Origin of the sequence: Kitasatospora sp. NPDC006697, assembly GCF_042869935.1 — a bacterium.
Classification (GTDB): domain Bacteria; phylum Actinomycetota; class Actinomycetes; order Streptomycetales; family Streptomycetaceae; genus Kitasatospora.
The window spans coordinates 1-57671 of sequence record NZ_JBIAGU010000027.1 but is presented as its reverse complement, the minus strand read 5'-3'; the positions used below and the strand labels follow the sequence as shown (position 1 = coordinate 57671).

The 57671-nt window shown below is 74.0% G+C and carries 40 protein-coding genes and 1 rRNA gene (1 of these 41 running past the window's edge); 9 read left to right on the top strand and 32 right to left on the bottom strand.

Annotated elements, in window-relative coordinates:
- The 3 genes from ACFYNO_RS30150 to nrdR all read right to left on the bottom strand — a co-directional run.
- On the bottom strand, positions 1–100 hold the 5' portion of the coding sequence (locus ACFYNO_RS30150; RefSeq protein ID WP_388019565.1) for an ATP-binding protein. Its footprint begins 1532 nt before the window's first position; 100 of the gene's 1632 nt are visible here — the first part of the coding sequence; it begins with the start codon at positions 98–100; the stop codon falls past the left edge of the window.
- Between the two features lie 226 nt (positions 101–326).
- On the bottom strand, positions 327–3200 hold the full coding sequence (locus ACFYNO_RS30145; RefSeq protein ID WP_388019562.1) for a vitamin B12-dependent ribonucleotide reductase: 2874 nt from the start codon (positions 3198–3200) through the stop codon (positions 327–329).
- Between the two features lie 182 nt (positions 3201–3382).
- Entirely contained in the window at positions 3383–3889 is a 507-nt protein-coding gene (gene nrdR / locus ACFYNO_RS30140) for a transcriptional regulator NrdR (RefSeq protein ID WP_388019559.1), read from the bottom strand.
- A gap of 670 nt (positions 3890–4559) precedes the next feature.
- On the opposite strand from nrdR, the gene lexA reads away from it, so the two are divergent.
- Complete coding sequence (gene lexA / locus ACFYNO_RS30135; RefSeq protein ID WP_388019742.1) at positions 4560–5222, top strand: transcriptional repressor LexA; 663 nt, start codon at positions 4560–4562, stop codon at positions 5220–5222.
- A 64-nt stretch (positions 5223–5286) separates the two neighbouring features.
- On the opposite strand, the gene ACFYNO_RS30130 is transcribed toward lexA, so the two are convergent.
- The 5 genes from ACFYNO_RS30130 to ACFYNO_RS30110 are packed head-to-tail and all read right to left on the bottom strand — an operon-like array spanning position 5287 to position 12890.
- Positions 5287–7395: an ATP-dependent DNA helicase gene (locus ACFYNO_RS30130; protein ID WP_388019556.1), complete on the bottom strand. Its 2109-nt coding sequence runs from the start codon at positions 7393–7395 to the stop codon at positions 5287–5289.
- Between the two features lie 12 nt (positions 7396–7407).
- A complete protein-coding gene (locus ACFYNO_RS30125; RefSeq protein ID WP_388019553.1) occupies positions 7408–9240 on the bottom strand; it encodes an IucA/IucC family protein in 1833 nt (610 codons plus the stop codon).
- Positions 9218–10588, bottom strand: coding sequence for a lysine N(6)-hydroxylase/L-ornithine N(5)-oxygenase family protein (locus ACFYNO_RS30120; RefSeq protein ID WP_388019550.1), 1371 nt, complete (start codon positions 10586–10588; stop codon positions 9218–9220). The genes ACFYNO_RS30125 and ACFYNO_RS30120 overlap by 23 nt, the downstream gene beginning before the upstream one ends.
- On the bottom strand, positions 10585–11109 hold the full coding sequence (locus ACFYNO_RS30115) for a GNAT family N-acetyltransferase (protein ID WP_388019547.1): 525 nt from the start codon (positions 11107–11109) through the stop codon (positions 10585–10587). The genes ACFYNO_RS30120 and ACFYNO_RS30115 overlap by 4 nt, the downstream gene beginning before the upstream one ends.
- Positions 11106–12890 carry an IucA/IucC family protein gene (locus tag ACFYNO_RS30110; protein WP_388019544.1) on the bottom strand — a complete coding sequence of 595 codons (1785 nt, stop codon included), beginning with the start codon at positions 12888–12890 and terminating at the stop codon, positions 11106–11108. Before ACFYNO_RS30110 ends, ACFYNO_RS30115 begins: the two co-directional genes overlap by 4 nt.
- Before the next feature lie 248 nt (positions 12891–13138).
- Between ACFYNO_RS30110 and ACFYNO_RS30105 the strand changes: the two genes are divergently transcribed.
- Positions 13139–14260 carry a trypsin-like serine peptidase gene (locus tag ACFYNO_RS30105; RefSeq protein ID WP_388019541.1) on the top strand — a complete coding sequence of 374 codons (1122 nt, stop codon included), beginning with the start codon at positions 13139–13141 and terminating at the stop codon, positions 14258–14260.
- 51 nt (positions 14261–14311) lie between these two features.
- Positions 14312–15472 carry a trypsin-like serine peptidase gene (locus ACFYNO_RS30100; RefSeq protein WP_388019538.1) on the top strand — a complete coding sequence of 387 codons (1161 nt, stop codon included), beginning with the start codon at positions 14312–14314 and terminating at the stop codon, positions 15470–15472.
- Between the two features lie 68 nt (positions 15473–15540).
- Here the strand turns inward: ACFYNO_RS30100 and hflX are convergent, their stop codons facing one another.
- The 5 genes from hflX to miaA form a co-directional block, all read right to left on the bottom strand.
- Positions 15541–17058 (bottom strand): GTPase HflX, encoded by a 1518-nt coding sequence (gene hflX, locus ACFYNO_RS30095; protein WP_388019535.1) that lies wholly within the window; start codon positions 17056–17058, stop codon positions 15541–15543.
- 25 nt (positions 17059–17083) lie between these two features.
- Positions 17084–19468 (bottom strand): RelA/SpoT family protein, encoded by a 2385-nt coding sequence (locus ACFYNO_RS30090; RefSeq protein ID WP_388019532.1) that lies wholly within the window; start codon positions 19466–19468, stop codon positions 17084–17086.
- A 178-nt stretch (positions 19469–19646) separates the two neighbouring features.
- On the bottom strand, positions 19647–20510 hold the full coding sequence (gene dapF / locus ACFYNO_RS30085) for a diaminopimelate epimerase (protein ID WP_388019529.1): 864 nt from the start codon (positions 20508–20510) through the stop codon (positions 19647–19649).
- Between the two features lie 27 nt (positions 20511–20537).
- Positions 20538–21038: a hypothetical protein gene (locus ACFYNO_RS30080; RefSeq protein WP_388019526.1), complete on the bottom strand. Its 501-nt coding sequence runs from the start codon at positions 21036–21038 to the stop codon at positions 20538–20540.
- A gap of 253 nt (positions 21039–21291) precedes the next feature.
- The gene (gene miaA, locus ACFYNO_RS30075) at positions 21292–22227 is read right to left on the bottom strand and encodes a tRNA (adenosine(37)-N6)-dimethylallyltransferase MiaA (RefSeq protein ID WP_388019523.1); all 936 of its coding nucleotides are present in this window, start codon (positions 22225–22227) and stop codon (positions 21292–21294) included.
- 140 nt (positions 22228–22367) lie between these two features.
- Between miaA and ACFYNO_RS30070 the strand changes: the two genes are divergently transcribed.
- Positions 22368–23039, top strand: a complete 672-nt coding sequence (locus ACFYNO_RS30070) for an antitoxin (protein WP_388019520.1) — start codon at positions 22368–22370, stop codon at positions 23037–23039.
- Between the two features lie 65 nt (positions 23040–23104).
- Here the strand turns inward: ACFYNO_RS30070 and ACFYNO_RS30065 are convergent, their stop codons facing one another.
- Both ACFYNO_RS30065 and miaB read right to left on the bottom strand, forming a co-directional pair.
- A complete protein-coding gene (locus ACFYNO_RS30065; RefSeq protein WP_388019517.1) occupies positions 23105–23803 on the bottom strand; it encodes a class III extradiol dioxygenase subunit B-like domain-containing protein in 699 nt (232 codons plus the stop codon).
- 35 nt (positions 23804–23838) lie between these two features.
- Positions 23839–25329, bottom strand: a complete 1491-nt coding sequence (gene miaB / locus ACFYNO_RS30060; protein ID WP_388019514.1) for a tRNA (N6-isopentenyl adenosine(37)-C2)-methylthiotransferase MiaB — start codon at positions 25327–25329, stop codon at positions 23839–23841.
- Positions 25330–25449: 120 nt separating this feature from the next.
- Between miaB and ACFYNO_RS30055 the strand changes: the two genes are divergently transcribed.
- Entirely contained in the window at positions 25450–26418 is a 969-nt protein-coding gene (locus tag ACFYNO_RS30055) for a TAXI family TRAP transporter solute-binding subunit (protein ID WP_388019511.1), read from the top strand.
- A gap of 27 nt (positions 26419–26445) precedes the next feature.
- On the opposite strand, the gene ACFYNO_RS30050 is transcribed toward ACFYNO_RS30055, so the two are convergent.
- Both ACFYNO_RS30050 and ACFYNO_RS30045 read right to left on the bottom strand, forming a co-directional pair.
- A complete protein-coding gene (locus tag ACFYNO_RS30050) occupies positions 26446–27879 on the bottom strand; it encodes an ATP-binding protein (RefSeq protein ID WP_388019509.1) in 1434 nt (477 codons plus the stop codon).
- A complete protein-coding gene (locus tag ACFYNO_RS30045) occupies positions 27876–28616 on the bottom strand; it encodes a response regulator transcription factor (RefSeq protein ID WP_388019506.1) in 741 nt (246 codons plus the stop codon). Before ACFYNO_RS30045 ends, ACFYNO_RS30050 begins: the two co-directional genes overlap by 4 nt.
- 474 nt (positions 28617–29090) lie before the next feature.
- On the opposite strand from ACFYNO_RS30045, the gene ACFYNO_RS30040 reads away from it, so the two are divergent.
- Positions 29091–30761 carry an FAD-dependent monooxygenase gene (locus ACFYNO_RS30040; RefSeq protein ID WP_388019503.1) on the top strand — a complete coding sequence of 557 codons (1671 nt, stop codon included), beginning with the start codon at positions 29091–29093 and terminating at the stop codon, positions 30759–30761.
- 15 nt (positions 30762–30776) lie between these two features.
- Here the strand turns inward: ACFYNO_RS30040 and ACFYNO_RS30035 are convergent, their stop codons facing one another.
- The 4 genes from ACFYNO_RS30035 to ACFYNO_RS30020 form a co-directional block, all read right to left on the bottom strand.
- Positions 30777–31889 carry a RecX family transcriptional regulator gene (locus tag ACFYNO_RS30035; RefSeq protein WP_388019500.1) on the bottom strand — a complete coding sequence of 371 codons (1113 nt, stop codon included), beginning with the start codon at positions 31887–31889 and terminating at the stop codon, positions 30777–30779.
- A gap of 7 nt (positions 31890–31896) precedes the next feature.
- Entirely contained in the window at positions 31897–33018 is a 1122-nt protein-coding gene (recA, locus tag ACFYNO_RS30030; RefSeq protein ID WP_388019497.1) for a recombinase RecA, read from the bottom strand.
- Positions 33019–33228: 210 nt separating this feature from the next.
- On the bottom strand, positions 33229–33423 hold the full coding sequence (locus ACFYNO_RS30025) for a DUF3046 domain-containing protein (protein ID WP_388019494.1): 195 nt from the start codon (positions 33421–33423) through the stop codon (positions 33229–33231).
- A 31-nt stretch (positions 33424–33454) separates the two neighbouring features.
- Complete coding sequence (locus ACFYNO_RS30020; RefSeq protein WP_388019491.1) at positions 33455–34972, bottom strand: S8 family serine peptidase; 1518 nt, start codon at positions 34970–34972, stop codon at positions 33455–33457.
- Between the two features lie 192 nt (positions 34973–35164).
- On the opposite strand from ACFYNO_RS30020, the gene ACFYNO_RS30015 reads away from it, so the two are divergent.
- A complete protein-coding gene (locus tag ACFYNO_RS30015) occupies positions 35165–39823 on the top strand; it encodes an ATP-dependent helicase (RefSeq protein WP_388019488.1) in 4659 nt (1552 codons plus the stop codon).
- Here ACFYNO_RS30015 and ACFYNO_RS30010 read toward each other — a convergent pair.
- The 9 genes from ACFYNO_RS30010 to ACFYNO_RS29970 form a co-directional block, all read right to left on the bottom strand.
- Positions 39752–40084 (bottom strand): hypothetical protein, encoded by a 333-nt coding sequence (locus ACFYNO_RS30010; protein ID WP_388019485.1) that lies wholly within the window; start codon positions 40082–40084, stop codon positions 39752–39754. The two genes, ACFYNO_RS30015 and ACFYNO_RS30010, sit on opposite strands and share 72 nt — an antisense overlap.
- A gap of 62 nt (positions 40085–40146) precedes the next feature.
- The gene (locus tag ACFYNO_RS30005; RefSeq protein WP_388019482.1) at positions 40147–40515 is read right to left on the bottom strand and encodes a helix-turn-helix domain-containing protein; all 369 of its coding nucleotides are present in this window, start codon (positions 40513–40515) and stop codon (positions 40147–40149) included.
- Between the two features lie 204 nt (positions 40516–40719).
- The gene (locus tag ACFYNO_RS30000) at positions 40720–41223 is read right to left on the bottom strand and encodes a CinA family protein (RefSeq protein ID WP_388019479.1); all 504 of its coding nucleotides are present in this window, start codon (positions 41221–41223) and stop codon (positions 40720–40722) included.
- Positions 41220–41864, bottom strand: coding sequence for a CDP-diacylglycerol--glycerol-3-phosphate 3-phosphatidyltransferase (pgsA, locus tag ACFYNO_RS29995; RefSeq protein WP_388019476.1), 645 nt, complete (start codon positions 41862–41864; stop codon positions 41220–41222). Before pgsA ends, ACFYNO_RS30000 begins: the two co-directional genes overlap by 4 nt.
- Positions 41861–43333: a 30S ribosomal protein S12 methylthiotransferase RimO gene (gene rimO / locus ACFYNO_RS29990; RefSeq protein WP_388019473.1), complete on the bottom strand. Its 1473-nt coding sequence runs from the start codon at positions 43331–43333 to the stop codon at positions 41861–41863. The genes pgsA and rimO overlap by 4 nt, the downstream gene beginning before the upstream one ends.
- 82 nt (positions 43334–43415) lie before the next feature.
- Positions 43416–44267 carry a helix-turn-helix domain-containing protein gene (locus ACFYNO_RS29985; protein ID WP_388019470.1) on the bottom strand — a complete coding sequence of 284 codons (852 nt, stop codon included), beginning with the start codon at positions 44265–44267 and terminating at the stop codon, positions 43416–43418.
- Positions 44268–44416: 149 nt separating this feature from the next.
- Positions 44417–47122: a DNA translocase FtsK gene (locus ACFYNO_RS29980; RefSeq protein ID WP_388019467.1), complete on the bottom strand. Its 2706-nt coding sequence runs from the start codon at positions 47120–47122 to the stop codon at positions 44417–44419.
- Between the two features lie 144 nt (positions 47123–47266).
- Positions 47267–47923, bottom strand: coding sequence for a two-component system response regulator (locus ACFYNO_RS29975; RefSeq protein WP_388019464.1), 657 nt, complete (start codon positions 47921–47923; stop codon positions 47267–47269).
- A 259-nt stretch (positions 47924–48182) separates the two neighbouring features.
- Positions 48183–52700, bottom strand: coding sequence for a HAMP domain-containing protein (locus ACFYNO_RS29970; RefSeq protein ID WP_388019739.1), 4518 nt, complete (start codon positions 52698–52700; stop codon positions 48183–48185).
- 495 nt (positions 52701–53195) lie between these two features.
- Between ACFYNO_RS29970 and ACFYNO_RS29965 the strand changes: the two genes are divergently transcribed.
- Together ACFYNO_RS29965 and ACFYNO_RS29960 are read left to right on the top strand one after the other, a co-directional pair.
- Positions 53196–55745 (top strand): SpoIIE family protein phosphatase, encoded by a 2550-nt coding sequence (locus ACFYNO_RS29965; protein WP_388019461.1) that lies wholly within the window; start codon positions 53196–53198, stop codon positions 55743–55745.
- A 356-nt stretch (positions 55746–56101) separates the two neighbouring features.
- Positions 56102–56674: an acetate uptake transporter gene (locus ACFYNO_RS29960; RefSeq protein ID WP_388019458.1), complete on the top strand. Its 573-nt coding sequence runs from the start codon at positions 56102–56104 to the stop codon at positions 56672–56674.
- Here the strand turns inward: ACFYNO_RS29960 and ACFYNO_RS29955 are convergent.
- Positions 56667–57488: a phosphatase PAP2 family protein gene (locus ACFYNO_RS29955; protein ID WP_388019455.1), complete on the bottom strand. Its 822-nt coding sequence runs from the start codon at positions 57486–57488 to the stop codon at positions 56667–56669. The two genes, ACFYNO_RS29960 and ACFYNO_RS29955, sit on opposite strands and share 8 nt — an antisense overlap.
- A gap of 109 nt (positions 57489–57597) precedes the next feature.
- Positions 57598–57671: ribosomal RNA gene (gene rrf, locus ACFYNO_RS29950) — 5S ribosomal RNA — on the bottom strand; the annotation flags it as partial.

The following is a 57671-nucleotide window of genomic DNA, read 5'->3' as shown; positions in this document are numbered from 1 at the left end:
CGGCGGTGGCGATGGCCACGGCAGCGGCGGCGGCCAGCACCGCCGCCAGGGCGGCGAGCAGCAGGGCCGGTCTGCCGGTCAGGCGGGGGCGTGCGGTCATCGGGTTTCCTCGGCGGGCGTCAGGGCGGGCAGGCGACAGCGCACCGGCCCCCCGAAGCCGGGAGCTACCTGATCAGTTCACGCAGTCAACAGATCATATCGATTCAGATAAGCCACTCAAACGGCCAGTTGACGTGACGTCTGACAAATGGACCGCTTCCGCACACGCCGCAGGGGCGGCGCCACCGTGCGTGGTGGCGCCGCCCCTGCGGATCGGCCGGGACCGGTCAGCTGCAGCCGCTGGTCGAGCCGCAGCCCTCGCAGAGGTAACAGCTGCCCGCGCGGCGCATCTTGGTGCCGCAGGAGAAGCAGAGCGGCGCGTCCGCGTTCAGCCCGAGCTGGATCTCCAGCAGTTCGGTGGAGTTGTGCGGGGCCTTGGCGGCCGGGGCCGGAAGGGCCGGCGCGGCGGCGGCCGGCTCGCTGACCGGCGCCGACTGGGCCAGGCCCTCGACGTCCAGCTCCTCCTCCAGCGGCTCGTAGGAGCCGGTGTCCAGGTGCCGCTGGCGCTCCTCCACCGAGTGGATGCCGAGCGCGGACCGGGTCTCGAAGGGCAGGAAGTCCAGCGCCAGGCGGCGGAAGATGTAGTCGACGATCGACTGCGCCATCCGCACGTCCGGGTCGTCGGTCAGACCGGCCGGCTCGAAGCGCATGTTGGTGAACTTCGAGACGTAGGTCTCCAGCGGCACGCCGTACTGCAGGCCGACCGAGACGGCGATCGAGAAGGCGTCCATCATGCCCGCCAGGGTCGAGCCCTGCTTGGACATCTTCAGGAAGACCTCGCCGAGGCCGTCGTCCGGGTAGGAGTTGGCGGTCATGTAGCCCTCGGCGCCGCCCACCGTGAAGGAGGTGGTGATGCCGGGCCGGCCCTTGGGCAGGCGCTTGCGGACCGGGCGGTACTCGACCACCTTCTCCACCGCGGCCGGCGCGGCCGGCTCGGCCACGGCGGCCTTCGGCTCCTCGGTCTTCTTCTTGGCCGAGAGCGGCTGGCCGACCTTGCAGTTGTCGCGGTAGATCGCCAGCGCCTTGACGCCGAGCTTCCAGGCCTCGAAGTAGATCTCCTCGACCTCCTCGACCGTGGCGTCCTCCGGCATGTTGACGGTCTTGGAGATCGCGCCGGAGATCCAGGGCTGGATCGCCGCCATCATCCGCACGTGGCCCATCGGCGAGATCGAGCGCTCGCCCATCGCGCAGTCGAAGACCTCGTAGTGCTCCGGCTTCAGGGTGGGCGCGTCCAGCACGTTGCCGTGCTCGGCGATGTGCGCCACGATCGCCTCGATCGCCTCGCCGTGGTAGCCCAGGCGCTTGAGGGCGCGCGGCACGGTGTTGTTGACGATCTGCATCGAGCCGCCGCCGACCAGCTTCTTGAACTTGACCAGGGCGAGGTCGGGCTCGACGCCGGTGGTGTCGCAGTCCATCATCAGGCCGATGGTGCCGGTCGGGGCGAGCACCGAGGCCTGGGCGTTGCGGAAACCGTTCTGCGCGCCGAGCCGCAGCACGTCCTGCCAGGCCTCGTTGGCCGCGGCCCAGACCGGGGCGTCCAGCTCGTCCAGCGCCACGGCGGCGCGGGAGGCGTCCGCGTGCTGCTTCATCACCCGCTGGTGCGGGGCGGCGTTGCGGGCGTAGCCGTCGTACGCGCCGACCACGCCGGCCAGCTCGGCGCCGCGGCGGTAGGCGGTGCCGGTCATCAGCGAGGTGATCGCGCCGGCCAGCGCGCGGCCGCCGTCCGAGTCGTAGGCGTGGCCGGTGGCCATCAGCAGGGCGCCGAGGTTGGCGTAGCCGATGCCGAGCTGGCGGTAGGCCCGGGTGGTCTCGCCGATCTTCTCGGTCGGGAAGTCGGCAAAGCAGATCGAGATGTCCATCGCGGTGATGACCAGCTCGACCACCTTGGCGAAGCTCTCGGCGTCGAAGGAATCGTCGTCGCGGAGGAACTTCATCAGGTTGAGCGAGGCGAGGTTGCAGCTGGAGTTGTCCAGGTGCATGTACTCGGAGCAGGGGTTGGAGGCGTTGATCCGGCCCGACTCGGGGCAGGTGTGCCAGTGGTTGATCACCGAGTCGTACTGGATGCCCGGGTCGGCGCAGGCCCAGGCCGCCTCGGCCATCTTGCGGAACAGCTTCTTGGCGTCCACGGTCTCGATGACCTCGCCGGTCATCCGGGCCCGCAGGCCGAACTCGGTGCCGTTCTCCACCGCCGTCATGAACTCGTCGGAGACCCGGACCGAGTTGTTGGCGTTCTGGTACTGGACCGAGGTGATGTCGTCCCCGCCCAGGTCCATGTCGAAGCCCGCGTCGCGCAGCGCGCGGATCTTCTCCTCCTCCTTCACCTTGGTCTCGATGAAGGCCTCGACGTCGGGGTGGTCCACGTCCAGCACGACCATCTTGGCGGCCCGGCGGGTGGCGCCGCCGGACTTGATGGTGCCGGCCGAGGCGTCCGCGCCGCGCATGAAGGAGACCGGGCCGGAGGCGTTGCCGCCGGAGGAGAGCAGTTCCTTGGAGGAGCGGATCCGGGAGAGGTTCAGGCCTGCGCCGGAGCCGCCCTTGAAGATCATCCCCTCTTCCTTGTACCAGTCCAGGATCGACTCCATGGAGTCGTCCACGGCCAGGATGAAGCAGGCGCTGACCTGCTGCGGCTGCTTGGTGCCGACGTTGAACCAGACCGGCGAGTTGAAGCTGAACACCTGGTGGAGGAGGGCGTGGGTCAGCTCGTGCTCGAAGACCTCGGCGTCGGCGGGCGAGGCGAAGTACCCGTTCTTCTCACCGGCGGCGCGGTAGGTGAGCACCACCCGGTCGATGATCTGCTTGAGGCTCCACTCGCGCTGCGGGGTCCCGACGGCGCCGCGGAAGTACTTGCTGGTGACGATGTTGACCGCGTTCACCGACCAGAAGTCGGGGAACTCGACGCCGCGCTGCTCGAAGTTGATCGAGCCGTCGCGCCAGTTGGTCATGACGACGTCGCGCCGCTCCCAGGCGACCTGGTCGTAGGGGTGCACCCCGGGGGTGGTGTAGATGCGCTCGATCCGCAGACCGCCCTTGGCGGCCTTGCCGCCCTTGAGCGCCTTGTCGGACTTCGACCCGCGTGCGCTGCCGCTCGTGGTGTCTGTCACTTCTCCTCCTCCTGGACGCAATGCGCCCGTACACCCCAATTGTCGCCTCTGGGGTCGTGCTGCTTCGCTTCTCCTGGTGGGCGGGCAGGCCGGGGACGCCGACCGGTTCGCACCGTGTGTGTGGGTTTGCGCACCGTTTCCGGGCATGCCGGAACCCGGCGGAAAGCGCGGGGCGGCGCCGCCTAGGGCGTCGCGGCGGGCACGGGCACGGCGGAGCCGTCCGCGTCCTGGGTGGCGGCGGCCTGCTCGGCGCCGCGCAGTTCGGTGATCGCGGCCTCGAAGTCCGCGAGACCGTCGTAGGCCTGGTAGACCGACGCGAAGCGCAGGTACGCGACCACGTCCAGCTCCTTCAGCGGGCCCAGTATGGCCAGCCCCACGTCATGGGTGGACAGCTCACCGCTTCCGCTGCCCCGGAGGCACTCCTCGACCCGCTGGCCGAGCAGCGCGAGCGCGTCCTCGGTGACCGGTCGGCCCTGACAGGCCTTGCGGACTCCGGAGATCACCTTCTCCCGGCTGAACGGCTCGGTCACCCCGCTCCGCTTGATCACCATCAGCGCCGCCGTCTCCACCGTGGTGAACCGCCGGCCGCAGTCGGGGCACTGCCGACGGCGGCGGATCGCACTGCCGTCGTCGGTGGTGCGGCTGTCGACCACGCGGCTGTCGGAGTGCCGGCAGAAGGGGCAGTGCACGACGGGACTCCCTTCCTGGGGGCATTCCTCGGTGGGGCGGGCTGAGCCGGGTGAGCAGCCAACAGTCTAAGGCACCCGTTCAAGATCAACTGACGGGGACCACAACCTGTGGGCCACGAGCAGCTATCCAACCACTAGATCTAGGTGGATGCACCACTCAACACGCCAGGTTCCACGAGCCCTCCACGCCCTGCGCGGTAGCGTCGGAATCACCCCCGGCAATCGGTGCTGGTCAGTCGCGGGGGTCTTTTCGGCCACCCGCCGGACCGCTCCGGCGGGGCGGGTTAGAATCGGCTCGATCGAACATTTAAGCGAGCACACATACACCCAAAGCCTTGATCGAGTCCGCCAAATCCTCAATGATTCACTCGAACGTGTGTTTGGCGCAACCTTTCGATAGGTGCTGCCGTTGGGCTGGGCAAGCAGGGAGAACCGCCCGTCGAGAGGGGCCGCCGTGAGCACCGTACAGACCAGCAGCACCAGTCCCACCGCTCTCCAGAGCACCGTTGCCGACAGCCGCGGCATCCCGGTTCAGGAGGACCGCAGCAGCATGGACCGCAGCGACAGCCCCCGTCCCGGCGGCGCGCCGAACTTCCTGCAGGACCAGCCGGTCGAGCACGCCTCGGTGCAGGACGTGCCGCTCGGCCTGCCGAACGGCACGGTCCGTTCGATGCCCGGCCGCCCGCCCGGGATCCGCACCGACGAGGCCGGTCTGACCGAGCGCCAGCGCCGGGTGATCGACGTGATCCGCGATTCGGTGCAGCGCCGCGGCTACCCGCCGAGCATGCGCGAGATCGGCCAGGCCGTCGGCCTCTCCTCCACCTCCTCGGTGGCGCACCAGCTGATGGCCTTGGAGCGCAAGGGCTTCCTGCGCCGCGACCCGCACCGCCCCCGGGCCTACGAGGTGCGCGGCGTCGAGGTGACCCGGCCGAACACCGCCGAGGCCGCCGGCCGCCCCTCCACCTCCTACGTGCCGCTGGTCGGCCGGATCGCCGCCGGCGGTCCGATCCTGGCCGAGCAGACCGTCGAGGACGTCTTCCCGCTCCCCCGTCAGCTGGTCGGCGAGGGCGAGCTCTTCGCGCTCACCGTGCGCGGCGACTCGATGATCGAGGCCGCCATCTGTGACGGCGACTGGGTCACCGTCCGCCGCCAGCCGGTGGCCGAGAACGGCGACATCGTGGCCGCGATGATCGACGGCGAGGCCACCGTCAAGCGCCTCAAGCGCGAGGACGGCCGGATCTGGCTGATGCCGCACAACCCGGCCTACGAGCCCATCCCCGGCGACAACGCGACCATCCTGGGGAAGGTTGTCGCAGTCCTCCGCCGGCTCTGACCGATCTCCGGTTGACGGCCCGTCGAACTCCCTCGACGGGCCGTCGGCGTTCCCCGAGGAGCCCTCAGCCCCGCTTGGCCACCGGCCGGATCGGCGGCGCGCCCTGCGCGATGGCGGCCAGCGAGCGGCGCACCTGGTTGCGGTCGGTGGTGTACCAGAAGTCCGGCATCGAGGACCGGAAGAAGCCCCCGTAGCGGGCGGTGGCCAGCCGCGGATCCAGCACCGCCACCACCCCGCGGTCCTCGGCCGCCCGGACCAGCCGGCCCGCGCCCTGCGCCATCAGCAGCGCCGCGTGGGTCGCCGCCACCGCCATGAAGCCGTTCCCGCCGGCCTCCTCGACCGCCTTCTGCCGGGCGCTCATCAGCGGGTCGTCCGGGCGTGGGAACGGGATCCGGTCCATCACCACCAGCTGGCAGGAGGAGCCGGGCACGTCCACGCCCTGCCAGAGCGAGAGGGTGCCGAACAGGCAGGTCTCCGCGTCCGCGGCGAAGTTCCGGATCAGCTCGCCAAGAGTGTCCTCGCCCTGCAGCAGGATCGGCAGGTCCAGCCGCTCGCGCAGCTTCTCGGCCGCCGTCTGGGCGGCCCGCATCGAGGAGAACAGCCCCAGGGTGCGCCCGCCGGCCGCCTCGATCAGCTCCGCCAGCTCGTCCAGCATCTGCGGCCGGTCCGGCTCCCGGCCGGGCGCGGGCAGGTGCTTGGCCACGTAGAGGATGCCCTGCTTGGGGTAGCTGAACGGCGAGCCGACGTCCAGCGCGCGCCAGGCCGGCGGCGCCTCCTCGCTCTGCGAGCGGGCCGGCTCGGCCGCCGAGCGCTGGTCCGGCAGCCGGCCCTCGGCCGGCAGGCCCACCGAGCCGGCCACCCCGGTGAAGTCCCCGCCCAGCTTGAGGGTGGCCGAGGTCAGCACCACCGAGCGCTCCTTGTACAGGTTCTCCCGCAGCAGCCCGGAGACGCTCATCGGCGCCACCCGCAGCGAGGCCGGCACCAGCCCGTAGCGGTCGTTGCGCTCGATCCACACCACGTCGTAGGGCGACTCGGAGAGCAGCCGCTCGGTGGTGTCGTGCAGCGTCTCGGCCGAGGCCATCGCCTGCTTGCGCACCGCGTCCTCGTCGGAGAGGCCCTTGTCCCGGGTCTCGCCGAGCGAGGTGATCACCAGCCGGCTGGCGTCCCGGATCGCCGCCACGGCGTAGCCCAGGTACTCGGGCAGCTCGTCGACCTTGCCCGGCTGGGCGGTCTCCATCAGGCCGTGGAAGCTCTCGGCGGCGGCCTGCAGCGCGTCCACCGCCTTCTCGTTGGCCAGCCGGGCGGCCCGCTTGACCGCCCGGTTGACCGCGCCGACGGTCAGCTCCGCGGTGGCCGCACCGGTCACCCGGTTCACCAGTTCGTGCGCCTCGTCCACGATCAGCAGCTCGTGCTCGGGCAGCACCGGCGCGCCCTCGATCGCGTCGATCGCCAGCAAGGCGTGGTTGGTCACCACCACGTCGGCCAGCTTGGCCCGCTCCCGGGCCCGCTCGGCGAAGCACTCCTGGCCGTACGGGCAGCGGGTGGCGCCCAGGCACTCCCGGGAGGAGACCGAGACCTGCGCCCAGGCCTTGTCCGAGACACCCGGGGTCAGGTCGTCCCGGTCCCCGGTCTCGGTCTCGTCCGCCCACTCGCGCAGCCGCAGCACGTCCTCGCCGAGCTTGCCGCTCGGCCCGGCGATCTCGGCGAGCGGGATCAGCCCCTCCCCCTCCTCGCTCGGCGCGCCCTCGTGCGCCCGGTGCAGGCAGAGGTAGTTGGAGCGGCCCTTGAGCATGGCGAACAGCGGGCGGCGCCGCAGCGCCGGGTGCAGGGCCTCCACGGTGCGCGGCAAGTCCCGCTCCACCAGCTGACGTTGCAGCGCCAGGGTGGCGGTGGCGACCACCACCCGGTCGCCGTGCGCGAGCGCCGGGACCAGGTAGGCCAGTGACTTGCCGGTGCCGGTGCCGGCCTGCACCAGCAGGTGCTCGGCGCTGTCCACCGCCTCGGCGACGGCCTCGGCCATCCGGATCTGGCCGGGCCGTTCGACGCCGCCGACCGCGGTCACCGCGGCGTGCAGCAGATCGGGGATCCGGGCGGCGGTCGGTCCGGCGGGAGCGGCGGGCTCGGCGGCCGGGTCGTCGGCGGCCGGCAGCTGGGGTGGGGAGTCGTTCCTCATGGCCCTCCCACCCTACGGCGCCGGACTGACAACGCCTTCGCGCGGACCGGGCACCGGCTCGGTGTGCGCCGTCGGCACCGGCACGGCCAGCGGGTTCACCACCCAGCCGTGCACCGCCGCGTGCGGGCGCTGCGGCCGGTCCCGGTAGCCGTCCAGCAGCAGCCGGTTGCGGTTCAGACAGAGCCGGGCGATCCGCGGCTCCAGCAGGTCGAACAGCTCGAACCGGTCGGCCAGCTCCGGGAACCGGGCCTGGTACCGCAGGATCTCGGCCCGCAGCAGCGCCCAGAACTCCGGCTCCGGCAGCCCGCACCGGCGCTCCAGCAGGGGAGCCAGGAACCGGTAGACGCCGATGAACAGCCCGGCGTGCAGGAACTGGCAGAGCCCGGCCGGCCCCTCCCGCAGCAGCACCCCGGAGACCACCGGGTCGAGCCCGCGCAGCTCCGGCAGGTCCTGGTCGCTGATGTTGACGTCGTCCACGAAGTCCTTGACCGCCAGCCGCACCGGCACGTCCCGCCGGTCGAAGAGCAGGATGGCGTTCTCCCCGTGCGGCGAGAAGACCGTGCCGTAGCGGTAGAGGAAGTGCAGCAGCGGCGGCAGCATCACCCCGAACAGCCGGGCCGTCCAGTCCCGCGCGGTCAGCCCGGAGCGGGCGATCAGCTCCTCGGCCAGGCTGCGCCCGTCGCTGCCGGTCTGCAGCAGCGCGGCCAGCGTCCGCCCGCGCTCCCCCGGCTGCAGGCAGGCGCCCAGCGGCTCCCGCCAGATCGCCCCCAGCAGCTCCTTGTACTGGTACGGCGCCTCGGGCAGCCGGGCGTAGTAGGGGTGCCGCACCGCCACCGAGGCGACCTCGCCGAGCAGCACCACCCGGCACTCCTCGCGCAGGAACGGGTCCCGGTCGCGCAGCCCGTGGATCCAGGCGGTGACGGCCGGCGCGGCCAGCGCCCGCTCGGTCGGCAGGCCGCGCCAGACCAGCGTGTTGAGCACCGAGAGCGGCAGCTTGACGGTCCGCCGCAGCGGGGTGGTGACGTTGAAGAAGGAGCGGATCGACTGCTGCGGCAGCCGCAGGTCGCGGTCGGCGGGCAGCAGCACGATCCGGCCGTCCGCCACCCAGGGGGCGAAGAGCGGCAGCACCGTCTCGTCCCACTGCCAGGGGTGCACCGGCAGAAGCAGGTAGCGGTCCGGGTCCAGGCCGCGGCCGGCGAGCAGCCGCCGGTAGCCGGCCAGCACCTCCGGGTCCAGCTCCTCCCGGTAGAGCGCCGCCGGCTCGGCCAGCCCGCCCAGGCCCCGGTAGGCGGCCAGCTGGCGGTGCACCGCCAGCCAGCGCAGGCTCTGCAGCTGCCGGGCCTCCGGCGCCCAGGCGGCCGCGTCGGAGGCCGAGAAGCCCAGCCGGCCCTTGTTGAGCACGATCCACGGGTGCCCGCCCTGGTGGCCCTCCAGCGCGGTGTGGTCCAGCTCGGCCAGCTCGGCGGCGGTGAGCGCGCCGGCCGCCAGCCGCACGTCGGCCAGCAGGGTCGCGGTCAGCTCCCGGACCAGGTGGCCCGCGGTGTCCCCGGACAGGCCGAGCTCGTGACGGATCGCCAGCAGGAACTCGAACGGGTCCCCGGCCGGCTCGCCGTCCCGGCGCACCGAGCCGGGCTCGACCTGCCAGCTGCCGTAGGCCCCGCGCCGGGCGACGAACCGGAAGACCGGCCCGCCGCCGGCCGGCGCGATCCGGTACCCCTCCGGCACCGGCTCCGGCAGCAGCAGCTCCTCGTAGGCGAACTCGCCGATCAGCTTGGCCAGCAGGGCCCGGCAGGCCTGCTGCCAGCGGTCCGCGGTGAGCAGGTCATCGGCCGGCGGATGGGACATGGTGCTCCTCCTTGGCGGGGACGGGACCCTGGGCGGGCAGGGCGGCCGGGGCGAAGCTGGTCCAGGCGGTCCGGGCCGGCAGCTGGTGCACCGTCCGGCCGGTGAGCGCGTTGAGGATCACCGCGGCGCGGTGCGCGCCCAGCCCGAGGTCGGGGGTGCCGACCCCGTGGGTGTGCAGCTCGGCGTTCTGCACGTAGAGGCCGCCGGTGACGGCGGGCAGGGTGGCCACCCGGTGGTCCAGGTCGACCCGGAACCGGCCCTGCTCGTCCCAGTCGATCAGCTCGGCCAGCGGCTCCAGCAGCGCCGGCCGCCCGGCCCGGTAGCCGGTGGCCAGCACCACGGCGTCGGTGCGCACGGTCCGCCCGGCCCCCGAGTCGCGGTGCAGGCAGCGCAGCTCCAGGCCGCCGCACGGGCCGGGCAGCGCGGCGGTCACCTCGCTGCCGGGGGTGATCTCGGCGTCCGCGGCGGCGATCGGGCGGCCGATGGTCCGCTCGTAGAGCAGGTCGTGGATCTCCGCCAGGGTCTCCGCGCTGGCCGCCTTGTGCAACTGCCACTGCTCGGCGACCAGCCGGTCGCGCACCGCCTCGGGCAGCGCGTGGAAGTACCGGGTGTAGTCGGGGGTGAAGTGCTCCAGGCCGAGCTTGGAGTACTCCATCGGGGCCAGCGCCCTGGTCCGGGTCAGCCAGCGCAGCCGGGTGCCGTCCTGGCCGCGGGCCCGCAGCAGGTCCAGGAAGACCTCGGCGCCGGACTGGCCGGAGCCGACCACGGTGATGTCCCGGGCCCCGGCCAGCGCCTCCCGCCGGTGCAGGTACTCGCCGGAGTGGAAGACCGCCGGGTGTCCCTCCAGCGCGGCGAAGGCGGCCGGCCGGGACGGCTCGGTGCCGACCCCGAGCACCAGGTTGCGGGCCCGCACCGTCCGCTCCACCCCGGCCACCCGCAGCACGGCCTCGAAACCGCCGGCGGCGGCCCGGACGGCGGTGACCTCGGTGCCGAAGCGGCAGTTCGGCAGCCGCTCGGCGGCCCACCGGCAGTAGTGGTCGTACTCGCGGCGGGCCAGCTGGAACCGCTCGGCGAAGTAGAACGGGAAGAGCCGCTCCTGGGAGCGCAGGTAGTTGAGGAAGGACCAGGGGTTGGTCGGGTCCACCAGCGAGACCAGGTCGGCCAGAAACGGCACCTGCATCCTGGCCCCGTCCACCAGCATCCCGGGGTGCCAGCGGAACTCCGGCCGGGCCTCGCAGAACAGCGCGGTCAGCCCCGGCACCCGGTCGGCCAGCGCGGCCAGCGAGAGGTTGAACGGCCCGATGCCGACCCCCAGCAGGTCGTAGGGCTGGTCCTGCTGACGGTTCATCGGTTCGTCCTCGTCCTCGCTCGGTCGCGCAGCATCAGCACCGCGCGCTTCTCGGGCAGCTCCAGCTCGCCGGCCCGGCGGAACCCGGCGCGCTCGAAGGACCGCACGCTGGCGTGGTTGCGCAGGTCCGGCTCGGCCACCACCCGGCTGTGCTCCGCCAGCAGCTCCTCCGCCACCGCGTCGATCAGCAGCGCGCCCAGGCCGCGGCCGCGCGCCCCGGGCGGGCCGAGCAGCAGGTGCACGCCGACGTCGCCGGGCCGGGCCGGGTAGTAGGAGGCCAGCCGGTCCCGGTCCGCCCGGTAGACCTCCCAGTAGCTGACCGGCTCGCCGTCCAGCAGGCCGAGGTACGGCCGGCTGTGGCTGCCCGGCTCCAGCTGCGGGCGGACGTGCCGCCAGGTCAGCTCGGCCGGGCCGGCCAGCTCCCAGAACTCCGCCACCGCCGGGTCGTTCATCCAGCGGGCGATCAGCGGCAGGTCCCCCTCGTCGACCGGGCGTAACCGGAAGTCCCCCGTGGCCGTCACGCGGCCACCGGGTTGGCGATGTCCACGTAGACCGACTGGGTGTCCACCGGCCCGACCAGCTCGTCAAGCCCGTGCAGCCGGGTCAGCAGGTTGGCCTTGGCCCGAAGCCGCGGCGCGGAGAGCAGCCGGCCGGGCAGCGCGGAGCCGGTGGCGGCGGCCTCCGGTCCGGCCAGGAAGCGGCGCAGCTCGGCCAGCAGCACCTCCTCGCCGGCCAGCCGCTGCGAGCCGAACCCGCCGATCAAGCCGAGGATGTGGTTGATCCCCAGGTAGTAGGCGAACCGCTCGTCGGCGACCTGGTCGGTCACGAAGGTGTCGCTGGCCGCGCCGAGCCCGGGCAGCCGCCGCTCCAGCCGCTCGGCGTGCGAGGCACGGAAGTAGTAGCCCTGGTTGTCCCGGAACCGGCCGCCGCACGGCCAGCCGCGCTCGTCCAGCAGCACCAGGCTGTTCTGCTGGTGCGCCTCCAGCGCGATCCCGGCCCGCCCGTCCAGCCAGAGCACCGGCAGCACCACGGCGTGCAGGTAGCGGCCGAACCAGTCGGCGGCCAGCTCGGGCAGCGGGCGGCCCTCCCGCCGGGCCAGCGCCCGCAGCAGGTCGCCGAGTTCGGAGGGCACGGCGGGCGCCGGCTCGCCGAGCGGCCGCTCGGCGACCAGGCCGGCCACGCAGAGCGCCCGCTCGCCGGGTGCGAAGGGCTGCATTCGCAGCACGGTGTCCAGGCCGGTGGCCCGCTCCCCGTCCCAGCCGGGCAGATCCGCGCCGATCCAGGCCGGGTCGCGGACGATGTCGAAGCCGGGGTGCGCGGCCCGCCACTCGGCGCCCAGCCCGGCCTCCAGCAGCCGGTGCACCTCGACGCCCCGGTGCAGCTCCTTGCGCAGGTTCTCCCGGCGGGAGTTGGTGATCCGCAGGCCGAGCGAGAGCTTGAGCATCCAGGGCGTGCCGGGCCGGAAGACGGTGCGCACCGAGCTGGTCGGGTGCCAGGGGCGGCCGTGCCGGCCCAGGTCGTGCAGCAGTCCGCGGTCCAGCAGCTCGGCGACCTCCGGCCGGCGGGCCAGCTCCTGGGCCTGCCAGGGGTGCAGCGGCAGCGCGGCGGTGCCGGGCGGCAGCAGCTCCGGGGCGCCCAGCAGCTCGGCGGTCAGCCGGTCGGCGCCGCCGGGCAGCGCCGAATCGCCGGCCAGCAGCTCGCGGTCCACCGCGTACCAGTGCAGCGCGAAGCTGCCGCGCAGCTCGGGCGAGTAGGCGGCGCTCTGGGCCGGGCCGAGGCCGTCCCGGCTCTTCGGGGTGGGGTGCAGCGGGTGACCGAGCAGCAGCGCCTGCTCGGCCCGGAGGAACTCGCTGCGCACGGTGGGCCGCTGGTGCTCGCGGCGGTGCAGCAGCAGGTCGGCGGTGCGGGTCACCGAGTCGGCCACCCGGCCGGCCAGGTCGGCGACCTGCTCGGGCCGGGCGGCGGCGGCCCGGGCCAGCAGCGCGGCGGCGGTGACGGCGTCCAGCGGGCTCGGCCCGTCCGCCGCGACCAGGGTGACGGGGCCGAACCGGTGCCAGCCGCAGGGCGACCAGTGCCGCACCTCGGCCTGCAGCCGGGCGGCGCCGCCGAGCAGCGGGACCCGCAGCACCCCGTCCGGGTCCGGCTCGGCCGCGCGCTCGCGGCACCAGCAGCGCAGCAGTGCCTCCAGGGCGGCCTGTTCGGCCGCGACCGCCGGGTCCTGGTGCAGCAGCGGATCCGTCTCGGCGGACTGGTCGAACTGTCGGGGGACGGTGGCCGGGGCTCCGGTCAGGGCGGTGCTCAAGGCTGCTCCTCGGTGCGCGGAGGGGATGCGGGGGACGGCGGTTCGGCCGCGCGCACCGAACCGGGAGCATCCGGTTGGTCCAACGAGCGTCGGCCGCCCGGGTCACCGGGCGGTGCGCCCGTGCTGGTCACAGATCGATGACTGTCGGTCAGCTGCCGCAACTGGCCGCCCGGAAGGGCCGTCCTTGGCGCATGGGAGACTCCCTGTTCACACGCAAATCTCATGGGGGAACTGAACGCATGTCACCGATGTCACGTACCGGCCGGATGCTGGCCGCTGCCGCCGGGGCGGTCCTGCTCACCGCCACCGCCGCCGCCTGTGGTCCCGACGAAGTCAAGAACCCGCCGCCGAGCGCCGCGCCCAGCACCTCGGCCGCCGCCTCGGCGAGCGTCCCCGGCCTGCCCGCCGGGCTGCCCGGCCTGGACGTGCTGAAGAAGTGGAAGTTCTCGGACTGGGACAACTGGGCCAAGCAGCACGTGCTCAGCCAGGCCGCCAAGGGCTTCTGGGACCTGGAGAAGCTGCTCTCGGCCAAGCCCAAGGACCCGGTCGCCCCACCGCAGCAGCCCACCGACGACGGCAACGACCCGCTGCCGAACGCGGTCCAGGCGAAGGCGATGGCCCACCCGTACACCCAGTACGGCGTGGACGGGAAGGTCTTCTTCGACATCTCCGACAACCAGCACGCGGTCTGCTCGGCCACCGTGATCTCGGACCCGCAGCACCCGGGCAAGAGCAACCTGATCTGGACCGCCGGCCACTGCCTCACCAGCGGCAAGACCGGCAAGGAGTACACCAACATCGCCTTCGTGCCGGCCTTCAACAGCTCCGGCGCGGTCAGCAACGGCGCCAAGCCGAAGGACCGCAGCCAGTTCGCGCCGCTCGGCGTCTGGGACGCCACCCAGGCGATCACCTCGCCGCAGTGGCAGGCGGAGGGCGGCGAGCAGGGCAACGCGGCCAGCCAGTACGACTTCGCGATCCTGCGGGTGCAGAACGACGACGGCGGCGGCAAGTCGCTGGAGGAGACGGTCGGCGGCTCGGTGCCGGTCTGGTTCAACGCGCCGCGCGCCCAGCTGGGCATCACCGCGGTCGGCTACCCCGCCGCCAAGCCCTTCGACGGCATGGAGATGGAGCGCTGCGAGGGCGGCAAGCCGTCCCGGCTCTCCTTCGACTCCAGCCGCCCGCCGATGAACGTGATCGGCTGCACCATGACCGCCGGCTCCAGCGGCGGCGGCTGGTTCGCCGTCAAGGACGGCAAGCCCGCGCTGGTCTCCAACACCTCGATCGGCCCCGAGAACAGCACCTGGCTGGCCGGGCCGTACCTGGACGACGTGGCGGCCGGCGCCCTCGACTACATCGCCAAGAAGAACTGACACCCGCTGACTCCGCTTCAGCACCCGTCCTACCTACGGGGAACCACCCACATGTCACACCGGATATCCCGCCGCCTCGGCGCGGCCGCCGCCCTGGCCGCGCTCGCCCTCACCACCGCCGCCTGCGGTCCGGACGATCCGCCGAAGACCGGCGACGCCGCCTCGGCCGCCCCCTCGGCGGCCGCGTCCGTCTCCGCCTCCGCCTCGGCCGCCGGCAAGCCGGGCCTGAACCTGCCGTCCAGCCTGCAGGCGCTGAAGAACTGGAAGCCCGCCGACTGGGCGAACTGGGCCAAGCAGCACCCGCTCAAGAACGACATCGTCAAGGACCTCTGGACGGTGGACTCGATGAACAAGGCCACCCCGGCCGAGGCGATGAAGCCCAGCGCCAAGATGGGCACCGACGACTCGCAGAACGACCCGCTGCCCGGCGCCGTGCAGGCGGTCGGCGAGAAGCACCCCTACACCAACAACATGGCGGTCTTCGGCAAGCTCTTCATGAAGAGCCCGCAGGGCACCTACGTCTGCTCGGGCACCGTGGTCTCCGACCCGCAGCACCCGGGCAAGAGCAACCTGGTATGGACCGCCAGCCACTGCCTGCACGGCGGCAAGGGCGGCGACTGGCTGAAGAACATCGCCTTCATCCCCTCGTACAACCGCTCCGGCGCGGCGAGCAACGGCAAGCAGCCGACCCTGCAGCAGGTCGCACCGTACGGCCGCTGGTGGGCGGACTACGCGCTGGTCGCCCCGCAGTGGGTGGAGGAGGGCGGCGAGACCGGCGGCCCGGTCAGCCAGTACGACTCCGGCATCATCCAGGTGAGCAACCCGGACATGCCCGGCAAGTCGCTGGAGGAGACGGTCGGCGGCTCGGTGCCCGTCTGGTTCAACGCCCCGCGTGACAAGATCACCGCGCTGACCGCCTACGGCTTCCCGGCCGCCCCGCCGTTCAACGGCCAGGAGCTGGAGTACTGCGACGGCGGCCGCCCGAGCCGGCTCTCCTTCGACGACACCCGGCCGACCATGCTGACCATCGGCTGCACCATGACCGGCGGCTCAAGCGGCGGCGGCTGGCTGGCCCCGGGGCCGGACGGCAAGGCGGCGCTGGTGTCCAACACCTCGATCGGCCCGAACCCGTCGGCCTGGCTGGCCGGGCCCGAGCTGGACGACCAGGCGCAGAGCATGTTCCAGGAGATGACCCAGCTCCCGCAGCCGTAACGGGGGACGACGAGGGCCCGGCTCCCCTGGCGGGGGGCCGGGCCCTCGTGCGCGCGTACCGCGGACGGTCAGCGCTGGACGGCCACCGCGAACCGCTCCAGCTCGGCGGCCAGCTCGGCCGCCACCTTGGCGTGCACCAGGGTGCCCTCGCCGGTGTGCTCGGTGCCGATCAGCTCGCCCTCGGCGTGCACCCGGGAGACCAGGTCGCCGCGGGTGTAGGGGACCAGCGCGTGCACCTCGACGGCCGGGCGGGGCAGCTCCTCGTCGATCAGCTTGAGCAGCTCCTCGATGCCCGCGCCGGTGCGGGCCGAGACCACGATGGCGTGCGGCTCGCGGCGCAGCAGCCGCTGCAGCACGTGCGGGTCGGCGGCGTCGGCCTTGTTGATCACCACGATCTCCGGCACGTTCTGCGCGTCGACCGAGGTGATCACCTCGCGCACGGCGGCCAGCTGGGTCTCCGGCTCGGGGTGCGAGCCGTCCACCACGTGCAGGATCAGGTCCGCGTCGCCGACCTCCTCCATGGTCGAGCGGAACGCCTCGACCAGGTGGTGCGGCAGGTGCCGGACGAAACCGACCGTGTCGGCCAGCGTGTAGAGCCGCCCGCTCGGGGTCTGGGCCCGGCGCACGGTCGGGTCCAGGGTGGCGAACAGCGCGTTCTCCACCAGCACCCCGGCACCGGTGAGCCGGTTGAGCAGCGAGGACTTGCCGGCATTGGTGTAGCCCGCGATGGCGACCGAGGGCACCTGGTGGCGCCGGCGCTCCTGGCGCTTGGTGTCCCGGCCCTTCTTCATCTCGGCGATCTCCTTGCGGAGCTTCGCCATCTTCTCGCGGATCCGGCGCCGGTCGGTCTCGATCTTGGTCTCACCGGGACCACGGGTGGCCATACCGCCGCCGGAGGTGCCGGAGCCACCACCACCCATCTGCCGGGAGAGCGACTGGCCCCAGCCTCGGAGCCTGGGCAGCATGTACTGCATCTGGGCGAGCGAGACCTGCGCCTTGCCCTCCCGGCTCTTGGCGTGCTGGGCGAAGATGTCCAGGATCAGGGCGGTCCGGTCGACCACCTTGACCTTGACGACGTCCTCCAGGTGGATCAGCTGGCCCGGGGTGAGCTCACCGTCGCAGACCACGGTGTCGGCGCCGGAGCTCGCGACGATGTCGCGCAGTTCCAGGGCCTTGCCGGAGCCGATGTAGGTGGCCGCGTCGGGCTTGTCGCGGCGCTGGATCACACCGTCCAGCACCTCGGAGCCGGCCGTCTCGGCGAGCGCGGCCAGCTCGGCCAGCGAGTTCTCCGCCTCCTCGACCGTCCCGTCGGTCCAGACGCCGACCAGCACCACGCGCTCCAGGCGCAGCTGCCGGTACTCGACCTCGGTGACGTCCTGGAGCTCGGTGGAGAGGCCGGCCACGCGGCGCAGCGCGGCGCGCTCGCTGCGGTCGTACTGCTCGCCGTCGAACCCGGTGCCGAAGTCCTCGTCGATCACCGCGAGGTCCTCGTCCATCAGCGCTTCGGCCCGGAGGTCAGCGGGACGGCGGGCACTGCGGCCGGCGGTCTCGCTGGAAGTTTCGCGGTCTTCGAACGTGGAGGTCATCGTGTCCTTAGAAAACTCGGGGATGTTAACGGCGGTCTTCCGCTCCGTCCACCGGATCCAACGGGGTGGAGCGTTCCCGCATTCCCCACGATGGTCGCACGTGGGCCGCCCCCTGGTCATCAGCATTTGCGGCGGAACGGGGGTGCGGGCGCAGCCGGGGCGGGCGCGGGGCCTCCAGGCCGGGCCGGCGCACGTCGTAGACGCCGGAGACCCGGAGCATCGCCCGCATCACCACCGGCAGGGTGGCGGCGTCCGGCAGTTCGACCGTGTAGGTGTGCCGGACCCGCAGCTGCTCGGGCGGTTCGACCACGGCGGAGACGATGTCCAGGCCGGTGGCGGACATCGCGGCGGTCAGGTCGGCGAGCAGTCCGGGCCGGTTCAGCGCCTCGGCCTGCAGGGTGACCCGGAAGCCCGCGGGCGCCCGGTCGCTGGGCGCCGCCGCGTCCGGCGACCACTCCAGCTGCACCGGGCCGCGCCCGTCGCCGCGCATCCGCTCACCGGTGGGACAGTCGGCCCGGTGCACCGCGATGGAGCCGCCGCGCACGTGGAAGCCGGTCACCCGGTCCGGTGGGACCGGGGTGCAGCAGCGGGCCAGCCGGACGGCGGCCCCGGGGTGGCCGGGGGCGATCACCAGCCGGGCCCGGCCGCCGGGGGTCCGGGCCGGGCGGACCGGCTGGGCCCGGGCGGGCGGCTCGGCCGGCGGGGCCGGCTCGGCGGGCCCGGCAGGCTCGGCGGGGTGGCCGGCCAGCCAGCGCTCGATGGCGATCCGGGCGCCGGGGGTGCGGGCGTGGTCCAGCCACTGCGGGCTGGGGCCGGAGGGCTCGGGCCCGCCGGGCCGGCCGGGCGGCTCGGTGAGGATGCCCAGCACGTCGCCGTCGGCCAGCGTGGTGGAGAGCGCCACCAGCCGCCCGTTCACCCTGGCCCCGATGCAGCGGTGGCCGATCTCCTCGCCGAGCTGGTAGGCGGCGTCCACACAGCTGGCGCCGGAGGGCAGCACCAGGGTGGCGCCCTCCTCGGTGACGGCGGTGATCTCCCGGTCGTCCGAGAGGTCGGCGGTCAGGGTGGACCAGAAGGCGTCCGGGTCCGGGGTCTCCTGCTGCCATTCCAGCAGCCGGCTCAGCCAGCCGGGCCGGGCCGGGTCGGTGCCGTCCGCCTCCTCCCGGCCGCCGGGCTCGCCGACGGCCTGCGGGCTGCCCAGCGCGACCACGCCGAACTCGGCCACCCGGTGCATCCGCGGGGTGCGGACCAGCACCTCGATCACCGTGCCGTCGACCGAGACGGCGGTGTGCAGCGACTGGTAGAGGTTGAACTTGGGGGCGGCCACGAAGTCCTTGAACTCGCCCGGCAGCGGGGTCCAGCAGGTGTGCAGCTCGCCGAGCACGGCGTAGCAGTCGGCGGGCTCCTCGACCACCACCAGCAGCCGGCCCAGGTCCGCCGGGTGCGCCGCACCGGCCCGGCCGCCCTCGCCCCGGCGCAGCAGCACCCGGTGCACCGAGACGCCGTGCCGGGGCCGCACCGAGACCTCGGCCGGCACCCCGGACTCGGCCAGCTGGCGGCCGAGCACCCGGGCGAACGGCTCGAACAGCCCGGCCATGGCCGGCTCCCCGGCGGCGATCAGCGCCGTGGTCCTGGCGTACTCCTCGGGGTGCAGGGTGGCGAAGACGATGTCCTCCAGCTCGGTCTTCACCACCTGGATCCCCAGCCGCTCGGCCAGCGGGATCAGCACGTCCCGGGTGACCTTGGCGATCCGCACCTGGCTGGCCGGCTTCATGTGCCGGATGGTGCGCATGTTGTGCAGCCGGTCGGCCAGCTTGATCACCATCACCCGGACGTCGTCCCCGGTGGCGACCAGCATCTTGCGGAACGTTTCGGCCTCGGCGGCGGCACCGAAGTCCACCTTCTCCAGCTTGGTGACGCCGTCCACCAGATAGGCGACCTCGGGGCCGAAGTCGGCGGCCACCTGGTCCAGCGTCACCTCGGTGTCCTCGACGGTGTCGTGCAGCAGCGAGGCGACCAGGGTGGTGGTCTCGGCGCCGAGCTGGGCCAGGATCAGGGTGACCGCCAGCGGGTGGGTGATGTAGGGCTCGCCGCTCTTGCGCTTCTGACCGCGGTGGCTGGCCTCGGCCAGCCGGTAGGCGCGGCCGAGCAGGGCCAGGTCGGCGCCGGGATGGTGCCGGCGGTGCACCTGGACGATCGGTTCGATCGCGTCCGGCACCGGCGGCCGGCCGGTGGCCAGCAGGGCGGCCCGGCCGGCCCGGCCGAGCGCCGCCCTGCCCAGCAGCCGCCGGGTCTGCGGCGGCGCGACCTGGCTCGACGGGGCGTCAGCCGCGGGCGATCGGGCGGCGGGTGACGGATCAGCGGCTGACTTCGGGGCGGGCTGGCCGGTGGGCCGGCCGGTTTCGACGGTCATGGCAACCTCCGGCAGCGCGGGCACCGGAGCGCGGGCTGCCCCGGTGGTCCATGCTACCGAGCAGACCACGTTCCGCGAGCCCCCGCTTCCGCTCTGTGTACGGGATCACTCGAACGGGGGGATTCGGCCGGGAGTCGAACGGGCAAGGGGGGCCGGGCGCGGCAGCCCTGACGGCGGGTCAGCCCGCCAGCCACTCCGGGTCGATGGTGCCGCTGGCCACCAGCACGGCGGGGCCGGTCATCTCGATCCGCCCGTCCGGGTGCTCGGTGATCCGCAGCCGGCCGCCGGGCACGTCCACGGTATAGCCCACCGGCTCGCCGGTGACCGCCGGGTCCAGCCCGTCCCGGCGGGCCGCCGCCACCGCGACCGCGCAGGTGCCGGTGCCGCAGGAGCGGGTCTCGCCGGAGCCGCGCTCGTGCACCCGCATCGCCACGTGCCGCTCGCCGCGGTCCACCACGAACTCGACGTTGACGCCGTCCGGGTAGGCCGCGGCCGGGGTGACCGCGGGCGCCTCGTAGAGCTTGCCGGCGTGCGCCAGGTCCTCGACGAAGGCCACCGCGTGCGGGTTGCCCATGTTGACGTTGCGGGCCGGCCAGCTGCGCTCCCCCACCGTCACCTCGATGCCCTCGGGCCCGGGCAGCACCGCCCGGCCCATGTCCACCGTGACCTCGCCGGTCGCGCCGAGCGAGACCTCGCGCAGCCCGGCCCGGGTGGCCACCGCGAAGGAGCCGGGCTCGGCCAGGCCGGCCCGGACCAGGTAGCGGGCGAAGACCCGGACCCCGTTGCCGCACATCTCGGCGATGCTGCCGTCGGCGTTGCGGTAGTCCATGAACCACTCGGCCCGGTCGGCCAGCCCGACCGCGGCCGGGTCCTTCGCCGAGCGGACCACCCTGAGCAGGCCGTCGCCGCCGATGCCGGCCCGGCGGTCGCAGAGCCGGGCCACCGCGGCCGGGCCGAGGTCCAGCAGGCCGTCCGGGTCCGGGACGATGACGAAGTCGTTCTCGGTGCCGTGGCCCTTGAGGAAGGGAATGGGTGCGCTCACGCTGCCGATGGTACTGATCCGCCCGGCTCAGCCGCGCAGCTGGACGACCCGCCAGACGGCCAGCCCGAAGGCGGTGCAGGCGATCAGGGTGTAGACCGCGATGGCCTGCCAGCCGGCCCGGCGGCCGGAGTCGCGGCGGGGCAGCCCGGGCCAGTGGTAGCCGGCCCGGCGGGCGGCCATCGCGCCCCAGCCGACCGAGGCGGAGGAGAACAGCAGGCCCAGCATGGCCACCATCGAGCCGCCGTCCACCGAGCCGAAGGCGAGCGGGAAGGCGAACATCAGCGAGCCGAGCGCCCCGATCAGCACGATCGGCAGCAGCTGCCACCAGCGCAGCCGGCGGCGCGGCCGGATCTCCCGCTCCAGCACCACCCGCTCCGCCGGCAGGGCGAGCGGGCTGTCCGCTTCGAGCGGCGGCAGCACGGCGGAGGGCAGCACGAACGCCTCCTCGGGCAGCAGCCGGTCGGCCAGCGCGTAGTCGTGGGACGAGTCGGTGAACTGCTCGGTCTCGGGGCCGGGACCCGTGGACACGCGGCCTCCCCTGACAGTTCGACACGAGTGCGGGACTCGCGGGCGGCGGGCACGGCCCGCGCGACCGTTCCCCTCTTGCCTCGATAATGGCATGTCCCAACGCGCTCACAGCGCGTGACCCGGGGTCCCCGGGTGATCCGTGGCCATCACGTGATCCGGCCGTGACCCCGGCTTCCCCGTGCACCTGCAGCTGCCTGAGCAGGTGCAGGTGCGGATGGCCGGTTCGGGCCCCTGCGGCGGCCGGAACCCGCCGTCAGCCGGTCCGGGCGATCAGCTCCAACGAGCGTTCCAGCAGTTCGGCGGGGTCGGCTCCGGCGGGGCGCGCGAACCACTGGATCCGGTCGTCCCGGCGGAACCAGGACTCCTGACGGCGCGCGAAACGCTTGGTGGCGCGCACCGTCTCCGCGCGCGCCTCGTCCTCGGTGCACTCGCCGGCGAAGTGCGCCAGCACCTGCTGGTAGCCGAGCGCCCGACCCGCCGTCAGCCCGTCGCGCAGCCCGCGCGCCTCCAGCTCCCGCACCTCGGCCAGCAGCCCGGCCTGCCACATCCGGTCCACCCGCAGGGTGATCCGCTCGTCCAGCTCGGCCCGGGGCAGCTCGACGCCGATCTGCACCGCCGGGTAGACCGCGGTGTTGCTCGGCAGGCTGGCGGTGAACGGCCGGCCGGTCAGCTCGATCACCTCCAGCGCACGGACGATCCGTCGGCCGTTGCTGGGCAGGATCGCGGCGGCGGCCGGCGGATCCTGCACGGCCAGCCGGGCGTGCAGCACGGCCGGGCCGACCTGCTCCAGCTCGGCCTCCAGCCGGGCCCGCAGCACCGGGTCGGTGCCGGGGAACTCCATCTCGTCGATCGCCGCCCGGACGTAGAGGCCGGAGCCGCCGACCAGCACCGGCGGGCGGCCGGCGGCCAGCAGCCGGTCGATCTCGGCCCGGGCCAGGCGCTGGTACTCGGCGACGCTCGCGGTCTCGGTGACCTCCCAGACGTCCAGCAGGTGGTGCGGGATGCCGCCGCGCTCCTCCTCGGTCAGCTTGGCCGTGCCGATGTCCATGCCCTTGTAGAGCTGCATCGAGTCGGTGTTGATCACCTCGCCGCCGAGGGCGCGGGCGATCGCCACCGCGAGGTCGGACTTTCCGGCCGCGGTGGCACCGACCACCGAGACCACCGGGACGCTGGGGAGGGAGCTGCTCACCCCGCCAGTCTCGCAAATCCGGCGGCCCCACCCGAACGGGGGACGTGACCGGCTCCGATCCGGGTCGTTGCCCGGGTGAGCGGTGCTCCAGGCGGAAATCCGTCCGGGGCGGCCGCAGACCGCGTAGGTTGGGAGAAGATATGGGTGTTTTGACCTGGTTCCGCCGTCGCCGGCCCACCGCCCCGGACACCGTCGCCGAGGGCGCGCCGTCCGCGGCGGTGGCCGGGGGCGGGGCCGTGGCGGTGCTCGACCCCGAGGCCGCGCCGGCGGAGCCCGGGGTACCGGCCGCCCGGACCGCCCCGGACGACACGGCGGCCGATCCGGCGGTTGCGCAGGCCGCCGCGGGAGAGGATCAGGATGGGCTGGCTCCCGAGGTCGCCGAGCTGCTCGCCGCAGCGGTCGCCGCGGTGAGCCGGCCCGCGGTGGCCGGCGACGTGGTGACGGACGACGCGCCGGCCGAGGACGCGGTGACCCAGCAGGCGGCGCCGGCCGACCCGGCCGCGGCGCGGCCCGAGCAGCCCGACACAGGAGACGAAGCCATGGGCCTGATGGACAACCTCAAGGGCAAGGCCGAGGAGCTGAAGGAGAAGGCCAGCCACCTGGCCGGTCAGCACAACGAGAAGATCGACGAGCTGGTCGACAAGGCCGGCGACGCGATCGACAAGGCGACCAAGGGCAAGTACAGCGACAAGATCGCCACCGGCACCGAGAAGGCCAAGGGCGCGGTGGACGGCTTCGCCGACAAGCCTGCGGCCGACGGTGAGGGCGAGCAGCCGAAGCAGGACGGGCCGGAGCACGGCGCCCAGGGCTGAGCGGCCCCGGCGTTGCCGTCGGCGGCGGTGCGCGAGCGCGCCGCCGCCGCGGGCCCCCGGGGTGCTCAGCTCCAGGTGGCCACGAAGTACCCGACGCCGTACGGCGCCTCGGCGTAACTCAGCTTGCCGCCGAGCCCGGTCCCGCGGGCGGAGCCGGCCAGCACCTGCCAGGGCGCCCGGCCGATCACCTGCAGCTCGCGGCAGAGCCCGGCGTCCAGCCCGGCCAGCGCCTCGGTGTCGGCCTCGCCCAGTGCCCGGGCCAGCTCGGCGTCGAAGCCCTCGGCCCGCTCGTCCAGGTAGCCCGGCGCCTTCAGGGTGCGGCAGGCGCTGCCGTCGCCGACCACCAGCAGCCCGACCCGGTCGGCCAGCTGGGCCAGGCCCTCGCCGAGGCCGAGCAGCCGGTCCGCCGGGGTGTCGGCGGGCACCGCGCAGGCGTGCGTGGGCAGCTGGGTGCCGGACTGCTCCAGCAGCCAGGCGCCGACGCTGAGCGCCGGGCTCAGCTCCGGGCCCTCGACCCCGCCGGCCGGCAGCCGGACCACCCGGTCCACGCCGAACCGGTGGAAGGAGCCGATCCCGCCCTCGGTCCAGACCTCGGCCTCCGGCCCGTCGCCGACCACGACCAGCAGCTCCGGCCCGGCGGCCAGCAGCGCGCCCACCGCCTCGGCGCAGGCGGCCCGCAGCCCGTCGAGTTCGGCGGCGGCCCCCGAGGCGACCTCGGGCACCAACAGCGGCGGACAGGGGCAGACGGCGGCGGCGACCAACATGCCGATCACTCTAGCCGCCGCCCCCTGGCACGGTGTCAGTCGCAGCCGCAGCCCGGGCCCGCGGCCGGGGCGGCCGGCGCCGGGGCGCCGATGCCGGGCAGGCCGAGCATCACCCCGGCGGGCTTGGCGGCCGGGGCGGCGTTCCGCTTCTCCCAGGCGTCCCCGGCCCGGGTGCGGCGCACGGCCAGCGCCGGGCCCTCGGCCAGCAGGTGGTGCGGGGCGGCGTAGGTGATCTCCACGGACACCATGTCGCCCGGGCGCACCGGCTCGCTCGGCCGCGTGAAGTGGACCAGCCGGTTGTCCGGCGCCCGGCCGGAGAGCCGGTCGGTGCGATCGTCCTTCTTGCCCTCGCCCTCGGCGACCAGGATCTCCAGCCGGCGGCCGACCTGCTTCTTGTTCTCCTCCCAGGAGATCTCCTCCTGGAGGGCGATCAGCCGCTCGTAGCGCGCCTGCACCACGGCCTTCGGCACCTGCCCGTCCATCTCGGCGGCCGGGGTGCCGGGGCGCTTGGAGTACTGGAAGGTGAAGGCGTTGGTGAACCGGGCCTCGCGGACCACGTGCATGGTCTGCTCGAAGTCCTCCTCGGTCTCGCCGGGGAAGCCCACGATGATGTCGGTGGAGATCGCTGCGTCCGGCATCGCCTCGCGGACCTTGCGGATGATGCCGAGGAAGCGCTCCTGCCGGTAGGACCGCTTCATCGCCCGCAGCACGGTGTCCGAGCCGGACTGCAGCGGCATGTGCAACTGGTGCATCACGTTCGGGGTCTCGGCCATCGCGGCGATCACGTCGTCGGTGAAGTCGCGCGGGTGCGGGGAGGTGAAGCGGACCCGCTCCAGGCCCTCGACCTGGCCGCAGGCGCGCAGCAGCTTGGAGAAGGCCTCCCGGTCGCCCAGGTCGGAGCCGTAGGCGTTGACGTTCTGGCCGAGCAGGGTCACCTCGATGACGCCCTCGCCGACCAGCGCCTCGATCTCGGAGAGCACGTCGCCGGGGCGGCGGTCCTCCTCCTTGCCGCGCAGCGCGGGCACGATGCAGAAGGTGCAGGTGTTGTTGCAGCCGACCGAGATCGCGACCCAGGCCGCGTAGGCCGACTCGCGGCGGGTGGGGAGCGTGGACGGGAAGGTCTCCAGCGACTCCAGGATCTCCACCTGGGCCTGCTGCTCGATCCGGGCCCGCTCCAGCAGCGCCGGCAGGTGGCCGATGTTGTGGGTGCCGAAGACCACGTCGACCCAGGGCGCCCGGCGCACGATGGAGTCGCGGTCCTTCTGCGCCAGGCAGCCGCCGACGGCGATCTGCATCTCCTTGTGGCGGGACTTGACCGGCGCCAGCTGGCCGAGGTTGCCGTACAGCTTGTTGTCGGCGTTCTCCCGGACCGCGCAGGTGTTGAACACCACCAGGTCGGGATCGCCCTCCCGGTCGGCCTTCACGTAACCGGCGTCCTCCAGCAGCCCGGCCAGCCGCTCGGAGTCGTGCACGTTCATCTGGCAGCCGTGCGTGACGACCTTGTAAGTTCGCAAGCTCTCTCCCATACCCACATCAGCAAGGGTAAGGGCAGCCGGTGGGCGCCCAGGCCGGGGTTTCCCGGTCGCCCGGCAACGGTTCGGTGCCGCCCCCTCCCGCCGGGCCGCCGGGCCTGGCAGTATCCGGGCATGACCTGGTCCGCCGCCCGCCGCCGCCTCTGGCCGATGCTGGCCGCGCTGCTGCTGGTGGTCGGCGGGCTCGGCGGCTGGTGGCTGGGCGCGGGCAGCTCGGCGGGCTACCCGCGGGGCACCGAGGGCTTCGCCACCGGGGCGACCGGCGGGGTCTACGACACCTACGGGCAGCTGCTGCGCGACTACCTGCGCCACTCGATGCCCGGGCTGAACCTGCGGCTGGACACCAGCGAGGGCTCGGTGGACAACCTCAACCGGGTCTCCTCCGGGCAGGACGCCTTCGCCTTCGCCACCGCCGACGCGGTCGCCGACTTCTCCGGCCAGACCCGGCTGCGGGCGATCGCCCGGCTCTACGACGACTACCTGCAGCTGGTGGTGCCGGCCAAGTCCCGGGTCCAGTCGGTGGCCGACCTGCGCGGCCTGCACGTCGGGGTGGGCCAGTCGCTGTCCGGGGTGAACCTGGTGACCCGGCGGGTGCTCGCGGTGGCCGGGCTCGACCCGGACACCGACATCGTGCCCGAACCGCTCCCGGTGCTGGACGCCACCAAGGAGCTGGCCGACGGCACGGTGGACGCCTTCTTCTGGTCCGGCGGCCTGCCCACCAGCCCGCTGACCGACCTGGCGAAGTCCTTCCCGATCCGGATCGTGCCGCTCGGCGACCTCACCGACAAACTGCACCAGGCGTACCCGGACTCCAGCGCCTACCGCACCGCCGTGCTGCCGGAGGACGTCTACCCGGGCACCAAGGCGGTGCTCACCATGGCGGTGCCCAACCTGCTGGTCACCCGGGAGGACGCGGACCCGCGGCTGGTCGAGGGCCTGACCAAGGCGGTGATCGACAGCCGGGACGGCATCGGCAGCACCGTCCACCCCGCCCAGCTGGTCGACCTGCGCACCGCCGTCTACACCGCGCCGCTGCCGCTGCACACCGGCGCGGCCAACTACTACCGGTCCGTCAAACCCTGACGGGTCGGCGGGGCCGCCGACCCGCCGTCAGCGCGGCTCGACCCGCGGCACCCGCAGGGTCGCCGCCAGGCCGTGCGGCTCGGCCGGGGCGAAGTCCAGCGCGCCGCCGCCGGCCAGCAGCAGGGTGCGGGCGATCGACAGGCCCAGGCCGGAGCCGTCCACGTTCTGGTGCCGGCCGCTGCGCCAGAAACGGTCGCCGACCCGGGCCAGCTCCTCCTCGGTCAGGCCGGGCCCGCCGTCCCGGACGGTGACGGCGACCTCCTCCCGGCCGGCCCGGACGGTGACCGCCACCTCCGCGCCCTCCGGGCTGAACTTCAGCGCGTTGTCCAGCACCGCGTCCAGCGCGCTGCCGAAGGCGATCGGGTCGGCCCAGGCCGGGGCCGGCGGCGGGGTGCCGGCGCCCAGCCGGATGCCGCGCTGCGCCGCCACCGGCTGCCAGGCGTCCACCCGGGCCAGCACCAGCCCGGTCAGCTCCACCGGCTCCGGGGTCGGCCGGCTGCCCTCGGCGGTGGCCAGGCCGAGCAGGTCGTCCAGCACCCGGGCCAGCCGCACGCCCTCCTCGCGGACCCCGATCAGCACCTCCTCGTGGCCCTCCGGCAGTTCCAGGCCCAGCAGCTCCACCCGCAGCATCAGCGCGGCCAGCGGATTGCGCAGCTGGTGCGAGGCGTCGGCGACGAAGGCCCGCTGCTGGTCCATGGCGAGCACCACGTGGTCGGCCATCTCGTTGAACGAGGCGGCCAGCCGGCGCAGCTCGGGCGGCCCGCCGGCGGAGACCGCCCGGGCGCCCATCCGCCCGGTGGTGATGTCGTGGGTGGCCCGGTCCAGGGTGCGCACCGGGCGCAGCACCCACTCGGTCAGCCGGACCGCGAGCAGCACCGCGACGATCATCGCCCCGGTCTCCCCGGCGCCCAGCCAGAGCCAGCGGTGCAGGATCCGCGAGCGCAGCGCGCCGGTCGGCGACTCGGTGACCACCAGGGCGACCACGTCGCCGTCGCGGACCACCGGCGAGCCGATCAGCAGGGTCCGCTGGTCGGTCCACGGCCAGACCTGCGCCGGGTTGTGGCTGCGCCGGCCGTCCCTGGCCTCCTGCATCACCTCGGTGACGGCGTTGCTGCCGACCGGCCGCCAGTCGACCGGGGCCACGGCCAGCGGCTGGCCGTCGGCGAGGAAGATGCCGATCCGGATGCCGTAGAGCTCCTGGTAGCGGGTCACCTGGTCGTGCAGCGCGGTCAGCGCGGCGGCGTCGGTGGTGGTCGGCCGGGACGGGTCGGAGCCGACCGCGCCGCGGTCCGGCACGCCCTGGGTGGGCAGCTCCTGGGCGAACCGGGCGACGTCGTCCATCCGGTCCACCACCACCCGGCTCTGCTCGGCCTGGGCCATCGAGCCCGCCAGCGGCACCCCGAGGGCGGCGAGCACCCCGGCCATCAGGGCCAGCAGGATGCCGAGCAGGCGGGTCCTCATGCCCGGCGCTCGCCGCCCTCGGGGGCGGGCGACTGCGGGATCAGCCGGTAGCCGACCCCGCGCACCGCCTCCACCAGGCCGGGCAGCGCGAGCTTGGTGCGCAGCGAGCCGATGTGCACCTCCAGGGTGCGGCCGTTGCCCTCCCAGCCGCTGCGCCAGACCTCGCTGAAGATCTGCTCGCGCCGGTAGACCACGCCGGGGCTCTGCGCGAGCAGCGCCAGCAGGTCGAACTCCTTGCGGGTGAGCGGCACCTCGCGGCCGTCCACGCTGACCCGGCGGCGCTCGCGGTCGATGCTGATCCCCCAGGACTCCAGCGAGCCGGGCTCGGCGGGGGCCTCGGCGCCGGCCGGGCGGCCGCCGGCGGGGGCGGGCTGGAAGCGGCGGGCCACCGCGTGGATCCGGGCCAGCAGCTCGCCCATGTCGTAGGGCTTGGTGATGTAGTCGTCGGCGCCCAGGTTGAGGCCGTGGATCCGGGACCGGATGTCGGCCCGGGCGGTCACCATGATCACCGGTACGCCGCTGCCGGCCCGGATCCGGCTGCACACCTCGAAGCCGTCCCGGTCCGGCAGGCCCAGGTCGAGCAGCACCACCCGGTAGGGCTCGGTGCCGTCCGGCACCAGGGCGTCCAGCGCCTCGTGGCCGCTGCGGGCGTGCCGCACCTGGAACCCGTGCCGGCTCAGCACCGCGACCAGCGCCGCAGCGACCCGGTCGTCGTCCTCGACGAGGAGCAGCCGCATCGCGCGTCCTTTCCGCTCTGGGGGTCCGGCACCCCGCACGGGGCCGGCCGAGCGCTCATCCTCCCCCACGCCCGGCCGCGCGGACCAGCCCCGGCGAGCCGGGGTCCGGCACGCGTGCCCCATTCGTGATCCTCAAGTTCTGCTCAGATGCGGTGACCGGCAGTGAGCGCTCCGCCTAGGGTCGAACCGACCGGGGGCTGCGAGCTCCGCCGGCTACAGCCCCCGGGTCCCCAGCTCCGCCCGTGCCGTGCGGATGCTCCGGGTGCGCTCCGTGCGAAGGCTCCCGCCGCGCCCGTTCGAGCGACCGGTTCGCACGGGTGCCCGCGGCTCGAACCGGCGCACACCGGGTGCTGCTTGACGGGCACCGAGGTGATCTGTTGCATTGCTCTTCGTGACGCCACCCGGGCCCTGCTCCACCGCCCCCGCCGCCGGTTCCCCGCCGCCCCCGTCCGAGCCGTGCCGCGGAGGTCGTCCGTGGACCCGGTGATCGTGGTCGGTGCCGGTCCGGTCGGGCTGGCGATGGCGCTGGCGCTGGCCCGGCAGGAGGTGCCGAGCCTCGTGCTGGACCAGGGCGGCGGCGTCTACCCGGAGGGGCCGCGCAGCGCCGTGCTCGGCGCGGAGACCGCGGCCTTCCTGGAGCGGCTCGGCTACCCGCGGGCGACCTCGGACGCGGCCCGCTGGGAGCGGCTGACCGTCTGGCGGCGGCGCCAGGAGGTGCTGGCCCTCGACCTGGCCGCGCACCCGGTGCTGCACCTCTCCCAGCACCGTCTGCAGCGCGGCCTGCGGGACGCGGCCGCCGCCTCGCCGCTGGTGCAGCTGGTGCCGCACGCCCGGGTGGAGGAGATCAACCAGGACGGCGACGGGGTGAGCGTGCGCAGCCGCCACCCGCAGGAAGGCACCGACACCTGGTGGCGGGCCAGCCACCTGGTGGGCTGCGACGGCGCCCGCTCGGCGGTGCGCAAGCTGCTCGGCATCCGGTTCCCGGGGCGGCCGGCGGTGGACCGGCACGCGATCGCCACCGTACGGGTGGACCTGCCCTTCCCCGGCGAGGCCCGGGTGCACCGCGAGCCGCCCTGGCGCGGCGACCGGGAGGCCTCGGCGCGGCCGCTGCCGGACGGGCTCTGGCGGCTGGACTGGCGGCTGCCGCCGGGCCGGCCCGAGCCCACCGAGCCGGTGGACCCGCACGCCACCTGGCCGGGGGTGGTCACCGGGGACACCCTGGTCACCCGGGTCAAGGCCACGCTGACCGGCTGGTGCGGCGAACTGCCCCGGTACGAGCTGCTGGCGGCCGCCGACCACACCGCGCAGCAGCGGCTGGCGGCCCGGTTCCGCGACGGGCGGTGCTTCCTGGCCGGCGACGCGGCGCACCTGCACGGGGCGCTGGGCATGCAGAACCTGGCGGACGGGCTGCGCGACGTGGACAACCTGGCCTGGCGGCTGGCGGTCGCCTGGCACCTGCGCACCGGCGGCGCCCGGCGGGGCGGCACGCTGCTGGACGGCTACGAGGCGGAGCGCCGGGCCGCGGTGGGGGCCCGGCTGCGGGCGGTGGACCAGTCGATGCCGCTGCTGCGGCCGCTGCGCGGGTGGCAGCAGACCCGGCGCTCGCTGCTCACCGGCTCCTTCCGCAAGCACGCGCCGCTACTGGCGGACGGGCTGCTGGGCACCGGGCAGTTCGGCGGGGCGCCCGCCTACCCGGCGGCGCCCTCCGGGGTGCCGGTGCAGCGCGGTGCGGGGCGCGGGACGGCGCTCACCGAGAGCCTGCCGGCCACCGCGCCGGGGGTGCTGGTGGCGGACGTGCCGGTGCTGACCACGGAGGGCACGCAGGACCGGCTCTACGCCCGGCTGGGCGCGGCGTTCCTGCTGCTGCTGGTGGCGCCCGGGACGGCGGTCTGGTCGGCCGAGCGCTGGCTCGGCGCCGGGCTGATGCCCCGGCTGGCCGAGGTGGCGGCGGCCCTGCCGGTGCCGGCGGAGGTGCTGGTCACCGAGCACTACCCCGAGGCGGGCCCGCACTCGGTGCTGCTGATCCGTCCGGACGGCCACCTGGTCGGCGTGGTCCACGGCGCCCAGGCCGAGGACCTGCACGCGCTGGCCGAGCGCGTCCACGGCGGGCCGGAGGCGCTGGCGGGTGCGGAGCGGTCGGCCTGAGCGGTTGACGGTCCGTCAGTCATCCTCGGGGGACCACTGCTCCAGCTCCTCCGTGCTCTCACCCTCCGCCTCCAGCGCGTCGCGCACCACGCGGAAGGCCAGCCCCTCGGGGTAGCCGCGCCGGGCCAGCACGCCCACCAGGCGGCGGATCCTGACCTGGCGGTCCAGGCCGGCCGTGCCGCGCAGCTTCCGGTCCACCAGTGCGCGGGCGGCCACCGCCTCGTCCTCCGGGTCGAGCTGCGCCACGGCCTCCTCGACCACCGCGCCGGCCACCCCGCGGTTGCGCAGCTCGCGGGCGAGCGCGCGGCGAGCCAGGCCGCGGCCGGCGTGCCGGGACTCCACCCAGGCGGCCGCGAAGGCGGTGTCGTCGATCAGGCCGACTTCCTCGAACCGGGAGAGCACCTCCTCGGCGACCTCCTCCGGGATCTCCCGCTTGCGGAGCGCGTCGGCCAGCTGCTTGCGGGTGCGCGCGGTGCCGGTCAGCAGGCGCAGGCAGATCTCCCGCGCCCTGGTCGCCGGATCGGTCTCCGCCGTCGGCCGCTGCTCCCGGGGCTCGCCGTCCCCCGCCGCCCGCCGGCCGCGCCGCCGCCGGGAGCGCGCGCTGTCGGCGGCCAGCTCGGCCTCCGCCTCGGCCACCCAGTCCTCGGTCGTCCAGTCCCCGGCCGTTCGGTCATCCGTCGGCGTGGGCTCCGGCTCCGCCGTCCGCTCCACGACCGGCTCGGCCACCGGCTCGGCGCGCCGCGCGGGCCGCCGCCGGACCGCCGGCGGTTCGGCCGCCGGTTCCGCCCCCCACGGCGACTCCGCCGGTGCGGGCGCCCGCACCGGCGCCACCGGTGCCGCCCGTCGGCCGCCCCGGCCGCCGCGCTCCGCCGGCGCCCACTCCCCGATCGGCCGCACCGCCGGCCCGGCCTGCGCCGCACCGGCCGCTCGCCGCCGCCTCGGCGGCTCCTCCTCCGACTGCGGGCGGCCCTCCGGCCGCGGCCGGCTCACCGCGGGCGCGCCCGCGTCGGCCCGGGGGCCGTCGATCACCCAGTCGGGGCGATCCCCCTCTTCCTCGCCCTTGGCGTCGACCTCCCACTCCGACCAGTCCGGGCGCGCCCCCTCGCCCGGACCCCGCTCGCTGCGCATCGCTCGATCAGGCCTTGGCCGCCGCCGCCTTCTTGGCCGCGGTCTTGGTCGCGGTGACCGGCTTGGCGGCCGCCTCGGCCGCGCCCTCGGCGCTCGCCGCCGGAACCGCCGCACCCTCGGCCGGGGCCTCCGGGTCGGCGATGATGCCGAGCTTGACCTTGATCTTGTGCTCGATCTCCTCGGCCAGCGCCGGGTTGTCGCGCAGGAAGTTGCGGGCGTTCTCCTTGCCCTGGCCCAGCTGGTCGCCCTCGTAGGTGTACCAGGCGCCGGCCTTGCGGACGATGCCGTGCTCGACGCCCATGTCGATCAGGCCGCCCTCCCAGCTGATGCCGTGGCCGTAGAGGATGTCGAACTCGGCCTGCTTGAACGGCGCGGCCACCTTGTTCTTGACCACCTTGACCCGGGTGCGGTTGCCGACCGCCTCGGTGCCGTCCTTCAGGGTCTCGATCCGGCGGATGTCCAGCCGGACCGAGGCGTAGAACTTGAGCGCCCGGCCACCGGTGGTGGTCTCCGGGGAGCCGAACATCACGCCGATCTTCTCGCGCAGCTGGTTGATGAAGATCGCGGTGGTGTTGGCCTGGTTCAGCGCACCGGCGATCTTGCGCAGCGCCTGGCTCATCAGGCGGGCCTGCAGACCCACGTGCGAGTCGCCCATCTCGCCCTCGATCTCGGCGCGCGGCACCAGCGCGGCCACCGAGTCGATGATGATCAGGTCGATCGCGCCGGAGCGGATCAGCATGTCGGTGATCTCCAGCGCCTGCTCACCGGTGTCCGGCTGGGAGACCAGCAGGGCGTCGGTGTCGACGCCGAGCTTGCGGGCGTACTCCGGGTCGAGCGCGTGCTCCGCGTCGACGAAGGCCACGGTGCCGCCGAGCTTCTGCGCGCTGGCCGCGGCGTGCAGGGTCAGCGTGGTCTTGCCGGAGGACTCCGGGCCGTAGATCTCGATCACCCGGCCACGGGGCAGGCCGCCCACGCCGAGCGCCACGTCCAGCGCGGTGGACCCGGTCGGGATCACGTCGATCGGAGTGCGGGCCTGGTCGCCCAGACGCATCACCGAGCCCTTGCCGAACTGCCGCTCGATCTGGGCGAGCGCGGTCTCCAGGGCCTTCTCGCGATCGGTTCCTGCCATTGCTTCCACCCTCGGGTTCTGTGCTGTGCGCTTCATCGTCCTCGACGCTAGCGCGTCCCACCGACAATCGGCCCCGAACGGCTTCGGCCTGTGGAAAACTCACCGCCGGAACCGCGCCAGGAACACCAGTTCGATTTAAGTTTCGCACAGCCCCGAGCGGATCATCAGACCGCCGTGCCGGTCTGGCGCCGATGCCGTTGCGGGCGCGCCTCAGCGCAGGCCCGCCGGGACCCCCATCACCTGGCAGACCACCCGCCAGACGTCCTTGGCCTCCCAGCCCGCCGCCAGCGCCTCGTCCACCGTGCGGCCGCCGAGCTCGCTCATCACGTGGTCGCGGGCGAACGACTCCGCGTACACCGTGCCGAAGTGCTCGTCCATCCGTCGCCAGAACTCGGTCAGCCTCATGGCTCCCAGTATCCAGGAGCCGCCCGGCCCGCTACGGGCGCGGCACCGAGAGCACGCCCGCCCCGTAGCCGCCGTGGTCGGCGCAGAGGCCCGGGCCGACCGGGCAGTTGGCGGCGGCCCGGTCGGCCAGCAGGCCACGCAGCCGGTCCGGGCCCCAGCCCGGGTGCAGGGCGGCGGCCACGGCGGCCGCGCCGGTCACCTCGGCCGCGCTCATCGAGGTGCCGGCCAGCGCGGCGTACCGCCCGCCCGGCCAGTCCGAGACGATCGCCTGGTCGGGCCCGCCGTCCGGGTCGCCGCCGGGCGCGGCCAGGGTGATCCGGCCGTCGCCGTAGTTGGAGTAGCCGGCCAGGGTCCCGTTGCGGGTCACCGCGGCGACCGAGACCACCCCGGGCAGTTCGCCGGGCAGCCGGATGCACTCCGGTCCGAGCCGGCGGCTCTGCGCGGGGCCGGAGAGCCGGTCGTTGGGGCTGCGCTGGTCGGTCCGGTCGGCGGTCAGGTCCTGCGCGTCGTTGCCCGCCGAGGTGACCACCAGCGCGGTGCGCTCGGCGTAGGCCACGGCCCGGCCGACCGCCTGCACCATCGCCCCCTGGTCCGGATCCTCCGGGCAGTTGTACTTCCACGGGTCGGCGAAGTAGCTGTTGTTGATCGCCACCGCGCCGCGGTCGGCCGCCCAGAGCATGCCGCAGACGATGTTCTCCGGGTAGTACTGCCCGAGCGGGCCGAGCAGCCGCACCGCCGCGATCCGCACCCCGGGCGCCACCCCGACCACCCCGTGGCCGTCCCGGGCCGCGCCGATCAGCCCGGCCACGTGGGTGCCGTGGCCGCTCTCCGGCACCCCGGCGTCCGGGCGCCAGGAGCCGGACCTGGCGTCCGGACGGCCGTCCGCACAGGAGACCGAGTCGGCGGGGCTGACCGCGTCCCGCAGGTCGGGGTGGGTGTCGTCGACCCCGGAGTCCAGCACCGCGACCAGCACCCGGCGCAGTGCCGCGCCGCGCCGGTCCGGGCCGGCCGCCATCGGGCCGCCGGCGGGCACCGCGAGCAGGCCCGGGCCCTGGCTCACCGGGTCGTCGCCGATCATCGCCAGGCTCCAGTCGCCGCGCTCGCCGGGGTCCGGCACGGTCGGCGTGGTGTCCGCGGTGGCGCCGGCCACCGCGTCGGAGCCCGACCGGCGGAAGTCCCCGGCACCGGCCAGCGCGCCGGGCGGCCCCGGCACGGCGGCGGTCCGGGTGGCCCCGGCGGCGGCGATCCCGGGCCGGGCCCGCAGCCGGGCCGCGAAGCCGTCGACGGCGGAGTAGGCGAGCACCGCGCCGATCTGCGGATAGGACTGCACCGGCTGCCCGCCGAGCTCCCGCACCGCCGCCTCGGCGGTGGCGCTGCCCTCGGCGTCGGCCCGGTCGGCCAGCACCAGGTAGCTGAGGTAGGAGCGCTGGGCGTCGGCCATGTAGGGCAGCGCCCCGGCCAGCACCAGCACCACCGCGAGCACCACCGGCGCGCTGCGCAGCACCAGGGAGCGGCGCCGGTGCCGGGAGACCAACCGCACCTCGGGCATCGCCGTCCTCCGCTCCTGGTCCGGGCCCTGGACTCATCGCGCAGCCACTCATCGCGCAGTCACACCAGAGCCTCACCATATGAGCGGAATATCCCATTTGCCCTTTTATCGACCCCCTCTCACCGCCATCCGGACGCAGACCCGCCCCGGACCCTGCCGCCGGTTGTCGGTGCCGCCCGGCACCATGGAGCCATGGCGGACCCGCACCCCACCGATCCCCTGGCCGGCTTCGCCCCGGCCACCCGGGCCTGGTTCGAGGCCGCCTTCGACCGGCCCACCGCCGCCCAGGCCGGCGCCTGGGCCGCGATCGGCCGGCAGTCCGACGTCCTGGTGGTCGCCCCCACCGGCTCCGGCAAGACGCTGGCCGCCTTCCTGGCCGCGCTGGACCGGCTCAGCAGCACCCCGCCCCCGGCCGAGCCGCGCCGCCGCCTGCGGGTGCTCTACATCTCGCCGCTGAAGGCACTCGCGGTCGACGTCGAGCGCAACCTGCGGGCCCCGCTGGCCGGACTGCGCCAGGCCGCCGTCCGGCTCGGCCTGCCGGAGCCCGAGGTGCAGGTCGGCATCCGGTCGGGCGACACCCCCGCCGCCGACCGCCGCAAGTTCCAGACCCACCCGCCGGACATCCTGATCACCACCCCCGAGTCGCTCTTCCTGCTGCTCACCTCCGCCTCCCGGGACGCCCTGCGCGGCATCGACACGGTGATCCTGGACGAGGTGCACGCCGTGGCCGGCACCAAGCGCGGCGCCCACCTGGCGCTCAGCCTGGAGCGGCTGGACGAGCTGCTGGAGCGCCCGGCCCGCCGGATCGGCCTGTCCGCCACCGTGCGCCCGGTCGAGGAGGTCGCGCGATTCCTCTCCCCGCAGCGCGGCGCGGAGATCGTCCAGCCGCCCTCTGCGAAGAAGTTCGACCTCTCGGTCGTGGTCCCGGTCGCCGACCTGGGCGAGCTCTCCCCCGCCCCGGCCACCGAGGGCTCGGAGCAGGCGAAGGCCAGCATCTGGCCGCACGTCGAGGAGCGGATCGTCGACCTGGTCCAGGCGCACCGCTCGACCATCGTCTTCGCCAACTCCCGCCGGCTCGCCGAGCGCCTGTGCAACCGGCTGAACGAGATCGCCCACGAGCGGGCCACCGGCGCCCAGCTGGACGAGCAGCACTCCCCCGCCGAGCTGATGGGCGGCTCCGGCGCCGCCAAGGGCGCCCCGCCGGTGCTGGCCCGGGCGCACCACGGCTCGGTCTCCAAGGAGCAGCGCGCCCTGGTCGAGGAGGAGCTGAAGGCCGGCCGGCTGCCCGCCGTGGTCGCCACCTCCAGCCTGGAGCTGGGCATCGACATGGGCGCGGTCGACCTGGTGGTGCAGGTGGAGTCGCCTCCTTCGGTCGCCTCCGGCCTGCAACGGGTCGGGCGGGCCGGCCACCAGGTCGGCGCGGTCTCCACCGGCGTGGTCTTCCCCAAGTACCGCGGCGACCTGGTGCAGTCCGCGGTGGTCACCGAGCGGATGCGGGCCGGGCGGATCGAGGCGCTGCGGGTCCCGCGCAACCCGCTGGACGTGCTGGCCCAGCAGCTGGTGGCGATCACCGCGCTGGACACCTGGGCGGTGGACGACCTGCTCGCCCTGGTCCGCCGGGCCGCCCCGTTCGCCGCCCTGCCGCAGTCCGCCTTCGACTCGGTGCTGGACATGCTGGCCGGCCGCTACCCCTCGGACGCCTTCGCCGAGCTGCGCCCCCGGCTGGTCTGGGACCGGGTGGCCGGCACGGTGACCGGCCGCCCCGGCGCCCAGCGGCTGGCCGTCACCTCCGGCGGCACCATCCCGGACCGCGGCCTGTTCGGCGTCTTCATCGCCGGCGCCACCGCATCCGATGCGAAGACGGCGAAGAAGGGCGGCGGCCGGGTCGGGGAGCTCGACGAGGAGATGGTCTACGAGTCCCGGGTCGGCGACGTCTTCACCCTGGGCACCTCCTCCTGGCGGATCCAGGAGATCACCCACGACAAGGTGCTGGTCACCCCGGCTCCGGGCGTGCCGGGCCGGCTGCCGTTCTGGAAGGGCGACTCGCTGGGCCGCCCGCTGGAGCTGGGCCGGGCGCTCGGCGCCTTCGTCCGCGAGCTCGGCGGCCTGCCGGAGTCGCAGGCCAGGCAGCGCCTGCTGGACGCGGGGCTGGACGAGTGGGCGGCCGGCAACCTGCTCGGCTACCTGGCCGAGCAGCGCGAGTCGGCCGGCCACCTGCCCGACGACCGCACCATCGTGGTCGAGCGCTTCCGCGACGAGCTGGGCGACTGGCGGATCGTGGTGCACTCCCCGTTCGGCGCCCAGGTGCACGCCCCCTGGGCTCTGGCCCTGGGCGCCCGGCTGCGCGAACGGCACGGGCTGGACCCGCAGGTGATGCACGGTGACGACGGGATCGTGCTCCGGCTGCCGGACATGGACCTCCTGGCTTCTGACTTCGATTTTGGTGGCCCCTCAGCTGACTCCCCGCCACCTGACGAGGCGCCGGTCGGCGCCGACGCGGTGCTCTTCGACCCGGGCGAGGTCGAGCAGCTGGTCACCGACCAGGTCGGCGGCTCGGCGCTGTTCGCCTCCCGGTTCCGCGAGTGCGCCGGCCGCGCCCTGCTGCTGCCCCGCCGCAGCCCCGGCAAGCGCACCCCGCTCTGGCAGCAGCGCCAGCGGGCCGCCCAGCTGCTGGAGGTGGCCGGCGAGTTCGGCTCCTTCCCGATCGTGCTGGAGGCGGTCCGGGAGTGCCTGCAGGACGTCTTCGACCTGCCCGGCCTGGTCGAGCTGATGCGCGACCTGGAATCCCGCGCCGTCCGGCTGGTCGAGGTCACCACCCCCGAGCCCTCCCCGTTCGCCCGCTCGCTGCTCTTCGGCTACGTCGCCCAGTACCTCTACGAGGGCGACTCCCCGCTGGCCGAGCGCCGGGCCGCCGCGCTCGCCCTGGACTCCCGGCTGCTCGCCGAGCTGCTGGGCCAGGCCGAGCTGCGCGAGCTGATCGACCCGGCGGTGCTGGCCGAGCTGGAGGCCGAGCTGCAGCGGCTCACCCCGGACCGCCGGATCAAGGACGTCGAGGGAGTGGCCGACGCGCTGCGCCTGCTCGGCCCGCTGAGCGCCGCCGAGCTGGCCGAGCGCGGCGCCGAGCCGGCCTGGCCCGAGGAGCTGCGGGCCACCCGCCGGGCCATCCGGGTGAAGATCGCCGGCGAGCAGCGCTGGGCCGCGATCGAGGACGCCGGGCGGCTGGCCGACGCGCTCGGCGCCCCGCTCCCGGTGGGCGTGCCGGAGGCCTTCACCGAGCCGGTCAAGGACCCGCTCGGCGACCTGCTGGCCCGGTTCGCCCGGACCAACGGCCCGTTCACCGCCCAGCAGGCCGCCGCCCGGTTCGGCCTGGGCACGGCGGTGGCGGCGGGCACCCTGCAGCGGCTGACGGCCGCCGGCCGGCTGGTGCACGGCGAGTTCCGCCCGGTCGAGGCGGGCGGCACCGGCGAGCCGGAGTGGTGCGATGCCGAGGTGCTGCGCCGGCTGCGCCGCCGCTCGCTGGCCGCGCTGCGCCAGGAGGTCGAGGCGGTGCCGCCGCGGGCGCTCGCGGCCTTCCTGCCGCAGTGGCAGCACCTGGGCGGCTCCCGGCTGCGCGGCGAGGACGGGCTGTTCCGGGTGGTCGAGCAGCTGCAGGGCGCGGTGCTGCCGGCCTCCGCGCTGGAGCGGCTGATCCTGCCCTCCCGGCTCACCGACTACCGCCCGGAGCTGCTGGACAAGCTGATGGCCGAGGGCGAGATCGGCTGGGTCGGCGCGGGCGCGCTGCCCGGCAAGGACGGCTGGATCTCGCTGCACCTGGCCGAGGCCGCCGACCTGGTCCGCCCCGACCCCGTGGCCTTCACCCCCACCCCGCTGCACCAGGCCCTGCTGGACGCGCTCTCCAGCGGTTACGGACTGACCTTCCGCCAGCTCTGCACCCCGGTGCAGGACACCCCGGAGCCGGAGATCGTCTCCGCGCTCTGGGACCTGGTCTGGGCGGGCCGGGTCACCAATGACACCCTCGGCCCGGTCCGGGCGCTGCTCGGCTCCGGCCGCACGCCCGGCGCCACCGCGCACCGGGCGCCCCGCTCGGCGCCCCGCGGCCGCTACGGCGGCCTGGTCCGCAGCCCGGCCCGGCCGACCGACCCGACGGTGGGCGGCCGCTGGTCGCTGCTGCCCGACCCGGCCGAGCCGACCACCCGGGCGGCGGCCCAGGCCCAGGTGCTGCTGGACCGGCACGGCGTGCTGACCAGGGGAACGGTGCAGGCCGAGCGGATCCCGGGCGGCTTCGCGGGCGTCTACCGGGTGCTGTCGGCCTTCGAGGAGCGCGGCCGGGCCCGCCGGGGCTACCTGGTGGAGGGGCTGGGCGGCGCCCAGTTCGCGCTGGACGGCGCGGCCGACCGGCTGCGCGCGGTCAACACCCGGCTGGAGCGCACGGCGGCCGCCGACTGGCCGGAGCACACCGCCGCACCGACCGCGGGCCCGACCGCCGAGCTGCTGGCCACGGCCGACCCGGCCAACGCCTACGGCGCCGCGCTGCCCTGGCCCGAGCCGCCGGGCGAGCAGGCCGGCGCGCACCGGCCCGGCCGCAAGGCGGGTGCCCTGGTGGTGCTGGTCGACGGCGAACTGGCGCTCTACCTGGAGCGCGGCGGCAAGTCGCTGCTCTGCTGGACGGAGTCCGAGCAGGCGCTGGGGGCGGCGGTGGCGGCCCTGGTGGAGGCGGTGCGCGGGGGCCGGCTGACCGGCCTCACGGTGGAGCGGGCGAACGGGGAGCCGGCGCTGGGCTCAGCCCTCGGCGCCGTCCTGGAGGCGGCCGGCTTCCACCCGACCACGCGCGGGCTGCGGCTGCGTCTCTGAGCGGCGGACCGGACCGCGGGCCCGGCTGTCGGAGTGCACCGGCAGCAGCCCGAGCCCCCAGCCGCCCAGCGTCAGCAGGGCCATCAGCACGCCTGAGCCGCCCAGGCCGGAACCGGGTATCAGCAGGTAGCCGAGCAGCAGCCAGAGCAGCACACCAATGGGACCCAGCAGCCGGAGCCTGGCGGCCCGGCCGCGCGTGACCGTCGGCCGGCGTCGATCGCGCGAGCCTATTCGGCCCGCGCCCTCGGTGGCACGGTGCACTCCCGGCTCCTTCCCTCGGCCCCCCGGCAGCTCACAAGCGGTCAGGTCAGCGAAGTACGGAGTCAGGCGGCGACGACGTCCACGGCCGCGGCCTTCGGAGTGATCGTGCTCATCCGCTCACCCGGGGCGGGGAGCTGCACGGGCTCCAGCACCGGACGGAGCAGGTCGTCGTCGGAGAGGGCGGCCATCGCGGCGAGCTCGGCCAGCGACAGCTCGTCGCTCACCTCGCGCATGACCTCGGACATCCGGACGTCGAGTGCGTCGCAGATCGCGGAGAGCAGCTCGGAGGAGGCCTCCTTCTGCCCGCGCTCGACCTCGGAGAGGTATCCGAGTGAAACTCGTGCGGCGGCCGACACCTCGCGAAGTGTGCGGCCCTGGCGCTGGCGCTGCCGACGCAGCACGTCACCCAAGAGGCGACGGAGCAGGATCATCGGTTGCTCCCTCCTCGGACTGCGGATCGAGATGTCACGTCCCCACCGTACCGCCTTGCCCGCTTCGTGTGCGGGGACCGTGGTCGTGTTCACTCTGGGCTGCAAGCCTCTCCCCTCCCCTGTTGTTCCCGCCCCGGGCGCAGGCACGCCCCTGGTATCGAGAGGTTTCCCGGATTCTGCCTGTTCAGCCGTTGTTCAGCCGACTCATCCGGCTCCGGCGGCCTTCCTGGCGGCCGCCGTGTGCGCCAGGAAGAGCTCCAGTGCGCCCTGAGCGGCCCTGCGTCGGATTGTGGCACGGTCGCCCGACAGCCGGGGCGATCCGGCCAGAGTTCCCTCCGGACCGGCGAACCCCAGGTGCACCGTGCCCACCGGGCTGCCGTCCTGGGGCTCCGGGCCGGCCACCCCGGTGGTGGAGAGCCCGTAGGTGGCGCCGAGCAGCCGGCGCACCCCCTCGGCCATCTGCCGGGCCACCAGCGGGTGCACCGGTCCGTGCACGGCCAGCAGGCCCTCGTCCACTCCGAGCAGTTCGGCCTTCAGCTCGGTGGCGTAGGCGGTGACCGAGCCGCGGAAGGTCGCGGAGGCCCCGGGAACGTCCACCAGCTGGGCGGCCAGCAGGCCGCCGGTCAGTGACTCGGCCACCGCCAGGGTGGCCCCGCGGCCGAGCAGCTCGCGGTGCACCTGCGCGGCCAGCGGCACGTACTCGGTCATTTCGCCTCCTTGGCGCGAGCCCCGGCCAGCCCCTCCCGCCGCATCCGGACGGCCTGGCCCACGTAGTCGAGTCCGGAGCCGACGGTCAGCACCACCGCCGCCGCCAGCAGCACCGCCCGGCCGGTGGCCAGCCAGCCGGTCAGCGGCAGCACGTACATGCCGACCGCGATCCCCTGGGTCAGGGTCTTGGCCTTGCCGCCGCGGCTGGCCGGGATCACCCCGTACCGGATCACCCAGAACCTCATCAGGGTGATGCCCAGTTCGCGGGCCAGGATCACCACGGTGACCCACCACGGCAGGTCGCCCAGTGCGGAGAGGCCGATCAGCGCGGCGCCCATGATCGCCTTGTCGGCGATCGGGTCGGCCAGCTTGCCGAAGTCGGTGACCAGGCCGTGGCGGCGGGCGATCTCGCCGTCGAACAGGTCGGTGATCATGGCGATCGCGAAGGCCGCCCAGGCCACCGCCCGCCACTTGGGGTCGTGCCCGCCGTCGGCCAGCAGCAGCGCCACGAAGACCGGCACCAGCGCCAGCCGCAGCATGGTCAGCAGGTTGGCGAGGTTCCAGAGCGAGGGCACCGCCGCCGGGGCCGGCTCCGACCGGGCCGGGCGGGCCGTTGCCGGGCTGCCCGGCCCCCTGGTCATGCGCCCGCCGCCGGACGGACGGCCTCGATGGCCTCGGCCACCAGGTCGACACCCTCGGCCGCCACCACGCGGGCGCGGTAGAACTGCCCCACCTCGGCGTCCTCGGCGCCGAGCAGCGTGGTGACGCCGTCGGTCTCCGGCGCCTGGTGGGCGGACCGGCCGACCACCGCACCCCCCTCCTCGGCGGACTCCAGCGCCTCGACCAGCACCTCCACCTCGGTGCCGATCCGCTCCTCGGCGCGCTGCGCGGTCAGCTCCTCGGCCAGCTTGGAGAGCCGGGCCAGCCGGTCGGCCACCACGTCCTCGGGCAGCTTGCCCTCGAAGGTCGCGGCCTCGGTGCCGTCCTCGTCCGAGTACCCGAAGACGCCGATCGCGTCCAGGCGGGCCTCGGTGATGAACCGCTCCAGCTCCGCGTAGTCCTCCTCGGTCTCGCCGGGGAAGCCGACGATGAAGTTGGACCGGGCGCCGGCCTGCGGGGCCTTGTCGCGGATGGTGCGCAGCAGCTCCAGGAACTGCCCGGTGTTGCCGAACCGGCGCATCCGGCGCAGCACGGCCGGGGCCGAGTGCTGGAAGGAGAGGTCGAAGTAGGGCACCACGCCCTCGGTGCCGGTCATCGCCTCGACCAGGCCGGGCCGCATCTCGGCGGGCTGCAGGTAGCTGACCCGGACCCGCTCGATGCCGGGCACCGCGGCGATCTCGCTCAGCAGCGTCTCCAGCAGGCGGATGTCGCCCAGGTCCTTGCCGTAGGAGGTGTTGTTCTCGCTGACCAGGACCACCTCGCGGACGCCCTGTCCGGCCAGCCAGACGGCCTCGTTCAGCACGTCGGAGGGGCGGCGGGAGATGAAGGAGCCGCGGAAGGCCGGGATGGCGCAGAACGAACAGCGCCGGTCGCAGCCGGAGGCCAGCTTGATCGAGGCCACCGGGGAGTCGTCCAGCCGCTTGCGCAGGGTGCGCGGGCCGGAGGCGGGGGCCAGGCCGTCCGGCAGGTCCTCCGGGGCGCCGTGGCCGGGCAGCGCCACCTCGGCGGCCGCCGCCTGGCGCTCGACCGGGGTGAGCGGGAGCAGCTTGCGGCGGTCGCGCGGCAGGTGCGGTGCGTGGTGGCCGCCGGACAGGATGGTCTGCAGGCGGTCGCTGATGTCGGTGTAGTCGTCGAAGCCGAGGACCCCGTCGGCCTCGGGCAGGGCGTCGGCCAGCTCCTTGCCGTAGCGCTCGGCCATGCAGCCGACCGCGACCACGGCCTGGGTGCGGCCGTGGCCCTTGAGGTCGTTGGCCTCCAGCAGGGCGTCCACCGAGTCCTTCTTGGCGGCCTCGACGAAGCCGCAGGTGTTGACCACGGCGACATCGGCCTCGGCGGCGTCGTCGACCAGCAGCCAGCCATCGGCCTCCAGTCGCCCGGCGAGTTCCTCGGAGTCCACCTCGTTGCGGGCGCATCCGAGCGTGACAAGGGCGACAGTACGGCGTTCAGGCATAGGGCCAAGATTAACGCGCGACCCCCGGTGCCGTTTCCCCCGGAGGCCGCGCGTCAGGTGTTCCCGGTCTCAGCCGGCCGGACTAGCCCGCCTGCGGGTCGCCCGGCGTGTAGGTGACGTGGACCACCTGGCCGTCCTTGCCGGCCGGGCCGAGGTCCTTGCCGTTGACGTACAGGTGCACGGCCGCGGCGTTCCCGATCACCAGCTTGATCTGCTTGGGATCGGTGAAGGTCTGGTCCTTGCCCTCGTCCAGGTTGTTCTGGAAGAGCGACTTGCCGTCGCCGTCCAGCGCCGAGATCCAGCTGGTGCCGCCCTCGGCGACCACCTTGACGGTCACCTTGTCGGCCGGCGCGGCGGCGATCGGCGCCACGCTGGGCGCCGGGGCCGGCGGCTGGACCGAGGGCGAGGCCGGGGCGCTGCTGACCGCGCTGGGCAGCGGGGCGCTGGCCGAGCCGGTGACGGTCTTGGCGGACTTGCCGCCGACCAGGTTGAAGCCGATCACCGCGATCACCACGACGATCGCCACCAGCATCGCCGCGGTCCAGTTCGGCCGGCCGCGGTCGGCCCTGATCCGCTTGGCGTCCAGCGCGGCCACCGGCGAGATGTCCACCGGCGCGGTGCCGTGGATCGCGTCGTAGCGGGCCACCAGGGCCTCGCCGTCCGCGCCGACCGCACGGGCCAGCGCGCGGAGGTGGCCGCGGGCGTAGAAGGCGCCGCCGCAGCGGCTGAAGTCGTCCTCCTCGATGGCGTGCACGATCGGCACCCGCACCCGGGTGCCGGCGCTCACCTCATCGACCGTCAGACCGGCGGCATGGCGGGCCTGGGCGAGGGTGCGGCCGATCGACGGGGTGTCATCCGGCACACCGGCACCGGCCGCGGTGTCAGCGGTGGAGGATCGGCTGTTGTCACGTTCCGGGGACTTGCCGATGGTCACTGGGCACGCCTTTCGAGCGGAGGCCACCTGCTGGAAGAACAGTCTAGGGGTCCGGGCGAATCGTTTCTCAACCGGAGTTCGACCGAACGCGCGCTCCGGGTCGCGGGCGCCCCCGCGGCCGGCCGACCACATGACACGCCCTCAGCCACCTACCCCCGCAAAGTGACCAGAATCGCGTCCAACTCGTCCGGTTTGACCAGGACGTCCCGGGCCTTGGAGCCCTCGCTCGGGCCGACGATGCCGCGCGACTCCATCAGGTCCATCAGCCGGCCGGCCTTGGCGAAGCCGACCCGCAGCTTGCGCTGGAGCATCGAGGTGGAGCCGAACTGGGTGGAGACGACCAGCTCGGCCGCCTGGATCAGCAGGTCCAGGTCGTCGCCGATCTCCTCGTCGATCTCCTTCTTCGGCCCGCCACCGACCGTCACGTCCTCCCGGTAGACGGCCGTCAGCTGGTCCTTGCAGTGCTGCACCACCGCGGCGATCTCCGCCTCGGTGACGAAGGCGCCCTGCATCCGGACCGGCTTGGAGGCGCCCATCGGCAGGAAGAGCGCGTCGCCCTTGCCGACCAGCTTCTCCGCGCCGGGCTGGTCCAGGATGACCCGGGAGTCGGCCATCGCCGAGGTGGCGAAGGCCAGCCGGGACGGCACGTTGGCCTTGATCAGACCGGTCACCACGTCCACCGAGGGCCGCTGGGTGGCGAGCACCAGGTGGATGCCGGCCGCGCGGGCCAGCTGGGTGATCCGGACCACCGAGTCCTCGACGTCCCGCGGCGCGACCATCATCAGGTCGGCCAGCTCGTCGACGATCACCAGCAGGTACGGGTACGGCCGCAGCTCCCGCTCACTGCCCAGCGGCGGGGTCACCGTGCCCGCCCGCACCGCCGCGTTGAAGTCGTCCACGTGGCGGAAGCCGTAGGCGGCCAGGTCGTCGTAGCGCAGGTCCATCTCGCGGACCACCCACTGCAGCGCCTCGGCGGCCTTCTTCGGGTTGGTGATGATCGGCGTGATCAGGTGCGGGATGCCCTCGTAGGCGGTCAGCTCGACCCGCTTGGGGTCGACCAGCACCATCCGCACCTCGTCCGGGGTGGCCCGGGCCAGCACCGAGGTGATCAGGCAGTTGATGCAGCTCGACTTGCCCGCGCCGGTGGCGCCGGCCACCAGGATGTGCGGCATCTTGGCCAGGTTGGCGAGCACCGTGTGGCCCTCGACGTCCTTGCCCATGCCGACCACCATCGGGTGGCTGTCCTCGGCGGCGCTGCGCGAGCGCAACAGGTCGCCGAGGTTGACCATCTCCCGGTCCCGGTTGGGGATCTCGATGCCGACCGCCGACTTCCCGGGGATCGGGCTGATGATCCGCACGTCCGGGCTGGCCACCGCGTAGGCGATGTTCTTGCCCAGCGCGGTGATCCGCTCCACCTTGACGGCCGGGCCGAGCTCCACCTCGTAGCGGGTGACCGTCGGGCCCCGGGTGAAGCCGGTGACCTTGGCGTCCACCTTGAACTCGGCGAAGGTGGCGGTCAGCTGGGCCACCACCTCGTCGTTGAGCGCGCTGCGGGCCTTGCCCGGGCCGCCGCGCTCCAGCAGGTCCAGCGGGGGCAGGGCGTAGCCGCCGCCGGAGAGCAGCTGCAGCTGCTCCATCCGCTGCGGGGCGGGCCCGTGCCCGTCCGGCGCGGCCGGCTCGCCGCCGGGGCCGGTGGCCCGGGCGGCGGGCACGGCGGGCTCCTCCGGCGGCGCGGTGCGGTCCTGCACCTGGTGCATCAGGCTGGCCACCGCCGGCGAGGCGGGCACCCCGTGCAGCAGCGCGCCGTCCAGGTCGGCGGCCACCCCGGCGGCCAGGTCGCGGGTCTCGAACGGGTCCGGGGAGAAGCCGTCCGGCGCCGGCTGCTGCTCGGCCTCCCCGTCCTGCTGGCGGCCGCGGCGGCCGCGCTTGCGGCGGCGGGCGCCGACCTCGTCGGCCGGGTCCTCCACGGTGTACGGCAGGGCCTGCGGGTCGGCGTCCTCCGGCGGCTCGGTGGAGAGCTCCCGCTCGCCCGACGGGTAGGGCTCGCCGTACTCGTCGTAGCCGTAGCCCGGCTCCGGCAGCGGTTCGGCGACGCCGAGCCGGACGAAGAGCGCCCGCAGCCGCTCGGGGATCCGGTTGACCGGGGTGGCGGTGACCACCAGCAGGCCGAAGAAGGTGAGCAGCAGCAGCAGCGGCACGGCCAGCGGCGGCCCGGCCGCGGCCATCATCGGGGTGGAGACGCCCCAGCCGAGGATGCCGCCGGCCTGCCGGATGCCGGCCACGCCGTTCTGCATCCCGGGCGCTCCGCAGCCGATGTGCACCAGCCCGAGCACCCCGACCACCAGGGTGCTCATGCCGATGACGATCCGTCCGTTCGCCTCCGGCAGCTCCGGATGGCGCATCAGCCGCACCGCTATGGCCATCAGCAGTATCGGCACCAGCACGTCGAGGCGGCCGAACAGGCCGCTGACCATCACGGTCGCCGCGGTGCCGAACCAGCCCTGCGGCTGGAACCAGGTGCCGGCCGCGGTGATCAGGCCGAGCGCCAGCAGCAGCAGCGCCTGGCCGTCCTTGCGGTGGTGCGGGTGCAGGTTCTTGGCGCCGTTGCCGAAGCCGCGGAAGACCGCGCCGACCCCGCCGGCCACCCCGCCGACGGCACGGAAGACCACCGGGCGGCGGCGCGGGGGCGGGGGTGCGGCGGCGGCCTTCTTCGCCGGGGCGGCCCTGCGGGCGGACGGCTTGGCCGGGGCCTTGGCGGCCGGCTTGCGGACGGCCGCCTTCTTCGCCGGAGCGGCCTTCTTCGCCGCCCCCGAGCTGGAGGTGCGTGCCGCGCTGCCGGACGTCCGTGAGGCCATGGCAGGAAGACTACCGGCGGGCCCCTCGACCGGGACACATGAGCGACCCTCCTGCCCCGGGTGTGTCGGCATCGCCCGCCGACACACCGTCAGCGGGCCGCAGGACCACCCGTCCGGCCGCTCCGACGGTGCGTCAGTCCGCCGTCACGCCTCGGCGCCGGGGCGCAGGGCCTCCAGGGCGGCCCGCAGCGCGGCCAGCTTGCGCTCCAGGTGGGCGGCGGTGGCGGCGGCACCGGCCTCGGGCGAGTCGTCCAGCTGCTTGGTCAGCGCCTCGGCCTGCTCCTCCACCGAGGCAAGCCGCGCGCTCAGCTCGGCCAGCAGCGGCTCGGCCGCCTCGGCACCCGCGGCGCCCTCGCGCGCGGCGCCGTCCTCCAGCTGCAGCCGCAGCAGCGCGGCCTGCTCCTTGAGCTGGCAGTTCTTCGTGTAGAGGTCGACGAAGACCGAGACCTTGGCGCGCAGCACCCATGGGTCGAAGGGTTTGGAGATGTAGTCCACGGCGCCCGCCGCGTAGCCGCGGAAGGTGTGGTGCGGGCCGTGGTTGCTGGCGGTCAGGAAGATGATCGGGATGTCCCGGGTGCGCTCGCGGCGCTTGATGTGGGCGGCGGTCTCGAAGCCGTCCATGCCGGGCATCTGCACGTCCAGCAGGATCACCGCGAAGTCGTCGGTGAGCAGCGCCTTCAGCGCCTCCTCGCCGGAGGCGGCCCGGACCAGGGTCTGGTCCAGCGCGGACAGGATCGCCTCCAGGGCCAGCAGGTTCTCCGGGCGGTCGTCGACCAGGAGGATCTTCGCCTTCTGCACCACGACCCGCCCTCCTGTCGGATAACCCGCCTGTGTACCGCGCGCCGGCACCCGCGTCCCGCTCGCCACTGTCCCGGTCATGCTAGCCGCACCCCCTCGCCCAGCCCTATCGGATGGTCACCACAGGCCGCGCGAGGCACCTGTCGCCCCGGAGGCAGCGGATCCGGCCAGCCGGCCGTCGCCATCCGGTTACTGTTCGCAACGATGAGTGACCCTAGCGGGTTCCCGGTCCAGCTCGCCAGTAAACGTGGATGTCCGAGCACTAGCCGCGCGCCCCCAGCCACTGCCGCATCACGCTCAGCAGGTGGTCGGTGTCCACCGGCTTGGTCACGTGGTCGGAGGCGCCCGCCTCGATGCTCTTCTCCCGGTCGCCCTTCATCGCCTTGGCGGTCAGCGCGATGATCGGCAGGCCGGCGAACTGCGGCATCCGGCGGATCGCCTCGGTGGTCGCGTAGCCGTCCATCTCCGGCATCATGATGTCCATCAGCACCAGGGCCACGTTCTCGTGCTGCTCCAGCACCTCGATGCCCTCGCGCCCGTTCTCGGCGTAGAGCACGGTCAGGCCGTACTGCTCCAGCACGCTGGTCAGCGCGAAGACGTTGCGCACGTCGTCGTCGACGATCAGCACCTCCTCGCCGTCGAACCGGCCCGCGAAGTGCTGCTCGCCGGGCCGCTCCTCCTCGACGCGCGGCAGGGCGGGCAGCTCGGCCCGCGGGGCGGGCGTGCTCGGCTCCGCGATGCGCCGCCGGTCGGCGGCCGCCCCGCGGCGGCGCTCCAGCGCCAGCTCGCGCACCTCCTGGGCCCACTGGTCGGCCGGGTTGCGCTCCTCGTAGCCGCCCTCCCCCGTCGGGCCGAGCGCGGCCCGAGGCTGGCCGGACCCGGACCCGCGCTCCAGCGAGATGCCCGGGCCGTCGGTGCGCAGCGGCAGGTAGAGGGTGAAGGTGCTGCCCTGGCCGAGCTTGCTGTCGGCGTGGATCTCGCCGCCGAGCAGCCGGGCGATCTCCCGGCTGATCGACAGCCCGAGGCCGGTGCCGCCGTACTTGCGGCTGGTGGTGCCGTCGGCCTGCTTGAACGCCTCGAAGATCTCCCGCAGCTTGTTGTCCGGGATGCCGATGCCGGTGTCGGTCACCGAGAAGGCGACCAGCGGGGCGTCCGGGTCGTCGATCCGGCCGGACTCCAGCAGCTGCTCGCGGACGTGCTGCGGCACCACCGGGCCGGCCGGGCCGATCTCCAGCCGGACGGTGCCGGACCCGGTGAACTTCACCGCGTTGGAGAGCAGGTTGCGCAGCACCTGCTGCAGCCGCTGCTCGTCGGTGTGCAGGGTGGCCGGCAGGTCGGGCGAGACCGTGACGGTGAACTCCAGGCCCTTCTCCGCGGCGAGCGGCCGGAACGCGGCCTCCACGTAGTCGGTCAGCTGGACCAGCGCGATCCGGGACGGGCGGACGTCCATCTTCCCGGCCTCCACCTTGGACAGGTCGAGGATGTCGTTGATCAGCTGCAGCAGGTCCGAGCCGGCGCCGTGGATGGTGTCGGCGAACTCGACCTGCTTGGAGGAGAGGTTGCCCTCGTTGTTGTCGGAGAGCAGCTTGGCGAGGATCAGCAGCGAGTTGAGCGGGGTGCGCAGCTCGTGCGACATGTTGGCCAGGAACTCGCTCTTGTACCGGGAGGCGAGGGCGAGCTGCTCGGCCCGCTCCTCCAGCACCTTGCGGGCCTCCTCGATCTCGCTGTTCTTGATCTCGATGTCGCGGTTCTGCTGGGCCAGCTGCTCGGCCTTCTCCTGCAGCTCCTCGTTGGTCCGCTCCAGCTCCTCCTGGCGGGCCTCCAGCTCGGCCGAGCGCATCGACAGCTCGGCGGTCAGCCGCTGGGACTCCAGCAGCAGGCCCTCGGTCTTGGTGTTGACGCTGATGGTGTTGACGGTCACACCGATCAGGTCGGCCACCTGGGTCAGGAAGTCCATCATCACGCTGGTGAAGGAGCCGAAGGTGGCCAGCTCGATCACGCCCAGCAGCCGGCCCTCGAAGAGCACCGGCAGCACCACCACGTGGGCCGGCGAGGACTCGCCGAGCGCGGAGGAGATCCGCAGGTAGCCGGGCGGCGCCTCGGTCAGGCTGATCGGCCGCTTCTCGATCGCGGCCTGCCCGACCAGCGACTCGCCGGGGCGGAAGCTGGTCGGCATCGAGCGCCGCTGGTAGCCGTAGGAGCCGATCAGCCGCAGCACGGTGTCCGAGGCGTCGTCGTCCTCGGTGACCGCCTCCGCCTCCGCGGACCGGGCGGCCGACTGGGCCAGGAAGAAGGCGCCGTGCTGGGCGGAGACCACCGGGGTCAGCTCGCTCATGATCAGCGAGGCCACCGCCTCCAGGTCACGCCGGCCCTGCAGCAGGCCGGAGAACCGGGCGATGTTGGTCTTGTGCCAGTCCTGCTCCTGGTTGGTCCGGGTGGTCTCGCGCAGGTTGGCGATCATCTGGTTGATGTTGTCCTTGAGCTCGTCGATCTCGCCGGAGGCGTCGACGTCCACCCGCAGGGACAGGTCGCCGCGGGTCACCGCGGTGGCGGCCTGGGCGATCGCACGGACCTGCCGGGTGAGGTTGTTGGCCAGCTCGTTCACCGACTCGGTCAGGTCCCGCCAGGTGCCGTCCACCCCGGGCACCCGGGCCTGGCCGCCCAGGATGCCGTCGGTGCCCACCTCGCGGGCCACCCGGGTGACCTCGTCACCGAAGGCGCTCAGCTGGTCCACCATCGCGTTGATGCTGGTCTTGAGCTCCAGGATCTCGCCGCGGGCGTCCACGTCGATCTTCTGCGACAGGTCGCCGCGGGCCACCGCGGTGATCACCAGGGCGATGTTGCGGACCTGGCCGGTCAGGTTGTTCGCCATCTGGTTGACGTTGTCGGTCAGGTCCTTCCAGATCCCGGCCACGCCGGGCACGTCCGCCTGGCCGCCGAGGATGCCGTCGGTGCCGACCTCGCGGGCCACCCTGGTCACCTGCACGGCGAAGGCGCTCAGCTGGTCGACCATCGTGTTGAGGGTGCCGGCCAGCGCCGCGACCTCGCCCTGGGCCTCGATGGTGATCTTCTTGCCGAGGTCGCCGCGGGCCACGGCGGAGGCGACGTCGGCGATGTTGCGGACCTGGCTGGTCAGGTTCGAGGCCATGAAGTTGACGTTGTCGGTCAGGTCCTTCCAGATGCCCGAGACGCCGCGCACCCGGGCCTGGCCGCCCAGGATGCCCTCGGTGCCGACCTCGCGGGCCACCCGGGTCACCTCGTCGGCGAACGCGCTCAGCTGGTCGACCATGGTGTTCACGGTGGTGACCAGCTCCAGGATCTCGCCGCGCGCGTCGACGGTGATCTTCTTGGAGACGTCGCCGAGCGCGACCGCCGTGGTCACCTCGGCGATGTTGCGCACCTGGATGGTCAGGTTGGACGCCATGAAGTTGACGCTGTTGGTCAGGTCCTTCCAGGTGCCGGAGACCCCGGGCACGGTGGCCTGGCCGCCGAGGATGCCCTCGGTGCCGACGTCCCGGGCCACCCGGGTCACCTCGTCGGCGAACGAGCTGAGCTGGTCGACCATGGTGTTGATGGTGTTCTTCAGCTCGAGGATCTCGCCCCGGGCGTCCACCTGGATCTTCTGCGAGAGGTCGCCGCGGGCCACGGCGGTGGTCACCTGCGCGATGTTGCGGACCTGGTCCGTCAGGTTGTTCGCCATGAAGTTCACCGAGTCGGTGAGGTCGCGCCACACGCCCGCGACGCCCAGCACCTGGGCCTGGCCGCCCAGCCGGCCCTCGGTGCCCACGTCACGCGCCACCCGGGTCACCTGCGCGGCGAAGGCCGAGAGCTGGTCGACCATGGTGTTGATGGTGCTCTTCAGCTCCAGGATCTCGCCCCGGGCGTCCACCTCGATCTTCTGCGACAGGTCGCCGCGGGCCACCGCGGTGGTCACCTGCGCGATGTTGCGGACCTGGTCCGTCAGGTTGTTCGCCATGAAGTTCACCGAGTCGGTGAGGTCGCGCCACACGCCGGCGACGCCGGGCACCTGGGCCTGGCCGCCCAGCCGGCCCTCGGTGCCCACGTCGCGCGCCACCCGGGTCACCTGCGCGGCGAACGAGTTCAGCTGGTCCACCATCGTGTTGACGGTGTTCTTCAGCTCCAGCATCTCCCCGGCCACGTCCACCGTGACCTTGCGGGACAGGTCGCCCTTGGCGACCGCGGTGGTCACCTCGGCGATGTTGCGCACCTGGGCGGTCAGCCGGCCGGCCATGGTGTTGACCGAGTCGGCCAGGTCCTTCCAGCTGCCGGACATCGAGCGGACCCGGGCCTGACCGCCCAGCTTGCCGTCGGTGCCGACCTCGCGGGCCACCCGGGTCACCTCGTCGGTGAACTCGGAGAGCTGGTCCACCAACCCGTTCACGGTCCGCCCGACCTTCAGGAACTCGCCGCGCAGCGGCTGGCTGCCGCCGTCCGGCTGGATCGAGCGCAGCTCCATCCGCTGATCCAGGTCGCCCTCGGCGATCGAGGCCAGCACCCGGCCCACCTCGGCCATCGGCCGGGCCAGGTCGTCGATCAGCGCGTTGCCGTTGTCCACGGCGGAGGCCCAGGCGCCCTCGCCGGCGCCGCTCTCCAGCCGGGCGGTCAGCCGGCCCTCCCGGCCGACCGCGCGCCGCACCCGGGACAGCTCGCCGGTCAGGTGCTGGTTGCGCTCGGCCACCTCGTTGAAGACGGCCGCGATCTCGGCCATCAGCCCGTCCCCGGGCACCGTCAGCCGGCGGCGGAAGTTGCCGTCCCGCATCGCGGTGAGCGCGCCGAGCAGTTTGCGCAGCTCGGCGGGCTCGGCACCCCTGGCGTGGGCGGGGCGCCGCCCGGCCGCGCCCCGGGGCGCGGAGGCGGCACGCGCGCCGCGAGGAGTCGGCGCGCTCTTCTGTCCGCCGGCGGTCGGTGCCGCGGCGTCCTTGGTGGCCGAACTCAACTGGAACCCTCCCAGGTCGCGACTGGCTGGTGCCCGCCGCACCGGCGTCCAGCTGCCGAACCGGCGGATCACCCAGTCTGACAGCACCGACCGTCGTTGTTGACCCGCTTGGGCTTCCTCACACCATTGTGAGGAGCCTGTGGTGGGCAGAATCACCCTCGGGGGCCCGTTTCGCTCCCCCTGGCCCACGGGAAACCGTCCGGAAAGTAGGGTGGAGCGCTGCACCCGCCCCCGGTCCGATCCACCCGGGACCCACCGGTCCGCCCCAGCGGCACCGGGCGTCGAGCAGCCGTACCCGAAGCAGAGGAGAAGCAGCCCGTGGTCACCGCGCGCGCAGCCGCCACCTTCGAGCCGGACGGCCGGTCGGCTTCCGCCGCGCGCGGATTCGTCCGGGAGGCGCTGATGGGGTGGGGTCTGCCCGAAGTGGTGGACGACGCCGTCGTGCTGGTCAGCGAGCTGGTCACCAACGCCGTCGTGCACGCGGGCACCGCCGCCGAGGTGAGCTGCCTGCGCGAGGAGGACTCGGTCCAGATCGGCGTCACCGACCGGCACCCCGAGCGCGGCCTGCCCTCCTTCGCGGGCGAGCCGGAGACCGGGGCCGACAACTCCGAGCACTTCGCCGACGCCGAGGGCGAGGGCGGCCGTGGGCTGCTGATGTGCTCGGCGCTCTCCAGCCGCTGGGGCGTGGAGTACACGGCCGGGCAGAAGACCGTCTGGTTCCGGCTGCCGCTGCAGCGCTCGCTGCCCGGCACCCGGGTGGCGCTGCCGCAGGCGCCCGGCGAGGTGCTGCCCAGCACCGAGGGGCCGGTGCTGGTGGCCGTGGCGCAGTTGGACGCCGCCGGCGCCGTGACGGCCTGGAACCCCGACGCCGAGGAGTTGTTCCGCCGCCCCGCCGCCGAGGTGCTGGGCCGCCCCTGGGCCGAGCTGGTGGTCTGGCCCCAGCACCCGTCCGGGCCGCTCGACTCGGTCCTGCGGCTGGCCCGCTGGGAAGGCGTCTTCGGCATCCGCCGGGCCGACCAGCGGACCATCGAGGTCTACGGCTGCCAGGTCCGGGTGCTCGACCCCACCGGCGCTCCCGCCACGCTCTGCCTGATCGTCCGGGAGCGCGACCGGGCCGTGCTGCGCGGCCCCGACCGGGCGCTGCCCGGCGGGCCGGCCGGCGGCGGGCTGGAACCGCTGGACCTGCTACCCGAGGGCGTGCGGGCCGACGACCTGTCCGGCCTGCTCCAGCAGACCGTGGAGCGGGCCCGCGACCTGCTCGACGGGGACGCCTCCTACCTGCTGCTGGCCACCGAGGACGAGACCGAGTTCGAGGTCCGGGCCGCCACCGGCCTCTCGGCGGGGCGCACCAAGAACGTGCGGCTGCCGATCGACTCCGGCCACTCCCGCTACGACTCGGCCCGACTGCCCGCCGTGCACGACGACCTGACGGTCCGTCCGCACGGCGCGCCGCTGCTGGCCGGCAGCGGGCTGCGCTCGCTGGTCACCGTGCCGCTCAAGGTCGAGGGGCGGCTGATCGGCTCGCTCGGGGTGGCCGCCGACCGGCCCGGCCAGTACGACAACGACCACGCGCTGCGCCTGCAGTTCGCCGCCGACCGGATCGCGCTGACCGTGGAGAACGCCCGGCTGGCCGAGCGCGAGCGGCTGCGCCGGGGTGCGCTCTCCTTCCTGGTCGAGGCCTCCGACCTGCTGGCCGGCACCCTGGAGCACGAGCAGACGCTGGCCCTGATGGCCCAGATGGCGGTGCCGACGCTGGCCTCCTGGTGCGCCGTCTACACCCAGGAGGAGCGCGGCAGACTCGCCGAGCTCGCCTATGTGCTGCACGAGGAGGAGGAGCGGATCGACCCGCTGCGCGAACTCCTCCTCCGCACTCCGGCCGAGGCCCGGGACACCGCTGACGGCACGGTCTTCTGGACCGGCCCGGCCGAGGCGATGACCCCCGCCGAGCCGACCGGGCTGATCGGCGAGACCGTGGTGCTGCCGCTGATCGCCCGCAACCGGGTGATCGGCCTGCTGGTGCTGGGCACCCGCAGCGGGGTGGCGTTCCGCCAGGAGATCCTTGAGCTGGCCGAGGACCTGTCCCGGCGGGCGGCGCTGGCGATGGACAACTCCCGGCTCTACTCCGAGCGCAGCGCCACCAGCCGGGCGCTGCAGCGCAGCCTGCTGCCGCCGGAGCTGCCGAAGATCCCCGGCGTCGAGGTGGAGGTCTTCTACCAGGCGGCCGGCGAGGGCAATGAGGTCGGCGGCGACTTCTACGACCTGTTCGCGATCCGCGAGGGCACCTACGGCTTCGCGATCGGCGACGTCTGCGGCACCGGCCCGCAGGCCGCCTCGGTCACCGGGCTGGCCCGCAACTCGCTGCGGCTGCTGGCCCGCGAGGGCCTGGACGCGCCGCAGGTGCTCAGCCGGCTCAACCGGGCGATCCTCGACGAGGGCGACCGGGGCCGGTTCCTCACCCTGCTCTACGGCGAGCTGACGCCCCGCCAGGACGGCGGGGCGGTGCTCAACCTGGTCTGCGCCGGGCACCCGCTTCCGCTGCGGCTGCGGCCCGACGGCGAGGTGACGGCGGCGGCCACCTCGCAGCCGCTGCTCGGCGTGATGGAGCCGCTGGAGCTGACCTCCGAGCAGCTGGTGCTGGAGCCGGGCGAGGTGCTGCTCTGCGTGACCGACGGGGTGACCGAACGGCGCGAGGGCATGCGGATGCTCGGCGAGGAGGGGCTGGCCGAGGTGCTGACCGGCTGTACCGGGCTGACGGCGGGTGCGGTCGCGGCCCGGGTGCAGCGCGCGGTGGAGCGGTTCGCCCCCGAGCCGCCCTCGGACGACATGGCGATCATCGCGCTGCGGGTGCCGACCCAGCGTCAGGGCTGATCGGCGCCCTGACCGCCGCCGGGGCCGGTTCGGGCGGCTCCGGTCACGGGCCGGACTCGGCAAGCTGACGAACCGACAAATTCTACGATTGCCGGGATTCACAAGGGTACAAGCGCCGTCACCCTGGGTAGAGAACTGCTGACCGGGACTCCTCCCCGGCGGCACGGTCCCCGCAGCCACAGCTGCCCGGATCCCCGCGACGGCCGCCCATCCGCCGTCGCAGTCGGCAATCCACCCCACTCTCCCCGCTCACCCCGCACCGTCCCGGCCTGCCCGGAAGAGTGCGTATGCGAGCGATCCTGCCCTGCTGCACACGCGTGTCTTCGTGCACCTCCCATGAACGAAAGGAGCCTCCGGTGAGCAGTGACGCCTCCGGGGCCAGCGCCCGGTCCGCTTCGCTCGAAGCGGGTCCTCTCGGTTATCTCGCTCTCGGCCTGACCCTCCTCGCCTTCGGCCTGCTGCAGACCGGGGTGCTGCACGGCACCGCGGTGGGCGACGCGGGCGGCCTCGCCCACCTGGTCGGCGGCATCGCGCTGTTCATCGCCGGCCTGTGGCAGTTCCGCTCCGGCGACGGCTTCACCGGAACCGCCTTCACCAGCCTCGGCGCGTTCTGGGCGGCCTGGGCCGCCGGGGTCGGCTCGGCCGCCGGCGGCAAGAACGCCGCCGGGCTCTTCCTGCTGGTCTGGGCGCTGCTGGCGATCACCCTGACCGCGGCGAGCTGGCAGGCCGGCGGCCTGATCGGCCGCGGCGTCTACGGCCTGCTGGCCCTGGCGCTGCTGGTGGACGCGGTCGGCACCCTCAGCAGCTCGACCGGCCTGGTCAAGACGGCCGGCTGGGTGGCCGCCGTCGCGGGGCTGCTCAGCTGGTACTGGGCGACCGCCGCGCTGACCAACAGCGGCTGGGGCCGGGACGCGCTGCCGGTCAGGTGACGGCACGGCCGGTGGGGACGGCGGGCAGTGCCCGCCGTCCCCACCGGCTTGCCCCGTACTGGGCCGCGTACGCGAGCAGCAGCAGCCAGACGGCGACCAGGCCGTCGGCCCAGAAGTGGTTCGCCGTCACCACCACCACCGCGACGGTCAGCACCGGGTGCAGCACGATCAGCCAGCGCCAGGGCGAGCGGGCGACCGCGATCACGGCCACCGCCACCAGCACACACCAGGCCACGTGCACCGAGGGCATGGCGGAGAACTCGTCGGCCTGCACCCCGCCGATGCCGCCGCCGTAGACGGACTGGCCGTACTGCGCGGCCACGTCCACGAAGCCGTGGTCGGTCAGCATCCGGGGCGGGGCGACCGGGATGAACTGGATCAGCAGGCAGGCGGCGGTCACCAGCACCACGGTGGTGCGCACCCACGGGTAGCGGGCGCGGTGGCGGACGAAGAGCCAGAGCAGCACCAGCAGCATCACGCCGAAGTGCATGGTCGCGTAGTAGTAGTTGGCGAGCCGAACCAGCACCGGGTATGGCGTCACCGCCTGCTGCCAGGAGGCCTCGTCGGGCAGGCCCAGCTGTCGTTCGGTGTGGTGGATCCACTCGGCCCGGTCGAGGGCGTGGGCACTGGACATCACCGAGAGCTGCCCGACCAGCTGCCAGAGCGCGAAGAGCGCCAGCAGCGTGCCGGCCTCGCGGAGCAGGGCCACCACGGTCCGCCGGGCCGGCCGGAGGCGGTGGACCGTGAAGGCGGCGCCGTAGAGCGCCGCGGCCGAGACTCCGGCGCTCTGCCACGAAAGGGTCAGGTTCTGCAACGCCGTGCCTCTCCACCGAACGGTTCTGCTGGCAGAGAGGGTAGCGTGCGGCCCTACAACGCGAAGAAGCCCCCAGCGAATAAACGGCGGGGGCTTCTTCTGAATGATTGTTCGGCGGCGTCCTACTCTCCCACAGGGTCCCCCCTGCAGTACCATCGGCGCTATGAGGCTTAGCTTCCGGGT

Excerpts from the sequence above, each read along its gene's own strand:
- lexA (WP_388019742.1), top strand. The coding sequence starts at position 4,560 with ATGCCCGGCCGCCCGCCCGGGATCCGCACCGACGAGGCCGGTCTGACC.
- ACFYNO_RS30130 (WP_388019556.1), bottom strand. The coding sequence starts at position 7,395 with ATGAGGAACGACTCCCCACCCCAGCTGCCGGCCGCCGACGACCCGGCC.
- ACFYNO_RS30125 (WP_388019553.1), bottom strand. The coding sequence starts at position 9,240 with ATGTCCCATCCGCCGGCCGATGACCTGCTCACCGCGGACCGCTGGCAG.
- ACFYNO_RS30120 (WP_388019550.1), bottom strand. The coding sequence starts at position 10,588 with ATGAACCGTCAGCAGGACCAGCCCTACGACCTGCTGGGGGTCGGCATC.
- ACFYNO_RS30105 (WP_388019541.1), top strand. The coding sequence starts at position 13,139 with ATGTCACGTACCGGCCGGATGCTGGCCGCTGCCGCCGGGGCGGTCCTG.
- ACFYNO_RS30100 (WP_388019538.1), top strand. The coding sequence starts at position 14,312 with ATGTCACACCGGATATCCCGCCGCCTCGGCGCGGCCGCCGCCCTGGCC.
- hflX (WP_388019535.1), bottom strand. The coding sequence starts at position 17,058 with ATGACCTCCACGTTCGAAGACCGCGAAACTTCCAGCGAGACCGCCGGC.
- ACFYNO_RS30090 (WP_388019532.1), bottom strand. The coding sequence starts at position 19,468 with ATGACCGTCGAAACCGGCCGGCCCACCGGCCAGCCCGCCCCGAAGTCA.
- ACFYNO_RS30070 (WP_388019520.1), top strand. The coding sequence starts at position 22,368 with ATGGGTGTTTTGACCTGGTTCCGCCGTCGCCGGCCCACCGCCCCGGAC.
- ACFYNO_RS30065 (WP_388019517.1), bottom strand. The coding sequence starts at position 23,803 with ATGTTGGTCGCCGCCGCCGTCTGCCCCTGTCCGCCGCTGTTGGTGCCC.
- miaB (WP_388019514.1), bottom strand. The coding sequence starts at position 25,329 with ATGGGAGAGAGCTTGCGAACTTACAAGGTCGTCACGCACGGCTGCCAG.
- ACFYNO_RS30055 (WP_388019511.1), top strand. The coding sequence starts at position 25,450 with ATGACCTGGTCCGCCGCCCGCCGCCGCCTCTGGCCGATGCTGGCCGCG.
- ACFYNO_RS30050 (WP_388019509.1), bottom strand. The coding sequence starts at position 27,879 with ATGAGGACCCGCCTGCTCGGCATCCTGCTGGCCCTGATGGCCGGGGTG.
- ACFYNO_RS30045 (WP_388019506.1), bottom strand. The coding sequence starts at position 28,616 with ATGCGGCTGCTCCTCGTCGAGGACGACGACCGGGTCGCTGCGGCGCTG.
- ACFYNO_RS30035 (WP_388019500.1), bottom strand. The coding sequence starts at position 31,889 with ATGCGCAGCGAGCGGGGTCCGGGCGAGGGGGCGCGCCCGGACTGGTCG.
- recA (WP_388019497.1), bottom strand. The coding sequence starts at position 33,018 with ATGGCAGGAACCGATCGCGAGAAGGCCCTGGAGACCGCGCTCGCCCAG.
- ACFYNO_RS30025 (WP_388019494.1), bottom strand. The coding sequence starts at position 33,423 with ATGAGGCTGACCGAGTTCTGGCGACGGATGGACGAGCACTTCGGCACG.
- ACFYNO_RS30020 (WP_388019491.1), bottom strand. The coding sequence starts at position 34,972 with ATGCCCGAGGTGCGGTTGGTCTCCCGGCACCGGCGCCGCTCCCTGGTG.
- ACFYNO_RS30015 (WP_388019488.1), top strand. The coding sequence starts at position 35,165 with ATGGCGGACCCGCACCCCACCGATCCCCTGGCCGGCTTCGCCCCGGCC.
- ACFYNO_RS30005 (WP_388019482.1), bottom strand. The coding sequence starts at position 40,515 with ATGATCCTGCTCCGTCGCCTCTTGGGTGACGTGCTGCGTCGGCAGCGC.
- ACFYNO_RS30000 (WP_388019479.1), bottom strand. The coding sequence starts at position 41,223 with ATGACCGAGTACGTGCCGCTGGCCGCGCAGGTGCACCGCGAGCTGCTC.
- pgsA (WP_388019476.1), bottom strand. The coding sequence starts at position 41,864 with ATGACCAGGGGGCCGGGCAGCCCGGCAACGGCCCGCCCGGCCCGGTCG.
- rimO (WP_388019473.1), bottom strand. The coding sequence starts at position 43,333 with ATGCCTGAACGCCGTACTGTCGCCCTTGTCACGCTCGGATGCGCCCGC.
- ACFYNO_RS29980 (WP_388019467.1), bottom strand. The coding sequence starts at position 47,122 with ATGGCCTCACGGACGTCCGGCAGCGCGGCACGCACCTCCAGCTCGGGG.
- ACFYNO_RS29970 (WP_388019739.1), bottom strand. The coding sequence starts at position 52,700 with ATGCGGGACGGCAACTTCCGCCGCCGGCTGACGGTGCCCGGGGACGGG.